Below are 57,671 nucleotides of genomic sequence, written 5' to 3'. Positions count from 1 at the left end.
GGATTGCCGGCGGTGGTTTGGCGCTGGTCTTCCTCGACTATGCCTATGTCGTCGGGTTTCCGTCTGCGCTGATTATCTACTTTGTCCTGATGAAAGTCTGGATCCTGCCAAGCTATCCGCAAGCGGAAGTCGTCGATCCGAACGACAGCGAGTACCTCGCGACCTCGGTGAACAAGAATTGGGTCTTCACCCCGGGAACCGGCATGCAACGTCTGGAGACGGACAAGATTCCGGAAGCTTCTCTCAAGCGAGAAGATCTCTAGCGGAAATGCTGCGGGCGCCACCGGCGCCCGCCTACGGGGACATCAATCATGACCAACATTTCTTTGGCCAGGAGACCGGTTCTGTCTGGTCGATCGTCGGGTGCTGCCGTGCAGCGAGTCATTGAGAAGATCGCACAACTGAAAAAGCCTTGCCATGCACCTTCAGTTATCTCAGTGACCGCGTCCAACGCGCTGTTGCAGGCCGAAACAGTGGACTACCGGCAAGCCACCGGTCTCTCGCCCAGGCCACTTGAAGGCATGTGCGTTGGCTGGAAGGACATCATTGACCAGGAAGGGGAAGTAACGACCCTGGGATCGGCTCTGCGCAAGGACGCCGAGTGTGCAACCGACGATGCCCCGATCGTCAGGAAAATGGAGCAGGCCGGCGCAATCTCGCTGGCTCGTACCAACCTGTCCGAGCTCGCTTTTTCGGGGCTTGGCATCAATCCGCATTTCGGCACGCCGCCATCGGCTCTTTCACAGGGAATACCGTTGCTGCCCGGAGGTTCATCTTCCGGCTCCGCCGTCCTTGTCGCAAAAGGCATCGTGGATATCGGGATGGGTACGGACACTTCCGGCTCGGTGCGCGTTCCGGCCGCTCTCAATGGCATCTATGGCTTCCGTCCCAGCACGGCACGATATTGCCGAAAGGGTGTTCATGCCTTGTCCGAAACGCTCGATACGGTCGGCGTGCTGGCAAATTCAGTTGAAAGGATTATTGCCACCGACGCGGTGCTTGCGGATGTGCGGGGCGCCCCGGTCAGCTCCGGGCAACACGAGCTGCTCGATGTTTCCGATGCCCTCGGCCCGCACTGGCAGAAAGAGGTTTTCACTCCTTATCGCCATGCTCTCGACACTGCGCGACGCAACGGATGGACGGTCCGAAGGTTCCGATTGCGGGCCGCCCAAGAAATCAGATCTCTGCTTCAAGCCCGTGGTCCGCTGGTCGCGATAGAGGCCCGCAGACGCTATGAGGCTCTTGCAACCGGTCCTGAAGCCTCGCGTCTCGATCCCCTGGTGCGCAGGCGGATCGTCGAAGCTCCGGTTCTCAGCGACAGGGATTATCAGCAATATCTTTCCAGGCGAGCGGAACTTGTCGGTGCGGTGCGTGAAGAAATCGGTGACGCGCTGATCGCACATCCCACCGTGCCGGCACTTCGTCTGCCGTTCGACCGAACCCGCGACAGCAATGCTACCGCCCGGCTCAACACCGACATTCTTGCGGCGACAATGATCGGAAGTCTCCTGGATCTTCCAGGTCTTGCCATTCCTTTAACCGGAAACCGAGGCCGCATCGAAAGCTCGCTCCTTCTGTCAGCGGCTTCCGGCTGTGATGGAGCGCTGCTGGTGCAAGGCAGCCGTCTCGCAGCACTTCTTTCAAATCAACTCAAGACAAACGATGGAGAGTGAAATGCCCAAAGAAATCCTGATTGCCTATGGCGTGGATGTGGATGCGGTTGCCGGCTGGCTCGGTTCATATGGTGGAGAAGACTCCCCTGACGACATTTCCCGGGGAATGTTTGCCGGTGAGGTCGGGTCGCCCCGTCTTTTGCGCCTGTTTGAAAAATACGACCTCAGGACAACCTGGTTCATTCCGGGGCATTCGCTCGAAACGTTTCCCGACGAAATGAAGGCAGTGGCAGATGCCGGGCACGAAATCGGTATTCACGGATACAGTCACGAAAACCCGATTGCGATGACGCGTGAACAGGAAACCGCCATCCTCGATAAGTCCATCAAGCTTGTGGAGGATCTCACGGGACGCCGTCCGACCGGCTATGTCGCCCCCTGGTGGGAGTTCTCGAATGTTACAAACGAACTTCTGCTTGAACGAGGGATCAAATATGATCACTCCCTTATGCATAACGACTTCCACCCGTACAGGGTGAGAGTTGGCGACAGCTGGACAAAGATCAACTATTCGGAACACCCCGATACCTGGATGAAACCGCTTGAACGCGGCAGCGAAACGCCATTGATCGAGATCCCGGCCAACTGGTATCTCGACGACCTTCCTCCGATGATGTTTGTCAAAAAGTCTCCCAACAGCCACGGGTTCGTGAACCCAAGGGACATCGAGCAAATGTGGAAGGACCAGTTCGACTACGTCTACCGTGAAAACGACTATGCGGTCTTTACCATGACGGTCCATCCAGACGTTTCAGGCCGGCCGCAGGTGCTGCTGATGCATGAGCGGCTCATTGAATACTTCAACAGCCATGAAGGTGTTCGCTGGGTGACGTTCGACGAAATCGCTGACGATTTCGATCGCCGCTTCCCGTTCTCGTGAAGTCATCGAGAAAGAAACCAATACGCCGGGGAGGATGAACTCATGTGCGGTCTTTGTGGCCTGTTTGGGAGCGATGATCACTGGACGGCCACTCAACCGGGCCACGTTGCCGCCAGCGCGGATCCGGTTCAAAGGCGAAAGTCGCGGCAGGAGCTTGCTTCTGCCGTCAACACCCTGCTCGCAGCAAGACGCATCACGGTCCGTGACTGGCAGGGCCAGAACTTCGTTCTGACGGGACCGACCGGCCATCAAGTCATTGTCGACACCATCAGTGATATCTGGGCAGCCCTTGAAACCGGATTGGGTGGCGTTTTCGATCCGCTGTCAGTCGAAAACATAGAAGGCCGCAGGCGGCCGGAGGGAGCAGCAACATGACATCTGTTCCGCTCATCCTTTTGTCCGGCTTTCTTGGCGCGGGTAAAACCACCTGGCTGCGCAATCTTCTTCAGCAGGATGCTGGCGAGCGGATTGCGGTTCTCATCAACGAATTCGGCGAAGTTGGTATTGATCATCTCCTGGTGGAGCCGATTGCCCCGGATACGGTATTGCTGGATTCAGGCTGTATCTGTTGCCAGATCAGAGGTGAACTCAAGGATGCCATTCTAATGCTGCTCAGCCGGGTGGAGAGGGGAGAAATTCCCAGGTTCGAACGCATTGTTGTCGAGACTACCGGTTTGGCAGATCCGGCACAGATCCAGTCAACATTCCTGTTCGATCCGGTTTTGCGGCATCAGGTCGTGCTTGAACAGGTTCTGGTTGTTGTCGACGCGTTGAATTGCGTGAATGTTCACGCCCATCAGCCCGAATGGGCTCCTCAGGTTGCAGCCGCTGACACGATTTTGATCTCCAAAACCGGTCTTCTGTCCGAGGACAAACTGCCAGATCTCCGGGAAAAGTTGACTGCGATCAATCCGTTTGCGAAGCAACAGCGGACCGAGGAGTTAATTTCATTGGAGGAGTTGACAGGTGAGCAAAGGAAAAGCCCGGCCTTCGCCTGTGCACCTGTGCCTTCCGGGGAAGTGGCAAGCGCGGCGACATTAAGTCTGACGCTCGAAGAGGAAATCGACTGGACAACGTTCGTGATCTGGCTCGCCGCACTGGTGCATTGTCATGGCCAGAATCTCTTGCGGGTCAAATGCCTGCTCAATACAACTACGCTCGGACAAGTGTTGATCGATGGTGTCGGACATACGTTGCACCCTCCACAGCATCCAAGCACGTCCATGTCTACTAGTGAACCGTCGCGTCTCGTGTTCATTTCTCGCGGTCTCGACCTGGAAAAACTGCAAGAATCTTTTGAGGCTTTTGTGAACAGGGGAAGTAAAAATTGGGCGCGACGTCAATGACAGACAGCAAGACGCTGCAAATGTCCGCCGTGCACACTGACGCGAATGAACTGAAGGTGCTCGGAACGGATGTCACTCTGATTGCCCCGCTGCGAACACTTGCCGAGGCCGATCTGGGGATCCGGCTGAATTTTACGGTACTTGACGGCATCGAGGCCCAGCGACGAGGCGCGCTGCAACCCGATAGTTTCGACATTTATGATCAATGGTTTCACGATCTGGATCTGGTATGGCCGGCCCGATCGTTGAAACCAATCGATGTAACCCGCATAGACCGCTGGTCCGAGGTGCTCGATCTGCCGGTTTTCTCTTCCGGGAACGAAAGTGATGAACTGGGTAGCAACCCGCGTGATCTTCTCTTCGTACAGGCAGACGGTGAACTGAATCACGTTCAAAGCGACAGCATTTCGATGCTCCCGACTGTTTATAATGCCGACAGCTTCGCAGTGATAGGAGCTGGTGCGCAGGCGAAGCCGGAAAGCTGGGCTGATTTGCTCTCAAGTGAGTGGTGCGGACGTGTGGCAATTCAGGCAGATGCCGCAATCGGTGTGTTGGATCTGCTCTTGGCCATGCAGGCGGGAAATCAGTTCCAAGCCCAGGACATCGGCAACCTCGATCTGGCAGAAATCGAACAGTTCATACGCCTCGTTCGTCAAAGCCAGCTCCGGGGACAGTTCTATGGATTTTGGACCGACGCGGTACCGGTACTCGGTGCAGAACAGCCTCCGATCCTGTCCACCATGTGGTGGGCTAACTTCCTTGCGCTGCGGGCTCGCGGCGTTCAGGTTGAAATGTGTACGCCCGTGGAAGGCTATCGCGGCTGGTTTGGAGGTATGGCCCTTTCCAGATGCTTGAGCGGACGCCAGATGGATATCGCCTATGAATATCTGAATTGGTGGCTGTCCGGAGGGCCGGGAGCACTCATGGCGAGAAACGGAGCCTATGCGGCAACACCGCAAGCAACACGCTCCGTTCTTTCACCTGCTGAATGGGACTTCTGGTATGAAGGCAAGGCTGCCACTTGTGACATGAAGGACCCATTTGGAAATGTGGTTTTCCGTAAAGGCGAGTGCAGGGAAGGCGGGGCAAGTGCGGCCCGCCTGTCGCGTATCGTGACTTGGAACTCGGTGATGGACGAGCACAACCTGCTTGTAAGGTTATGGGAAGCGATAACAAGAGAGGGACAACTGTAGTTGTTCGCCCAAACCAAACGTTGGATGATGACAAATCACCCGGATCTGACGGCTGTCGCCCAAAGCTCCAATCGATCATGAGACCTTTGGTAATGACTGCGCCGTTCGGTTCATCAGTGCGTAAATACGTGTCGTGGAACTGCCGACCCGCTTAGCTGCTCCCGGTGTCGTGACGATGCGCGTTTGGTCGATGGTGGTTGGTGAAGAGGCTCCAGGGAGTTGCCTTTACCAGTCTTGCCCATAGTCATTTTCGATGTCGCGATACATCGTGTGAATATGGTTTGTCGGATCGCCGCCTTCCGCAGCCCCACCACGTAGGTCATTCGCGAATTCGATGATGATTGAGGGCCCTTGAATTCTGTAGGAGATGTCCTTTCCTTGTTCGGTAGAGCCACTCCAGGAAAAAGTTGTGCTGTCGATTGTGTCGAGAAATCTCAGCCGGGTCGCACGTGCGTGAGGAGGCGGCATAACATCCAACCACTGCGAAGCGAGGGCGAGCAGAAGTCCGGTCTGGGTACCATTCAGGGCTTCGGCGTTCAGTCCGTCCTGGGCAGGAACGACGCCGTCTTTTCCGGGACCTGTCTGGATTTCACCCCGGGTATCTGAGACCACCGCGTCGGCCCGCTGTTCATCGGTCAGGCTATCAAGGAACTGGTAGGCAAGATCGACTTCTCCAGCCATTGGTGCGAGCTTCGTGCCGGCCACCGTGAATTCCTTGGGATAGGTTCCAATGAAGCTGGGGGACATTGAGTAGTGCTCCCCTTCCAAAGTGAAATTCAGAGCAATGTGGTGCCCGTCCAGTTGCACCCCCCATCGCGATGTCTCCGACGGGTCTCCGAACAGAGACACGCGGAACGCTTCGATTCCCACCCCGGTGTTCGGCTCCCCATCGATTACCGAGCGCAGGTCATCACCTTGCATGATTGAACGAATTTTCTCGAACCCATAGCCGGACAGCAAGGACGCCAGCAAATCGCAAAAGCCCTGCATCTGCTCGGTTTCAAGATCACCAAGCCGCAGACCGCCAACATCACCGCGTGCCGGAACATTGGTCCACTCATATCGTTCCGGACTGTCCAGTTCGTATTGAGCTAGCTGTCTCTGTTCTTCGGTCAAGATCTTCAGGAAGCCGTTGGCGGATGCCGCCATCGCAGCAGGGGTGTGCTCTGGAGACGATGGCGCGCAAGATGCAAGTGAAGCAGCTCCATGGGATTTGTAATTCTCATTGTGAGCAAGAGCGGCAGTGCTCATCAAGGTTCCTGCAAAGGCTGCAAGGCTCACGATCGATATAGGCTTCATGTTTTCCTCGCTTGACGATTGGTTCTTTGTCCGTGCGTCATTTGCTCAACTGTTTGCAGATCCGCTTGTTGCGGTTTTTCTGCAGCGCGTCAGCTTGTAGACCGAAGCGGGGGGCAAATTGGCACAGACGGTTCCAAGGCGTGCCGCCTTCAAGTTGAACTTGGAGAGCAAGGCGTCCGGGACAGGACATCGCCAGCCATAGGTGAACTGATAAATGCCACCCTCCGGCCGCAGATTGTCCAACGCTCCCTTCAGTATTTGCTCGACAATGTGTTTTGGCATTGAAAGCAACCCAAGCCCGCTAACGATGGCTCCCGCACCCTGTTCTCCAAAGAGGGTTCGTTGCGAAAGGATTTCAGCGCTTGCATGAAGAACCCGGGCAGAGGGAAAGCTCCGCTTGAGCTCGGTGGCAAAGCGCGCGCCCAATTCAACGAGGGCCAGGTCCCTTTCATCGATACCGTTTGCGATAAGTGCGCGGGTAAAAACGCCCGTGCCTGGCCCCAGCTCGATTACAGGAGCTGCATTGGCATCGATTTCCGATGTAATCAGACGGGCCAGGCGCTGACTTGAAGGAGTGATTGCGGCAACCCGCAATGGATCTGAAATCCATTCGCGCAGGAAGAACATCGTATGCTCACGAGGCTTTGGAATCCGAGAAGGCAGCAATCTCACGTTGTTTCTCGAAGAAAGACTTTGAGACGTTGTTTTGCCTGTGTGAGACATCGCTGCGCAGCTCCCCGATACACTTCGTCTCTTGCAGTAGCGCCCGAGTTTGAACGCGCTGGGCCGGGGCGCTCGATGGTGGGTGAGCGCGTTTTCCGGGCTTGAGGCCATTTGCTGAGCGCGCGCCCTCATGGCCTTCAAGGCTTCAACACTTTGATGCTTTCTGCTTCGATTGATGGCTCTCCCCAAAAGCCATCGTATCTGCCGAAGACGCGGACATTATCCGTGTCGCTGACAGTGAGGTTCGAGATGTCGCGATCCACTTCCAGCAGGATCTGACCTGAGCCGTCATCAAATAGAAACGTCTCGTCATCCACTTGTTTGATCAGCTTGCCTTCAACGATGATTTCGTCGTCGGCAAACAAGCCTCCTCTCGAGGGAAGATTTGAAACTTTGACGATATCAGCAGGACCGGTATACAGGATCGACGTCTGATCGTGCCCGTCGCCATGATCATGTCCGGCAAGCGCACTTGGAGAGACCAACACGAGCGGTGCCGCAAAGGTCGCACAGATCATCAGCCAGGTCTTCATATGGTGTTCCTTTCGGTTGGTTGACCGAAGAAACTCCACGAACCTGAAACCAATCTGAAGTCACATCATCGTTTGTGTGTCGTTGCTCTTTTTGAACTTCAGCGAAAAACTTGCCCCACCCAGGCTTTCGCTTTCGGCAACACTGATTTCTATCCCGTTGCGCTTGCTCAAGGAGCGTACGATCGACAGGCCGAGACCAGCGCCACGATCGGATTGCGCCGGGTTCTGGCTGAAGAAACGTTCAAACACCTTGTCCCGGTACGCCTCCTGAATTCCCGGTCCACTGTCTTCGATACAAATGGTCCAACACTCCCCTTCATCCCGAAGGATCGCACTGATCTGACCATTTTCCGGCGTATGCCGCAGAGCATTTCCGATCAGATTGCTCAGGATGGTTCCAAGATCATCCGCATCAACAATGGTCTTTGCGTGGGCGGCTCGAAGCAGCTGAAGCTCAATTCCTTTCGCGTCGGCCAGATGCGCCTGCTGAGCCAGGCTTTGCTGCAAGATGGGCAGCAGATCCTGCTCTTTTTGCACCATGTTCTGATCCTGTCCCGTGCGAGCATGCTCCAAAAGCTTCGCTGCCAGGTACGTCGCGCGATCGACACCCTTCATGATGTTGTCGAACCGCTGCCGGGTCGCCTCATCCAGTTTGTCACGCTCGATGACCTGACACTGCGCCTTTACGACGGTGAGCGGTGTTCTTATCTCATGAGCCGCATCGTCGATGAAACGCTGTTCGCGCTCCAAATGGTCTTCTATGCGATCGAACAGTGAATTGAGCGACCTGACGATGGGAACGAGTTCAGTCGGTTGATTTCCGGTCTCCAGTTTCCCGAGTTTTTCCGGCTCTTGTACCTTCAGGGACTGGGAGAGCGAGGTAAGCGGGTCCAGTCCGCGCTTGACGATGTAAATCGTGGCAAAAATCGAAAATACAAACACGATTGCGAGGGGCAACGAGACGCCCAGCACTGTCTGCCGCAATATGTCCCTGGCTTCTCCGACATATATTCCAACGATGTAGGTTTGATCTGTGTCTTCTCCCGGAAAGGTCCAGATGATCCAGTCCTTTTCGCCGCTCCGAACTTCCTGCATGCCGGTTTTCAGTTCCTTCGGCACCGCAACCATCTGGCTTGACTTGTAAAGAACCTTGCCATCGGAAGCCCTGATTTCGACGTAGTAGTCTTCAAATACATGGGCTTCGTCGATCAGAAACGAAGAAACTCGGTCATTGCTCAGATTGGCGAGGGCTTTGGCAAGTTGGAAGGCTTGAGCCACATGGCTCTCCTGCAACTCATCTTGTGTCAAAGAGTAGACAACCGCTGAAAAAATGCCCCAAACAACCAGCAGGAGGGGAACCATGAAGCTCAGGAGGCGGTTACGGATGGAAAACTGCGTCATGACCGCCTGTCGCCATCCACGATATAGCCCACACCGCGAATTGTCCTGATCAAACGTGCATCCGTGCGGCGACGGATCTGGGAAACATAGACCTCGAGCACATTGCTCTCCGCGTTTTCTTCCCAGCCGTAGAGCTTTTCCATGAGATCGGATTTGGAGACCACCCGACCCTGGCACTGAAGAAGAATTGTCAGCAGGCGGAAAGCGAGGGGCTGCAGCACGACTTCCTGCCCTTTGTAAAAAGTTCTTTGCTGTTCGAGATCCAGCGTGAGGTTGTCATGTTGAAGCGGCAGTCTGGTGCGCCCGGCCGATCGCCGGGCCAGCGCTCTGCAACGCGCCAGAAGTTCTTCCATGTCGAATGGCTTGGTCAGATAATCATCAGCCCCCAGATTCAAACCTTCAATCCTGTTACGGGTTGTCTCCCGAGCGGACAAAATCAGGACCGGAATGCCTTTTTGATCTTGCCGAAGCCTCTTCAGCAGATCCAGGCCATCCTGACCTGGAAGACCGAGGTCCAGGATTACCAGGTCGAAACTACCGGACGCGAGGGCTGCTTCCGCGACCAGACCGTCATTCACCCAGTCCACCCGGTATTCTTGCCGTTCCAGGAACGATTTGATTGCATCGGCAATCAGGTGCTCGTCCTCCACTAGCAGTATTCGCATTTTGTCACGGCAGCACTTGAAGCAGTACTGGCTCTCCAGTTTGTCGCTGAAAACAGTCGTTTTCCTTTTGAATACCGAAACTGGCTCAATCGAACAATGCCGAACTGACAGCGGCAAACGACCGCTTGTCGCTGTCTTGTCTGACCGAATTATCGCAAGCTCATGCGGTAAAGCACATCGTGGCCATCGCGGTACTTGTGCTTGATAACAGCTGCCACATGCACAATCACCAGGGCAAGTGTCAGCCATGCCAACGACGCGTGAGCAACTTCGGTCGCTTCCTCAAGATTGATGCCGGCGAAGAATTCCATGGTTGGGAAGACTTTGGGCATTGCAACGCCAAACCAACGGACGCCATGGCCACCGAAATCCACCTCGGCCCAGCCGATGATCATGACCGACAGGGGCAACAGGTAAAGCCCTGCATGTCCGAGATGCGACCCCACTTTTTCCCAGGAACTAAATTCGGCAGGCAGGGCCGGTGGCTTGTTGAAGAGGCGGACTGCTATCCGAAGCGCCATAAGGGCGAGCAATGTCACCCCTATCGAGATGTGCAAGTTGAATAGGAAATCCTGGACCGGCGTGTCATCAAACCTGTCCAATGTCATTGCATAGCCGGCAGACCACATTACGAGAAAGCCAAACGCCATCAACCAATGTAAAATGCGAGCGGAAGCGACGTATTTTTGCTCAGTCATCACTTATCATTCCTTTGCTCTGCCGCTGAAACAGGTCGAGTAACCGTCTCGACACCCGGTGCTGCGCGAACGCGACAGCGGCAGGCAGGCGAAGATGCATGCGAAGCTGAAGAGATCCTGAAGTGCCGGCCATAGCACATGGCCGCAGGCGATGTTCTGCTTGAAATTCGTCGGGCAATGGCTCGATAGCTCAATTCCCGTCGGGTGTTAAAGGGACAGGGAAACGTCCGCTTCAGGAAGGCCGGGGCGGCTGTCCGGAACACCGACAAAGCGCATGTCTGCCGGTTTGTCTCAAAGAGGAAATCAAGCCTTCAAGCTCGCCACTGAGACTGGCGCTTAAAAGAAAACGTCTTTGAACGGCATTGCCGCGGCTCCGACGGCCGATGCATCAAGATCGAGTTCAGGAACAACCAGATTTGGTGCTTTCATCTGCCGACCGTGGCGTGTTCGGTTGGAAATTTCTGTTCTCGAAATGAGCTGATGTGCCAGAACCTTCGGGATTTGGCCGCCGAAAACGATCACCTGGGGGTCCAGCACAGCATATATCGCATTTATGACGCGATTGAGAGACGGCATAACTCCACTGATCCAGTCCTCGACGCCTGGCCAATCAGGATCGTAGTTGAGGCGGATGTATTCGACAGATGGGATATTCATTCCATGGCGCTGCAAAGTGCGAACCAGAAATTCCAGAGCGGGTCGCTTGTCCAGTTCATCGTCTTTGTAGATCACACTCAGCTCTCCGGCGTTCCCGTGTCCTCCCTGCAGCAACGCTCCGCCGACGATGGCGGCCCCGCCAAACCCGTAGTCGAACGAAAGATACGCGAAATCGGAAAAGAACTTTCCAACACCGAGCATCTGTTCACAAATCGCCGCGGTGTTTGCCGTGTTTGCCGTCCAGACCGGCCTTGAAAAGTACTCGGAAATCAGAGGCCCAAGTTCAATCAACGACCATTCGTGCAACGGCTGGGGCGTATTGTAGGTTGTTCCTTCATGCTTGTAGCCTGCGATGGCGAAACCGAAGCCGAGCATTCTGCTCTTGCGGAGGTTTAGTGCGCCGATCTGGCTGTCGATTGAAGACTTAATTCGCTCAAGACCGACAGACCTGGGCGTTTCGAAATTGTCGATCCGGTCCATTGCCCGGATCTGCCCTGCAAAATCGAAGATGCAGGTTCCAATTGCGTCTGTATTCAGAGAAACGCCCGCGGTGAAGGCGTAGCCCGGATTCAGCCAGATCGTCGGGCTGGGTTGGCCGCGTCCGGTCACGGGCTTGGGGTCTCCAAGCACCACCAAACCCCTTTCTCGCATTGCCTCGATCAAGCGATAAACCGACTGCTGTGTCAGGTCCGAGCGTTCGGAGAGTTCGGCGCGTGATATCCCCTGCGTTTCTCTGATAACGCGCAACAGCGCCCGCTCGTTTGGCGACGCAACCTGATCTAGTGTCGGACTGCGAAAAAATCTCTCGGAGATACCGCGGGTGGGGTCATACAAATCAGCGCTCCTCGTTGCTGCCGTCAAAGCGGCATAATCAAAGCCAAACACTCCGTCAACAAATCGCGAGCGCCGCCAGGTCGGCGCCCGATGCCGATGGTAAGCTGTGCGATCCCGGACCTTGACCCGCAATTCTCGTTGGCAGCACTGAACCCGGCATGCCCTTCCAATGTTGACAGATTGCCTGCGGGCACTGAATTCCACAACGAAACGCACCAGTATAGATGATAGCGCCAGAAGAAGCTGCTGCCGCTCATGACCTGTCTGTCATGGAAGCGTGCCCCTTCTATTTTCAACCTGAAAATGGATTGAACCAGCGTCATCTGTAGCAGTCCACTAGCAAGAGAGCTCATGCCGTACCTCGGTGCCGGGGCTCATTGCAAAATCAGGCAGATGTTTTGAGGCAGATTTTGGTTCGGTGTTTAAGTCATTGTCACCGAAGAGAAAATCCGGCAAAAAGCAACGTTTCCTGCAAAAAAGATCAGCACATTTTTCCTCTTTGACACATTTTCGCCTTTTACTACACACATAGTGTAGAAATAAGCAATGGCCTTGGGGGCGATTGTGTTCATGAGCAACAGGAGGATGACATGCGCACCAAAACTGGCCGCGGCGCCAGCGGCGGTCCATCCAAGTGGCTCGAATACATCTTGGGTGGCGAAAGCCGAATTCCGGGACGGCCAACCCGACCGCTCCAGGTTCACAAATCAGTTTGTCAGCGAGGTTTCCGTTGAACCGTGGGGCAACTCTGCCGCCGCGGAAAAGTAGTCAGTGTGTCAGAGCCAGACGGCCCGGCAGTTGCATAGATAGACAATGCTGAACAGGAAAATGACATGGCACAAACCGGCTCCTTGATGTCGATCGAGCTTGATACGACGCTCCAACCGACACAGGATCAATTTGCTTACTGGCGTTCGGGTTTTGCGTATGTGTTGGGAATGACCGCCGAACGAGACGAGCCGTCTGAAGCTCCGTTCGATTTCAAGCTGAAACATTGCCGAACCCCCGCACTGACTTTGAACCGGTTTACATGCGCGTCACCTTGTTCGTTCGATTGGTCGAACAAAACCAGGGTGGCTGACGACCTTAACCTGATTGGTGTTCACTACCGAAGTGACGGGGACGATGTTGCTGGCGCCTATGAAGGCGACATTCAGCCGACAAAAGCTGGAGACATTCGATCCTTCGACTTTGAGCGCCCGTTCTGGTATTCGCACAGAGGCCTTTCCGCTTACTCGATGTACTTGAACCGGACACGTTTGACGAACGATGTGCCGGCGGGCATGTCGCTCCATGGGTTCGTGTTCAAGGAAAGCCCACTGACTTCAATCCTGAAAGATACAATTCAAACCGTATCGAGCGCGATGCAGCGGGCTGATGACGACGAAATCCTGGTGATGTTTGAAGCACTGTACCAACTGACGGTAGATGCAATCACCATTCAGAAAGTGAGAGATCTCAACAGCGATGCAATTCACGATCAATCTGTTGTGCAAGCTGTCAACCACTACATCGAACGGCACTACGGAGACCCCGATCTGTCGGTGGAAATGATCGGCAAGGCGGTCGGCGTATCACGTACGAAGCTGTATCGGATATTCCAAAATCTGGATTCACCGCAAAGTATCATTCGAGGTGTCCGTCTGAAGAAGGCGGCCAAGGCGCTGCGTGAAGGGCACGGACAAAACATCGACAGACTTGCCTATCAGGTCGGATTTTCACACCGCCAGACCTTCAGCAGAATGTTTCAACGGGAATATGGAATGACCCCCACCGAATACCGAAACGAAACATCCGACCTGAGGATTAATGCCGAGCTGAACGATCTTGAATTAGATGCGGTTTGGCAGAGCTTCAAGCAATCTGTCTCCCTCACGGGCAATTCTCTTCCAGTGTCCGAAAACTAGATGAAGCTGCTCAAGTTCGACACGGACACGTTGCCGGAAAAGGACCAGTTCGCGTATTGGAGTGAAGGGCTGCACTCGGCAACCGGTGTTACGACCCGCAGGGATGAACAGGCCAATACCCCTTTTCATCTAAAGGTTGTGCACGCAAAAAGCCGCTTCATCTCTTTGAACCGGTTTGAAATCGCGTCGCCCTGCACCCTTGCCAACCCGGGCACCAGCATTGCCAAGCATAGCAACAGTTACATCGGTATGCAGTTTCGACTGAGTGGCGATGACCTTGCAAGCACTTTCGGAAGGAATGACAATCCGACGAAAACAGGAGATTTGCGTCTATTTGATATGCAACAGCCTTGGGAATATCGGCTGAACGGATATTCGGTCTTCTCGGTGTATATCAACCGGACCGATCTGCTACGACGGATGCCTTCGGTCGAGCATCTGCACGGGGTGATCTTGCGCGACAATCCATTGGTAGATGTCCTGAAGCAGACTTTGATCTCGGTTGCAAAAATTCTGCAGGAAGCCGATACACATGAACTTGAGGCGGTGTCACACAGTTTGTTGCCGCTCGCGGCCGACACGATCAATCTTCAAAGCATCAAGGATTTTGAGAGCACCGAGGTCCGCAGCTCATCCGTGCTGCAAACAGTGATCAAGTATGTGGAAGCCAATTACGGCGATCATGGACTGTGCCCGGAGAAGATTGCCAAATCCGTTGGCATTTCGCGAACCAAACTTTATCGGATCTGCAGTCCTTTCGGGACACCAATGGATTTTGTGAGGGAAATCCGCCTCAGAAAGGCTGCCGGCAAACTGCGCCTCACCAACCAGCGCAACATCGAGGAAATTGCATATGCGACGGGGTTTTCCGGTCGGCAGGCGTTTCACAGGGCGTTCAAGGAGCAGTATGATATGGCGCCCTCTGATTATCGCATTCTGGCCCGCACAGAAGCAAACCCCGGCGCGACTTCATGTGGCAAATTCGCTTCGTTTTGGGAAAACTATCGCTCGATGGCGACGTCTTTCACGTAAGTGTCGAATGCAAATGATCGCGCTTTGTTGCTGCGAATTATTGTTTTTCTCCAAATTACTGAAAAGCCCGGTTCTGGCGGGAAATTTGCTGCTGCCTGGCAGTTCGCCGGAAGCTGGACGACCGAAGGGGACCGCCTTGCCCGCTATTCCTGCCGTGCGCCAAAAGAAGACACGATTGCCAAAAGAAGTGTTGAAGAGCCTGAGGTGATAAGTCGAATTGGAATCGCACAGGCCGGCAAAAGGCCGAATAGCTCTCCTAGAGCAGCAGAGACGATCTGAACGAGGTTCGCAGGCTGTTCCAGATTTCCCGATCGGGTACAGCGGTTTCTGCAATGCTCGCCGATTGAGCATGAGCTTCCTGCCTGTATTCCTTGGGAGACAGGCCAAACTCTTCCCGGAACAGCCGGGTAAGTGTCTGTCGACCGGAAATGCCGACCTCATGCGCTAGTCGGGACAGGTTTTCACCGGAACCGCGGCGCAATCTATCGGCAGCCTTTTTGAGGCGTATATTGCGGATAATGGTACGCGGCGTACCCATCGGTCTGCAAACCTGAAAGAGTTTGGTTCGCGAGATACCGACGCTCAACGCAATTTTTTCCGGTGTCAGGCGGGGATCCGCATAGTGTCGCTCAATGTGGTTCAGGACGAGTTGCCGAATGGATCTGGAAGATATCTCCTCGGTGTCAAGGTCCCCGATCTCCTGAAACCTGATCGCGTCCAATGCAAACCGGTTGAGGGCGGTCGAAATTGCCTCAAATTCTGAAACACTGGCTGTTTTGAGGGCGTCAAAGGCCGAGCACATCGTTGTTTTCAACACCTGGGACAAAAGACTGTCACGTAGAACAAGGCCGTGCGGAAATTCTCTGTAGTGTGTTTCGTTCACAACCCAATTGCGACTGAGAAGCATCGAATAGACGACGTATCCATCATGCGCGTACCAATAGGGATACTGCAGGTCGAATGTTCGAAGATCGCCGCTGCGGATCAGTTGAATTCCGGGACCATAATCACCGGCCAAATCGTCTCCTTGCGTTCGATAGCAGATCCCGACGACATCCATATCAGCCTGCGCTATCCCTTTTTCGGTTCGTTTCACGACACATGGCGACGAACACTGACGCCTGCTGATCGCGAGCTGGTTGGTTCGGTAATGTTGCAGTTTGCAGTTGAACGGGGCATCCGAAGGCCCATCGCGTTCTGTGGTCATTCCGGTTGCGGAAAACATGCCATCGCGCCAGAAGGCGAACTGGTCTTTGTCCGGCAACTGGGTCGTGTCGACGCTGATCGAACTCAAGATACTTCGACGGATCATCGCATCTGTCCTGGATGGATTTTCGACCTGCGGAAACCTTGGCGGTCCAGCAGCAAGTCACATCTTTCCATCAATCTTTTCAACGCTCTGAGGACACTTGAACAGGCCAATCTCAGGGAAAGGTACGGAGCGCGACGCATTCGGAACTGATGGTTTCTCGCACCTTATTCAGCGGATACGGCGAACGACCTAGGTTCAGCTCGGACTGAATCTCAAGCGTCGTTCTTTCATCGACGCCGAATTAGGAAAGAGTGTGCATATGCAGCGATCGAGCGGGGCTCAAAACCATTCGAATCCGATCAGATTCCCTTTTGAGCATATCGGTGCAGGCGGCGCCAAACATAGACTGCCCCTCAAGACGATGCTCCTGCTGACAGGTGCTTCGTTTGCATCTGCTATCGGATCAGATGCCGCCGCGGCGTGCACACCAATTGCGATTAACGCTCAACAAACAAGCATCCTGTGTACCGACAACGATAATGACGGGTTTGCAACCACCGGAGACGCGTTTGATCTTACGGTCGAATCCACCGCAACGGTCATTGACAACAATGTCAGCAATAGTGGTGTTATTCAGCTATGGGATCTGGACGCCGGCAATGATCCGCAGATCATCAACGACATCCTTGTGGACGGCACGATACGAGACGATGCGGCGCAGCTGGATTCCAACGAAGACCTAATCATTGACAACACTATACCCCCGGCTTCAGGGGTCTACGTTGAAGGCAATGTAGGCGGCAATATTTCGGTAGGTGAAGACGCCAGGATAATCGTTGCTGAACACGGTTTTGAGATTGATGGCGATACGGGCCTGGTTGGTAACTTCACCAACAATGGGTTGATCGTCACAGGCGAAAACGGAATTAGCGTGAATGCGATCGGCGGTCATTTCACTAACTCCGGCACGATCAACGGGGCAGGAAACGGTGTCGAAATCCTGGGCAGCGTAGCCGCAATCACCAACGAGCTGGGCGCCTCGATCACTGCAGGCTCCGACGGCATTCATGTGGGTGCGAGCGTTGGCGGGGATATAGAAAACCACGGTACAATTGCCGCTCAGGACCGGGGCATTTACATTGGTGACAGAGTGGCCGGAGCCCTGACAAACAGCGGCAGTGTCACCTCTTCGGGTGGCTCAGCCATTGATTTGGCGTCTGACGTCGGAACAGTTATCAACGAGGTCGATGGCGAAATCTCAGGCCGTAATAGTGGGCTTGTTGTCGGCGGTGATGTTGGCGGAAGTTTTTTGAACGACGGTCAGATAAGCAGCCTTGTTGGGCGCGCGGTCTCCATTGACGGCTCAGTGGCCGGAAACTTTACCAATAACGGCACCATTGCGTCCACCCTAGGAACCGGCGTTTTTGTTTCGGATGACATTCTCGGTGCATTTGACAACTCGGGTCACATAGGCGGCTTCGACAATGGGGTTGTTATCGACGGCTCGACGCAATCTTTCGTCAACGGCGTAAATGGCGACATCAGCAGCAACCTAAAAGCTATCAAGATTGGGACAGTGGTCGACGATTTTCACAATTATGGGGACATAGAGGGCCATCAGGGTAATGCCGTTGAAATTGATAACATCGGCAGCGACTTCCGGAACTCTGGTATCATCCACGGTCAGGGCTCCGCACTGATTGTCCAAAACGACATTGGCGGTGGTTTTCGCAACAACACCGACATGACCAGCGACCTCCAGACTGCCGTTGAAATCAGAGGAAACATCGGCGGGGGTTTCATCAATACCGGTGAAATTTCGTCCGGCCTCAACGGAACATCCGGTCGCTCCGGTGTAGTTGTCGATGGCAATATTGCCGGGATGACGATCAACACAGGATTGATTTCGGGTGACGCTGTTAGTGCTGATAGCGCGGGCGATGGTTTCGTCATATCCGGAAGATCCGACGCCTTCATGAACTCCAGCACTGGTGTCATCGAGGGCGGTTTGACCGGCCTCTCCATTGGTACAATTACCTCTGCTTCAGGCTTTCTCAACAACTTCGGTACGATCACCGGCGGATCCGGATCCGGGGTTGAGATTGCGGCCTTCAGCGGTGAGAGCATCTTTAACGGGCCTGACGCTGTGATCCGCGGCGGCGATTATGGTTTGGAACTTGGTGACATTGACACCCAAATTCAGGGGGACTTCAGCGGCCTGATTGAAAATCTGGGCACGATCGAAGCAACTAAGGGCAGCGGCGACGGTGTCAGCATTTACGGTTCCTGGACCGGCGATATTTACAACGATGGGGATGTTTCCGGCGGTAGCAACGGTGTGCAAGTGTTTGCCGAAATCAATGGAGACTTTGTCAACGACGAGAACGGAACCATCACAAGTGGTCAACAGCATGCCGTATCTATCAACGGCGGGGTCAATGGCGGCTTCATCAATGCAGGCATAATCCAGACAAACATCGACACAGCGACCACTGCTCGCAATGGTGTTAACACCGGCAATATCACAGGGATGTTCGTGAATACCGGCGATATCGTCGCATCGACCCATGGCGTCAATATATTCGGGACCGTTGAAAGTGGTTTCATCAATACCGGAACCATTACCGGAAACGCGCACGGCCTGGACGCGGACAACGGCTATGGTCTCAACATCGAAAACGAGAGCGGAGACGTTTTCCTTGCCGAAAACAGCGGTACGATCCAGGGCGCGCAAGGTATTGTGACCTTTGACGGCGATGACACGATCCGCAATCTGCAAGGTGGAATGATCACCGGAACCGCCGGGACAGCAATCGCTCTTGGCAATGGGGCCAACATTGTCGAAAACGACGCTGGTGCGATAGTCAAGGGGGCTATCCTGACAGGCAGCTCAGCGGACCGCCTCGCAAACGCCGGCACAATTATCGGCAACATCGATCTCGGGCAGGGTACGAATGAACTTACCAACAGCGATGGCGGCACCATCGAAGGCGACATCTTTGGCGGCATAAACGAGGACCAGTTCGTCAATGCCGGTGAGTTCAGCGGCAACATCAACTTCGGCGATGGCGTGGGTCACATCCTTAACACCGAAACAGGAACCATCAATGCAGGATCAACTATCCATGTTGGCGAGGACGTTTTCACCGATGACCCACCGAGCGTTCAATTCAGCGGATTTCAAAACAACGGAATTCTGTCACCTGGCGGCGCGGGAAATATCCAGACAACAACGACGACCGGGCATTTCTTCCAGTCAGAAACCGGGGTGCTTTCTATCGATGTCGACCAGGTGGCCGCAACCGCGGATCAGATCATCGTAACCGGTACGGCCGAATTGGCGGGTGCGGTCGATCTGACTGTTCAAAATGCTGAAGCGGGCCAGCAGGAGTACATCATCGTGACTGCTGCGGGTGGCCTGACGGATAACGGATTGGGGCTATTGGCTCTGACCCTCAATCCTGCTGTGAGGGCGCAGCTGCAAGCCGCAGGCGGTACGGATCTTGTGCTGAAATATGAAGTCGATTTTGCAGGCGTCGATTTCAGCTCCATAGGCGGCCTGAACGACAACCAGCAAAACACGTATGACAATATCAGCGACGCATTTGTTTTGGCCGGAACCGCAAATGACGTGCACAACGGTCTGCTGTCGCTGGACAATGTCGCTCAATATCAGATCGCACTGGATCAGCTTGGTCCTGAGATCTACGGCACTGTGGAAACAGGTGCGCTGTTCTCCTCGCGGGAGTTTGCTGCCAGCCTGCTGAGCTGCAAACAGGCGGAGGGCACTTATGCCGCGATCGCCGAGGGTCAGTGCATGTGGGCACGGCCGCAATTCCGTCATGTGGACCGGGAAACGACTGCGGAGACCGTCGGCTTTCAGGAAAATGTCGGCAGCCTGGCCGGCGGTGTCCAGTTTGCCGTTGCCCCCAACTGGTTTGTCGGCGGCGGCTTCGGTTACGAGATCGGTGACCTCAACGCCTCCAACGGTGCGCGCAGCGACTTCACCCGCTATCAGGGTGGCGTCTCGGTCAAGTATGTCGAAGGACCGCTTTTGCTCGCCGCCAGCGTCAGCGGCGGCCTTAGTGACGACGATGTTACCCGCGAGATCGCCTTTGGCAATTTCTCGGGAACGGCGACTTCGGATCCGGACACGACGTTTGTCACCGGCCAATTGCGGGCGGCATATCTGAAGGAGTTCGACAGCTTCTATGTCAAGCCGGTTCTGGATCTCAGCTGGACATCTCTGGACCGGGAGGGAGTGACGGAGAACGGGGCAGGGGCCGCCAATCTGAATGTGGCGGGTGCCACCAGCTCCTATGCCGCAATCTCGCCGTCGGTCGAGCTCGGCAAGGACTTTGCGCTTGCCGAAGGGCGGTCGCTGCGGGCCTTCGCCAGGGTCGGCGGGACCTACTTCACCGATGACGCGCACACCATCACGGCGGACTTCGTCGACGCACCGGCGGGCACCGGCAGCTTCACCAACACGACCGAACTGGATCAGCTGTTTGGCGATGTCGAGGTGGGGGCCACGTTGTTCGGCTCGGACCGGTTCAATCTGTCCGCCAGCTATCAGGGTCGCTTTTCCGCCAACACCGCCATCAACGGTGCGAACCTCAAGATGGAATTCAGGTTTTGAGTACTTCAGTCAACGGAGGCAGTGCCCACACAAAGTGTCAAAATCGCCCATTCAGACTGCCTCACCAGAGTTAAAGCAGCCAAGGCAGACCCCGCAGTCTGCATTTGGGTCGGCTCCCTCGGAGCCGACTGGAGGGCGCTCAAGCCCCGAGCGCCCTCCCATCTCAACATTGAACTGTTGATGGAGGAGGATCTGTTTCCACTCCAAAAATGTACGCTGCAGTACATATTCGGCACTGAGTGTTGCCGTGCCTGTATTCGGTCAAAAGGCGGTTCCCCCTAGACTCTGCACATATTCGACACCCCCGAGAACCGTCCTGGCCCTCGGGCATCATTATGAAAGTGTGCACATGCTTCATAACAGCGATCGGCAGCACGCCGACGAGCAAGAAACAGCAATCGAAGGCAGCGTCTCCACCGAAACGCAAAACGAGGCCGTGGAAGACAAGCGTCAGCCAGGCGACCAGGATAATGGAGCTGAACGCAAGGGTGCTGATGCCGCCCGGCCTGCCGAGACAATCAGTTATTCCGCCTCTCCCGGGCTGGCGGCCCGGCTCGACAAGCTGAAGATTTCGTTTGGTTTCACCTCCTACCAGTCCAACCTGCTCTATCTGGTCGGCCGCAATGGCCAGGGCGGGATCAACATTCACCAGTCGGTGATGGCCAAGCCGATGGGCATCTGTCCGGACCGGCAGGGCGGGCTTGTTCTCACCGGTGGCTATCAGGTTCTCCGGTTCCAGAACGTACTGGAGCCCGATCAACGGGCCAACAACCTGTTCGACGCCTGCTACGTGCCACGCACGATCCATGTGACGGGCCGGCTCGACGCCCATGACGTTGGGGTGGACGATCAGGGGCGCGTGATTTTCGTCAACACCCGTTACAACTGCCTGGCGACCACGTCGGACCGGCACAGTTTCGAGCCCCTGTGGCGGCCGCCATTTGTGTCCGCGCTCATCGATGAGGACCGGTGCCATCTGAACGGCCTTGCGATGGAGGACGGCAAACCCCGCTATGTCACGGCGGTTTCCGCATCGGACACGATCGACGGCTGGCGCGATCGCCGGGCCGACGGCGGCATCGTCATGGATGTGCAGAGCGGCGAGATCATCTGCCGTGGCCTGTCGATGCCGCACTCGCCGCGTGTCCATGCCGGTGAGCTTTGGGTGCTGAACTCGGGCACGGGCGAGCTTGGAGTGATCCGGTGTGAAGGAAGCGGTGAGGGGACGTTTGAACCCCGGGTGTTCTGCCCTGGTTTCCTGCGGGGGCTGGCCTTCCAGGGGAACTTCGCCTTCGTCGGATTGTCCAAGCCCCGCTACAAGCGCTTTGAAGGGCTGGCTTTGGATCAGAGGCTGAAAGAGGCGGATTCGGAGCCCTGGTGCGGCATCCAGATCATCGACCTGTCAAGCGGCGCCTGTGTGGACTGGCTGCGGATCGACGGCAATCTGGCCGAGCTTTACGACCTTGAAGTGCTGCCCGGCGTCGAAGCTCCCATGGCTGTCTCACCCGGCTCGCACGAGGCCGCCTCAACCATCACAATTGCCCGATAAGATCAAGCTCTCAACCGGAACCGCAACAGGTCAGAGCATTGAAGTCCGATTCCTTGAAAAAGGCGGGTGTTGAACGGAGCTGCCGGCCCCCGGCGGATCGCCGGCGCGGGCGGACACAAACCGGCGATCCAACAAAAGGTAGGCTGCCTGCGGTGATAGCGCTCAGCCTGCCATTTCGATCCAATCGACACGTGAGTTCTGGAGAATTTCACATGATAAATAGAATGACGGCGAACCTGGTCAGGCGCTGGCTGTACAAGTGCCGGTCGTTGATGGTTGCCTTGGCGCTGAGCACCGCTGCAGGGGCCGCGGGCGCTCAGGGAACGGATGTTCAATCGGAGGGGACGGGTGCATCGAGCTGGTCGGTTGCATGCGAAGCGACCGCGCGTGCTGCTGCACCGAACTGCCGTATGATACAACGGGCCGTTGTCAGGGAAACCGGACGCTTGCTGATGCAAATCACAATTCGGGTTCCCGCAGGTACCCGAAAGCCGGTGTTTTTGGTCCACACGCCGCTGGGTCCCTTTCTTCCCGCCGGTATCGCTGTAGACATTGATGGGACTGCGCAGCCGGACATGAACTATCAGACCTGTGACGCCGAGGGTTGTCTTGCCGCAGCGCCGCTGCCGGAACCTATGCTGCAATCTCTGATTTCTGGTCAGAAACTCAACATCACCATGCAGTCACTCAACAAGAAACCGATAACTGTCCGAATGTCCCTGATCGGCTTTACAGCGGCTTACGAAAAGATCCGGTAGTCGTCGAATTGCCCCGTTTTGTCTGTTGGCACGAATTTCCTGAATTGTGAGCAGATGCATTGTCCGGACGTGAAAAATGCACGCTGTAGTTCACAATCGGTGCTGAGTGCTTCCGCGCCGGCATTTTGCGAGAGGGCGGCTCGTCTTAGACTTTACACATAGTCAACACCCTCCGAAGACCGGCGTGCGCGCCGGATTTCAATCGCGAAAGTGTGTACATGCGTCATGAAAACGATCATCGGCTTGCCGATGACCTGGAAATCGTTGGCGATAGCAACGACTGCCTGGAAATTGCCAATCTTATTCGGAAATCGGGCCCGGTTGATGTTTCTGGCTAGCCTGGTGCCTGCAATTGCCGTCAGCCTTCCTCTTGCAGCAGGCGTCTGGATTGCCGGTTACGCACTGGTCCACGCGCTGATGGTCTACTCCTTGGCCGGGAGCTTTCTGTTCACGGCATTTTCTTTGGTGCATGCGGGGCTGGGTGTGCACCAGTCCGGACAATTCCGGAATCGAACCCGGAATGGTGTGCCCGCCGATGGCGCTGTTTGCACCGATAGCGTTCAGTGCTTCTGTCAGGCCGGTGCCCCATCAAGATCAAAGCCTTGAGTTGAAATTCAAAACCGAGCCCAGATTTCGGAGTGAATGTCATGTTGTGTGGGCATTGCGGCAGCAAGACAATTGACGGTGCAAATGTTTGCCCGAATTGCGGTGCGTATTCCCGCAAGGGAACGACCAGGGTCTTCAGTAGCGTGGTCATATTTGTCGTTGGAATTGCGATTGCTTTTTGGGTGGGGCAGAGAGTTCCTTGGCTGAGTTTGCCGCTTATTTTCGCCTCTTATGCGCTGATCTATTTCAACATTCGTGCCGGATTGAAACGGTCCTGGCACCGGCGAAACCCGGAACACCCGCTTTAGCCCTATCTCCATCAGCCAAAGCAGACTTCGCCACAGTCTGTGTTGGGTCGACTCAATCAAGGGAGTCGACGGGAGGGCGTCACTCCCACACGACGTCCTCCCACCTCAATTCTGGGTTGCCTGCGATTAATAACGTCCTGACGTGCAAAAATGTACGCTGTAATTCGAATTGGGAACAGAGCGTTGCCGCTCCGATATTCGATGGCAAGGCGGTTCAACTTAGACTTGGCACTTATTCGACATACCGAAATTCCGTGAATCTACCGGGTTTCAATTCGAAAGTGTGTGCATGAGTCATCCAGTTCAGCGGCTATGTGCAGATGAAAGCTCCGGTTCCGGAATCGCTCAATCTGCAAAGGTTTTCAGCTGCCCGGCGTCTCCCGGTTCGAGAGCCCGGTTCGGCAATCCGGCCGCGCTTTTCGACTCTGAAGCGCTGTCCGGCCTTGCGGACCTCTCAGTTGTCTTACGCATCTCCCATGAGACTGCCACCATCGCTCAGATAAGCTCGAATGGTTCGGCTCTCACACCCCGCGCAGTCACCGCTTGTTTGCCCTGGCCTGAATGGATTGGGGGCATCGGCAAGTTTCTTTGGCAGATCAGAAATTCCCAGACTTGGAACATTCAATGCTTCACGTGAGCCCGAAGAAAATCGCCACAGGCAACAACTTGTTGCATTCCCGGCGTTTCAAACTGCTAACAATGCACTCCACTGTGATTGCCGCCGTGTTCAGCGGTGGTTACGCCCGGCCCAGCTATGCGGGAAGCTGCGTGAGAACGAGCCCGGGAACGTATCTCTGCTCGGGTGCGGCCGATCCCGCAACGGACCTGGGACAATCCGGCTACTCGCATACCGGCAATCTTACAGTGACCACTTCTGCAGGATTCGGATTGGATGCGGCAGCAGATACCAATCGTGACGCCTTCTATCTGCGTGCGTATTCCGGGGCGCAGGATCTGATTTTCACCGACAATTACCAGTCCGAGATCACTGGCGCTCAAAAAGGCATCTATGCGTTCAACGAAGGAACGGGCAAGGTCGACATTACCCTCACGGGCGATGTGACCGGGTTGGGTGGCGACGGGATTTATCTGGAAACCGGGTCTGAAACGACAAGCGTAAATATCTCTGTTGCGAATGTGGAGGGTGACAATAACGGTCTGGATATCGAGCATTTCGGAACGGAGGGGTTGCAGATTACCTCCTCCGGTCTGGTGCAGGGCAACGCCAACGGGATCGAGGCCGATATCAACAACTCCGCTTCGACAGGCGATTTGACGATTGAGGTCACGAATGTGAAGGGCTCGGGGTTCGGCATAATTGCCCGGAACGATGGAACAGCGGATTTGAGAATATCCGCGGGCCATGTCGAAGCGAACGTTCAGGGCATCGTTGCCGTGAACGATGGCACGGACCTTTTGATTGACGCGCACACGGTTCAAGCGCGGAACGGCAACGCAATCCGGGCGGTGAACGAAGGCTCGGGTGCGCTGTCGATTACATCTTCCGGCACGATCACCAGTGCAAATAGCACAGCGATCAATGCCACCAATTTTGGTGCCGACCTGAGCATCGAAGTTGCTGACGTGTCCGGCGGAAATTCGGGCGTACAAGCCACAAATTATAACTCCGGCGCGCTATCGATTATATCGACTGGCGATGTCTCCGGTACTGATGTCTACGGGATTTATGCGCGCACCTTCGGCACGGACCTGACGATCTCGGCAGCAAACGTTAGTGGCTATCGTGGTGGGATTATTGGACGGAATCTCGGCAATGGCGCAATGTTGATCACCTCTACAGGCGACGTCACGACCGCCAAATACAACGGGATTTTCGCGTACAACTCCGGAACGGATTTGACGATCTCCGCGGCGACAGTCAGTGGAGGTGAACGCGGTATCTTTGCGCATAACACCGGCAGCGGCAAAGTTTCCATTACGGCGACCGGCAAAGTTTCGAGCACAACAGACGACGGCATTGATGCCTACAACTCTTCTGCCGGAACCGACCTGAGCATCGAAGTCGTTGATGTGTCTGGCGGGAATTCAGGAGTGCAGGCCACAAATAATGGCTCGGGTGTGTTGTCGATAACGTCTACAGGTCACGTCTCTGGCGCAAATGGCAAAGGAATCAATGCCGCCAATTATGGAACGGACCTGACCATCAATACCGGGTCGGTATTCGGAGAGAACGGCGGCATCGACGCGCAGAACCACGGCAGTGGCGATCTGACAATAACAAGCACGGGACCGGTCGAAGTCGGGTTCATCGGAAGCGGTATCCGCGCCCGGAACTACGGAGCAAATCTGGTCATAGATGCGCAAGGCGGGGCAACCGGAGGTATCGGTTCCGGCATCGATGCGATCAATTATGGGTCCGGGGGATTGGAGATCACCGCTGGTGGTACCTCCATTGCCTCCTTTGCGGGTATTTCAGCGGAAAATAGTGCCAGCGGAACCAATCTGATAATCGATGCCGACGAGGCCATAGGCGGATTTTATGCCATCAGAGCCACGAATAACGGCACAGGCGAACTCCGCATCACGGTGAATGAGGCCTCGAACAACAGCCCTGATAACGGGGCGGGTATCAATGCGATCAACAGCGCAAACGGTACCGGCCTTACGATTGAAGCCGGCACCGTGATTGCAAATTTTGACGGCATTTACGCTTCGAACAACGGTTCTGGAGCGCTGTCGATCAGCTCTGACAACCTTGTCTCGGGTGGAGTTGATCAGGAGGGTATCCACGCTCGCAACAGCAGCAACGGCACGGATCTCCTTGTGACCGCCCATGATGTTGTTGGTGGGGTCGCGGCCATTGATGCTCGAAACGACGGCAGCGGCAAACTGTCCATCACGACAACCGGCCATGTCAGTGCAGGTGGATACAATGCCGCCATTGTCGCGGAAAGCGGTGCGGCCTCGACAGGCGATATCCGGATCAGTACGGCCAGCGTTTCCGGTTTTGATGGCGGCATTGAGGTGCGCAACAACGGCACGGGCGATGTTTATGTCGAGACCAGTGGTTATATCTACAGCGAAAACGAGGGCGACGGCATATCCGTTGTGAACGCAGCCACGGACGGAAATGTGTCGGTCACGGCGCGTGACGATGTCTATGGCGGGTATGGCGGCATTCGGGTCGACAATGACGCCGCGGGCAGCGTGTCGATCATCGCCACCAATGTCAGGGCAGGCGATTACGGGATTCTTGTCGACAATGCCAACAGCGCCGGCGGCGACATTACGATCGATGTCAGCGGTACCGTCAACAGTGGCCAGGAGGGCATTTATGTCCTGCAGGGCGGCGCCGGTCGGGTAAACATTACCGTCGATAGCGTGACCAGCGAGAATTCCGACGGGATTTATGTCGAAAACAGTGGCGGAGACCTGAGCATTACCGCCACTGGCGCGGTGACAGGAAATGGAAGTTCCTCACAAGGGATCGCTGCCATAAACACCGGCAGTGGAAACCTGACGACCCAGGCGGTTGAAGTGGCTGGAACTAATAGCGGCATTGATGCCCAGCAACTCGGTTCCGGGGGGCTGGAAATCAATGCTTATGAGTCTGTAATCGGTCACGCTTTTGCAGGTATCAACGCATATAGCGGCTCCACCGCAATTGGTGATCAGGTCATCGAAGCCGCAGATGTTTCCGGTGGGATTGTGGGTATCTACGCCCAGAATGAGGGTGCCGGCAGTCAGAGTATCACCGTAAGTGGAAACGTGGCCGGAACTTTTAACGGCATCAATGCGATCAACTCCGGCACCGATTTGACTGTTGTCACGACCGGAACTGTGACAGGTGATGCGAGCGAGGCCATTGATGCGCGGAACTATGGTTCGGGTTCGTTGTATGTCAGCGTCAGAGGAACCGTAGAAAGCAATTCAGCGCCGGCCATTGTTGCCTTGAACGGTGAGACTGCCGGAGATACGAACATCCTGGTCGCAGCGACCGTAACGGGCGAGACCGGTCTTGCTGTCGAGCATGATGGCAGCGGTCCCCTTGCAATCAATATTTCTGGCGACGTGACCGGCAATTTGAGCGGCCCGCGAGCGGGCAATGGAAATGGCGCCGGTTTGGTGCTTATTCGCGTCGCTGACGGAGCCACCACTGGAACCATTGCAAACAGCGGTTCAATTACGTCTCTGCACGAGGAAGCTGTGTATTTCGAGGGCCGTGACCTCTTCAACGGCGATTTCGACACAACCTTCACCAATACCGGTACGATCACGGGCGGCAATGGCATTGCCATCAATGCCGAAGCCACCACGGGCGATGCTATTTTCAACCAGGCGGGCGGGTTGATCACAGGCGATATCCTGCTGGGCAGTGGAAACGACACGCTGAATATCACCGGGGGGGCTGTTGAGGGAGACGTCATTGCCACAGCCGGTGCAAATACGCTGACCAATGCGGGTGTTCTGACGGGCAGAGTCGACTTGGGCGAAGGCGCCAATGTCTTCCGCAATCTCGCAGGCGGCTATTTTGCTGCCGGGGCGACTGTCAATATCGGGTCGGGCAACACATTCTCCAACGCTGCCACTTTCTCACCCGGTGGCTCCGATAGCATTCTGACGACCGCTGTCACCGGCAATCTGGTGCAGACTGCGACTGGCGTGTTTGCGGTTGATGTCGATCTGGTGACCGGGATGTCCGATCTTGTGAACATCTCAGGCACTGCGGACATGGCCGGCTCCGTGGATGTGGGGCTGCAGAACATAACGGTCGAAGACCTGTCAGCCGGAGCGCAGGAGTTTACGCTTGTTTCTGCCGCGGGCGGTCTGACAGATTCAGGTCTCGCACTTCTGCAGGGGCAAAGCCCGGCACTGCAGGCCGAGTTGCTTTATCCCAACGCCACGGATCTGGAGCTGGGCCTTGAGGCGAACTTCACTGACATTGCCGGCCTGAACGCCAACCAGAGCCGGACAAGCGCTAATCTCAACAATGCCTTCGTGCTTGGCGGCGGCGGCCTCGACCCGGTGCTCAACGGGTTGCTGGCGACGACCGGTCTGGACGGTTACAAAAACGCGCTTGATCAGCTGGGGCCGGAGATCTACGGCGCCGTGGAAACCGGTGTGCTGGTCGCGTCCCGGGACTTTGCCGCCAACCTTTTGAGTTGCAAACAGGCCAAGGGCCAGTTCGCCGCGATCGCCGAGGGGCAGTGCATGTGGCTGCGGCCGTATTTCCGCCACCTGAACCGGAATACGACCGCGGAGACTGTCGGCTTCCGGGAATATGTCGGCGGCCTGGCCGGCGGTGTCCAGTTCACAGTCGCGCCCAACTGGTTTGTCGGCGGCGGCTTCGGCTACGAGGCAGGCAACATCAACGCTTCCAATGGCGCGAGCAGCGATTTCGGCCGCTATCAGGGCGGCGTCTCGGTCAAATATGTCGAAGGGCCGCTGTTGCTGGCCGCCAGCCTCGGTGGCGGCATCAGCAATGACGACATCACCCGCGAGATCGCCTTTGGCACCTTTTCCGGAACGGCGACCTCGAACCCGGACACCTGGTTCGTCACAGGTCAGCTGCGGGCGGCATATCTGAAGGAGTTCGACAGCTTCTACGCCAAGCCGGCACTGGACCTGACCTGGACCGGTCTGGACCGGGAGGGGGTGACGGAAAGCGGGGCAGGGGCCGCCAATCTGAATGTGGCGGGCGCCACCAGCTCCTACGGCGCGGTCTCGCCGTCGGTCGAGATCGGCAAGGACTTTGCCATGTCGGAGGGACGGTTGCTGCGCGCCTTCGCCCGGGTCGGTGCAACCTATTTCACCGATGACGCGCACACCATCACGGCGGACTTCGTCAACGCACCGGCGGGCACCGGCAGCTTCACCAACACGACGGATCTGGACCAGCTGTTCGGCGATGTCGAACTGGGCGCGACGCTGTTCGGCACGGACCGGTTCAACCTGTCCGCCAGCTATCAGGGCCGATTTTCCGCCAACACCGCCATCAACGGCGGAAACCTCAGGATGCAACTCAAGTTCTGAGGAGGTGAAATGGATTTTTGGAACCGGAGCGTTCAAACCAATGCCGGATCTTTTCCATCCGCTCGTACCTGTCGAAGTGCGACCGCAAGATCTGCGCCGGTTCAGCGCTCCGGGCTCTCTCCCGGCTTTCAGGTTTGCACACGCCTGCGCCGGGGGAGAGCACAATGATGAGCACAAGCGGCAATCTTCCACGAGAATGGTCGTCAAACCGACACTGACCGGTGTCAGCCTTGCTATTCATGTAGCTGACCGGATCCACACCTGATCTGCTTTGGGTGAACTTCTGCGGGAACAGGTGGGCCTGTAGCTTATGGGATCATTCCTGTCGGCGATGATCAATCGATGCCGAGGGCAAGCGCAGTACGGCCACTGCGCCAACCCGAGCGCTGTCTTACAGCCAGTTAATCAGGCAGGCCCGCCTCGCGCAAATCACCAGTAAACCTGTCCAGGTCTTTCTCCTGCAGGTATTCGAACGACAGTCTGACCTTTGACAGTGTGATGTCAGGGCGAATTTTATACCCTTGCATGACCGTGCGCCTGGCCTCTTCAAGACGTTGTTGCCGTACCAGGATGACCGCCAGGACATAGTGAGCAAACGGGCCGACCGATTTTCCTTCCAGCGCGGTTCTCGCACAGGCCTCGGCCTGATCCATTCTTTCCAGGAAATAGAGACAGAAGGCCTTGGTCAACATCTTGACCTTGAAATATGGTCCGGCCTGGCCAAACCGCGTTGCTGTCTCAAATTGCGGAAGCGCCAAGTCCGGTTGTCCGTTTGCAAGTCGTGAAAAACCAAGGACCAGGTGGGCGTTTGCAGCGCTCGGGTTCAGACTGACGGCAAGTTCCGCTTCGGCAATCGATGTATCGTGTTTGTTCAACAGGGAATAAACACGGGCGAGACTGGCGTGCGCGAAGCTGCTTTGCTCATCGAGAGCGACCGCACGTTCCGCGTGATAAAGCGCGCGTTCCTTTGCGGCTTCCCTGTCATCGACCTGGATGAAGAAAAGTTTCCGCAATTCGACATTCGCCATCGTCGCATGTGCAAGCGAATAATCCGGTGTCAGTTCAATGGTCTTGGACAGAATGTCCCTTGCCTTTTGGGTGTCTTCATCGGTGAACTTGAACAGATGCCACAGGGCCTTTTGAACCCTGTCCCACACATTGATCTCACCACGCTTTAGGTGGGCCTGCTCCCGAAGATCGAACCTCAACTCCCAGTCTATGTGTCCAACGACAGCCGAGGCGATTTCCTCCTGCAACGAAAAGACATCTTCTTTTTTCCTGTCCAGGCGATCGGCCCACAGATCATGCCCGCTTGATGTGTCGACCAGATGGGCCGTAATTCGGACGCGCTGGTCATCATAGCGCACGCTCCCCTCCACGAGATAATGAGCTCCGAGGCGTTGAGCGATTTCCTCACCGGTCAGGGACGCGTCCTTAAGAAGTTTTGTCGAAGTTGGTGAAACCACCGCCAGCCAGTCCACCTTGGCCAGCTCGGTAACCAGCTCATGATTGATGCCTGCCAGGAAATTGTCGTCGTCGCTCTGACCGCTGAGACATTCGAAGGGCAATACTGCGATCACCGGTTTTTGTGGCGTGGGAAGCTGAGTGACCATGCGGTCGTGCAGACGATCCTTTTCCGCCGGAGGCTCCGTCAGCGGCGGGGTGGCCTTGGTTTCATCACGCGATCCGGTTGTGAGTTCCGGAGTTCCAGAGAAGCGAAACAGTGGCCCATGCCGTGGCCAATCGACATTGTTGAGCGTCATGTAATCTTTGAGATTGTGGGCGGCATAAATAAAGGCATGCCTTCGCGCGCTGTCGCTGATCCGCTTGTTTGCGAAGTTGAGGCCGACGGCAACGCGCGCCAGCAAATACTGGCTTTCCATGAAACTGAGCCGGTGAATTTCGCGCCTTTCAACCCAGCTCATCGCCTCACGCCGCAGCGTTCTGACAAACTCCATGATACCGAAGTCATCCTGCCAAAGCCCCGGTGTGTGATGCTTGGGGTTGAAGAGACTGAGATCGTCGAGGATAGCGTCCCACTGGGCCGGAACGCAGTTTTCCCGCCGCGCCAACAGGTAAGCCAACTCAAAATATGCGTGATCGTAAAACAAAAATTGCTTGTCCCGGTACATCGCCAGGTCGATCAGAAAGTAATCGGGGTCACCACTTCGATGAGATCGTACGAGAACGTTGTATCCGTGAAGATCTCCGTGCACCCGCCCTTCAGCGGCGCGGATGTTCAACCGCTCCGGCAAGCTCTTGTCGCGAGCGAAGGCCAGGGGATTGGGATACCAGTGTCCTTCAAATGAAAAACAACGCTCTTGCGGGTCGTGACCGCACGTTTCCGAGAGGAATTGGTCCAGCCGCCCGATCTTCGGGTCGAGGCGGTAACCGAGCCATCCGGAAAGCACTTCATGAGGCGCATGCATTCCCGGTGCCATCTGGTAGTCCGTGTTCCAGTCGTCGAACAGGCTTCGCGAAAGGCGTTGAAGAACATTCAGGGCCAATTTGAAGCCGCAGTCGTTCCAGGGAACAGAGTATTGCAAGCCATGGGCAACGACTGTTGAAAGGATGGCGACTTTGCCGTCGTGTTGCAGTGAATGGACAATACGTGCCAGATGCTTGGACCCAAAATCCTGGACCGCTTCGAAAGCTTCGTGATGTCTCTCGATTTCGGTCTTTTCTTGCCAATTTGGATCCGGAAGGGAATCCAGCTTCAAAATGGCCTGGCCGCTAAACGTGTCACATGTAATGTCGATAATGTATACAAGGGCGCCTGATTTGCCCGCGCTCAGCTGTTGGTGAATGTAAATTTCACCCGAGACTTTCCACTGTTCAGTTATGAGTGGCAGAAGCTCAGCATATGCTTCTGGCCAAGAGAAGTCATTCAAGGCGGACATTATCATTTCTCTTCAAGAATGCCGTCTAGATCGGGATCGAATGTTTCGGCAACCCATTGCCCGCAATGATACACTAACTTGCGATTGAACCAAGTCGAACCGGTGCCGAAAACACGTTTGATTTGTCCTGCAATGACAATCCGCGCCATCCGTTCAACGCATTCCAATAAATGGAGTTTTGCGCGCTGCAGAAAGGACGGCTTGGGAAAAATTGCGACGCGCAACCGGCGACATGGTGAACGTTTTCCGTCGCACTTCACATCAAACTTAGCCGGCTAGTCTTGTTCGTTGGAGCTGGCCCGAATTGAGCGTGAACACTCGTGTGGCTGGAGCTTTCCCGGTTTCGGATGCGGGGTTCAAGCGCCCCATCGGCCTTGGACCTGTCGTGCCGCAGAATGGCTCGGTATTGGGCTTGAGAGAAACCGTGTCTTCCCTCACTGCCTTCATGTTTTCGAGGTGACGAACGGATCACTCTTTCCGGATCGAATAGTTAAAAATCATGGTTAACAGGAAATTAACCATAATTACGGATGCTTGGTCAGAATTGTGGCGTGTTGAAAAAATAACCGCATGCGCCGGAGGCTTAAGTGTTTCAGAAAACTCATTCTTCTGGAAGGTATTCCAGCAGCCGGGCAGGGGTGCGCGCTCTCAGTATTACTTTGCTGCTTGCTGGATTTACAGGCTCAGGTCTTGCCCAGGTTGTTGAAGAGAACCCCGCGCCACTGATCTTCGGAGAGCAGCGATCGGGGCTTGGACCTTCCGCGGTGAGCGTTGAAGGTGACAGCACGCCGATCGGTGTCGACCTCAAGCGGCTCGTAATCCTGAACGAACTCGACAGATCGGCTCCTGACCCGGCATGGGACCGTTCGGGTGTCGATTTGAGTGACGGCGGTAAAACACTGCAGAACGCAGCGTTTCAAAAGCGGCTGGAAGGTTATGTTGGCAAACCCTTGTCGCAAAAGCTGCTGAACGAAATTCGGGCGGAAATCATCAGGCGTTACCGCGCGGCTGACAAGCCCTTCGTCTCGGTCGTCGCTCCTCCCCAGGAAGTGACCGGGGGCACGCTGACTCTGCAGGTCATCGAGTTCAAGGCGGGGGAAGTGACCGCTGAAGGCAATGTATGGACGCCGAGCGGCTACATCCTGGATCACGTGCGTCAGCAGCCAGGCGAGGAAATAGACGCATCCAATCTGGTGCAGGATCTCAACTGGCTGAACCTGAACCCTTATCGGAGCCTGGGGGCGGTGTTCGAACCCGGGACCGTACCCGGTGCGACCGACATTGTTCTTCGCTCGAACGAGCGCCGTCCGTGGACGGTCTATGCGGGCTATGCCAACTCCGGAACAGCCGCATCCGGACGTGACCGCGTGTTTGCGGGCGGGAACGTTGCCAATCTGCCCTTTCTCGATCATCAGCTTTCCTATCTGAGCACGCTCAATCCCGAGAGCCTTGGCTATGGCGACGTTGTCAACGTAACTCATGCCCCGGGCTATGCCTCTCATGCCCTTTCCTACTTTGCTCCAATTGACATTGCCGGTCAGGTTCGAACCAAGCTGCAGTTGACGGCCGGTTATGTTGAAAGCGGCTCGGTGCTCAACCCGTTTTTTGACGAGTTCAGCCAAAGCTGGGCCATCACGTCCGAGCTGGCCTTCCCACTTGATTTGCCCGGCACCCGCCAATTCGATGTTTTTGCAGGTTTTGACGTCAAGCGTCAGTTCTCCGACATAGAATTTGCGGACACGGTGGTGTCAAAGTCGAATGACGATGTCGGCCAGTTCCGCGTTGGCGCGCGCGGACGGTACGGATTCAATTACGGTTCCCTGGATACAGACGGGGTGGTCGAGGCATATGCTGCTTTGAGCCCGGGCGGGATTCTCGCCAACAGCACCAGCTACACCTATTTTTACGGCTCGGTCGAACAGATCACGCGGTTGAACCAGGGTTTCGGGCTCTCGTTTGCCCTTGCCGGTCAGGCAACGGCCGATACACTTCCAGATCTCGAAAAGATTGCCATCGGCGGATCGGCAACCGTGCGCGGCTACACCACAAACGAGATCTCGGGCAACAGCGGTGTCTACGGCAGCCTGGAGTTGCGGTCCCCGATATTCGGTCACGATTTCGGCTCTGGGCTGACGTTGGGAGCGGAAGCCTATGCGTTTTTTGATGCCGGCTATGTCTGGGATGACACGTCCGACGATCGCGGTATTCAAAGTGTCGGCGCGGGTGTGGAACTGGCTGTCAGCGAATATTTGACCGCGACCATTGAAGCAGGGCATGCATTGAGCGGCGCCCCTGATACCCAACAGGGGGAAACGTCAATCTTCGGCACTTTCGTCATTCGCTACTGATCGAATGACGAGGCCTGGAACAACCGGAACCGCAGAGTGAAAAGCCTCAGCCTGCTCGCAATTGTCGGCATTTGTTGCCTGTCGCTCGTTAATGCCGAACCGACAGGTGCTCAGGTCACGGCGTCTGAACCGGTATCGTCTTCCACTGCCAACGGTGATGCTTCGGTTCCTCGGGAAAGCGGCGGGACATCAGCAGCAATCAGCGAAACAGACTTTGACGCCTGGAAAAAGGTCTGCGTCTTATCGGCGGCTCAGCAAAGGGAAGTCTGTGGCCTCGCATATGCGGGATTGTCCGAAAGGTCCGGCAGTCTGATCAACGAAAGGTCTCCGTTGATCGCCGTCACGGTGCAATCGGTCAACAGCCAGGGCAAACCGCAGCCAATCCTTCTCATCAGGACCCGGTTGGGGTTGCTTCTGCCGGGAGGCCTGGAGCTTCGGATCGATGGCAGAAAGCCGGTCAAGGCGGCCTTCAGATCCTGCCATGCGAACCGGCAGGAAACCGGTTGCCTTGTACCGATCCGTCTGTCCGGTTCGTTTGCCCGCAATCTTAAACGCGGGATCAATCTGACCGTAACGGCGAAGACGCTCCAGGGTGATACCCTGAGCCAGCAGGTTTCCCTTCTCGGTATTACCCAGGCGCTGAAAGCTTTGACTGACAACTAAAGTCAATGCCGAAATGCGGCAGCCCAAACGGCTCGCAAGGTGAGATGCCGGCAAAGATCGGCATGTCACGCGTCGCCGCTATTTTTCCTTTTACAGATCATATGTAAAGCCATTTGCACGTTTACCTTATTGGCAATTGTAACGGTGCGCAGCTGGACTCGCGGCGGGATTTGAAATAGTTGATAAAACGTTAACAGGGTGGATCGTTTTGTAACTTTCGCCTTGTTTCGAAGGTGGTGAGTCCGCTTGTAGCCGCCGGATTGCGGTTGGCGGAACAGAATTATCAAATCAGGGCGTATCGGCCGGTTCAATCCATGCGATTTCACCGGACGCTGGAGTTTTGTCTGATGTTTAAAAGCCCGGTTGTCTCCTTGTCGATTTCAACAGCAATGGTCGTGACCTCGGTTGTTCAGCCGGCACTTGCCGGTGAGCTGCCAAGCGGTGGCAATGTCATTGCCGGAGATGCATCGATTACCTTGCCGAGTGCCGACAACCTGATGGTCACGCAAAGGTCCGACAAGGCGATCGTCAACTGGAACAGCTTTTCGATCGGCAAGGGCAATTCGGTCACCTTCAACAACGGCAACGGCGCAACGCTCAACCGGGTCACCGGCGGCGATGTCTCCAAGATCTACGGCAAGTTGTCTGCCAGCGGATCCGTGTTCCTGATCAACCAGAACGGGGTGCTGATCGGTGAAAGCGGCGTGATCGAGACCGGTGGCAGCTTCGTCGCCTCGACGCTTGATGTCACGGATGAGAATTTCCTGAACGGCGGAGATCTGACATTTTCCGGAACGGCGGACAGCTCCGTTATCAATCTTGGGCAGGTGTCTTCCCTGGGAGGGGATGTCGCCCTGATCTCTCGAACCGTTGTCAATGAAGGCAAGCTGACAGCGCAGCAGGGGACCGTCGGTCTTGCGGCTGGGCGCGAAATTCTTCTGCGCGATGCAGCGCTCGATGACGGCAAGTTTCTGGTCAAAGTCGGCGGCGCATCGGATTCCGTTACCGAAAAAGGCATGATCGAAGCAGCTGTTGCCGAGCTGAAGACAAATGGCGGAAATATTTACGCTCTGGCCGGGAACGATGGCGGCGCGATCAATGCCACCGGTTTTTCCAAAAGTGGTGGCCGTGTGTTCCTCGGTGCAGGCGGAGGCAAGGTTACCGTTGCCAAGACGATCCGCAGCAAACGCAAGAATGGCGCCACCACCAATGGCGGCGAAATCTTCATCAACGCCGACCTCGTGGAAATCTCCGGATTGCTCGACGCAAGTGGTGTCAGCGGAGCTGGCGGCAATATCGATATCGGTGGCGACAGCAACATCGAGCTGACCAATGCCCTGCTCAATGCCAGCGGAGCCTTGTCAGGTGGTCAGGTGCGTGTCGGCGGTGAGCTGATGGGCGGACGTGATCTGTCTGAAGATGAAGTGCAGAACGTTGCGCGGCTCAGTGTCGACAGCACCAGTCGGATCGATGTCAGTTCCAGCCAAGGCGCGGGCGGTACGGCAGTGCTCTGGTCCGAAGAACGGACCGATTTTGCCGGCCACATCAACGCTTTCGGGTCACAAAAGGACGTGAATGGCGGCTTTGCCGAAGTTTCTTCGTACGGCACGCTTGATTTTACCGGAACGGTCGATACCGGCGGTGGCACCCTGCTGCTCGATCCGACCGATATCGAGATCGGCCTGGTCGATAACAATATCGCCAACAGCTTCATATCGCTGAGCGACTTGGCGTCCGCGTTGTTTTCCAATGACGTGGTGATCACGACGCATGACGATGCCCGCTCTGATCCGGGCCATATCTACTGGACCTCCGACTATACTTACGATTACTCGAACGACCTGAGCCTGTTGGCAAGCGGCGACATCCGCTTCTCAGGTGCATTGCAGAACCAGAATGAGACCGGGGGTGCGATCAACCTGGTCGCCGGATGGGACGGTTCCAGCGGCTTGACGGGCACCGTTACCGGGGGATTGCAGACAAATCTGACTTTCGACAACGCTGTCTTTGCCAATGCCGATCTTTCGACCCAGACCATCTTTGGCCAGAGTTACGACGGTGGCTCCAACTTTGGCTCCGTGATCATCGGCGACGGCAACCAAAGCTCAGGCATTGCTGTCGGCTCCCGGTCCGGCGAGACAAATGTCTATGCCTATGATCTTGAGATTCAGGGCGGAAATGCCAGCGGGGCCTATTCTCAACTCGGCTTTCAGGCGACGGATAATGGTGGCAGTTACGAAATTACGGGCGATATCGCGGTTCGCGCGGCGGGCGGCATAACGGCAACAGGAGGGTCTCGGTTCCGAACCTATGCCCAGCTTGGTCACGTTGGCAGTGACACGTCTCAAGGCACTCGAGAGGCAACGGTCGACGCGGATATTTCGATCGAGGCAACAGGAAATCTCGAGTTCGCAGCGAGCACTTTTGCAGAGTCCTATGTTCAGCTTGGTCATGGCGGCATGTACGCCTATGGTGATTTCAGCGGCAATCTGACAATTAGCTCTGCAAACAATCTCTCGTTCTCCGGTAACACCGCCACCTATAGCTACGCATTGTTGGGTCACGGCACTCAACTCGGTGTCGGAGACAAAAGCGGTGACATAACCATTGGAACCGTCAACGACCTGACCTTCACTGCGGGTAGCGGCGGTGGTGCGTTTGCCCAACTGGGTCTGGGTGGCAGGGCTTCAGTCGGTGATCACAGCGGGACGATTACAATCAATTCGGCCAATGATCTGACCTTCAAAGGCAATGGATGGGCAGCCTTTGCACAACTTGGCCATGGTGGTGTTGCCTCTGACGGCACTAGCAATAGCGGTGACATAACAATTGCCTCGGCAAACGACTTGTCGTTTGAAGGGGGCGCGTCCGACAATTCCTTTGCGCAACTTGGTCATGGTGGCGGATTTTCCGAAATCGATTCCACCGGCAATATTACGATCGCCTCTGCGGCCAATCTTTCGCTTGTCGGTGGCAGTGGGGCTTCCTCCTATGCCCAACTTGGACACGGGGCAGCAAGTTTTGGAGGCTCAAGCCAGGAGGCTGGACTTGTCCAGGGCGATATCAGCGTCACTTTGACTGGCGAAGCGACCATCGAGGACGGCACCGATCCGGCGACCAATTACACCTATGGCTGGCTTGGTCATGCAACGGCAAATGCCGACGACGTCTCCAATGCCGATGTCTTTGTGCAAGCGGCAGCCTTCGACCGGGTCAGCGCTTCCAATATCGCCAGCGGTGGCCTGAGTATCTTCTCCACCGACATGATCGAAAACGGGCTGTCCGGCGGCAATGTCACGTTGATTGCGACCGACAGCTCCCTGTCGCTGGAGGCTGCCAGCGGCGCCGTCTCCTCCGATCAGACCTACAGCTCAAGCAACGGCCTCAGCCTGCTGGCAGCTTATGACATGAACTTCGCCGATGTCGGCCTGCAGAACAACAATGACACTGGCGGCGATTTCAACCTGGTGGCAGGTTACAACGTAAATCAGACAGCCTGGACGCCATCCGCCGACTTTGACGCCGACGCCTTCAACAATCAGTCGCTTGGCTCGCAGGCCCTGTTTGGCCTGAACAACGGAACCGTTATCGTAGGCGACAGCTCGCAATCGGATGAAATCCGCGTCGGAACCCGCAACGGCGTCAATCGGGCCTATGGCTACGATGTGAACGTCCTTGGCGGCAACGGTGGCTATGCAGCTATCTTCGGATATGTGCTTGACGGTACGGATTCCGCATCCGGCAGCTTTGTCGTTCGCGCCGAAAACGACGTTCTGGTCGACGCCGGCGTCGAGGGAGCTTACGCAATGATCGGCCACAGGGCGAATGCGGCTTCCGGTGGCCTGTCCGGCGATGTGCAGATCGAGGCGGTCAATGACGTTTCCGTTCTTGCAGGCGGCATCGGTTCGTTTGCCCAGATTGGACATGGCGGTGGTGGTTTCAGCAATGAAAGCTCTTCCGGAGATGTGTCGGGGGATATTTCAATCATCGCTGGTCGTAATGTAGCCGTGGAAGGCGGAACGTCGAACTTTGCCTATGGCCGTATCGGTCATCTGGGGACACAAGCCGCCTTTGCTGACGGCACGATCGGTGATGTTTCTGGAGACATTACAATCGACGCCGACGGAAACCTGGCCATTGCCGGCGGTTCCGACGGTTACACGGATGCTCAGATAGGGCATGGCGGTGCCGATGCCGGCGCCAATTTCGGCAACATCGACTCAATTACCGGCAACATCGATGTGACTGTTGGTGGCGATGCCGACCTGACGGGCGGATCCGACTATGCGGCTTACGCCCAGCTTGGGCACGCCGGCTACAACTATGCCCAGGACGACGGCAGCGGTGGCACGGTCAGCGGAACTGTCTCGCTGAACACGGGCGGAGCGATAGCACTCGCGGCCGGAACTGGCGACTACAGCTACAGCCAGGTTGGCCACGGTGGTCAGGAAGCCGGGTCGGATGGGGGTTCCATCGGCAATCTGATTGGGAATGTCACGGTGGAGGGCACATCCGGCGTCACGCTTTCCGGTGGCTCATACAAGGCTTATGCCCAAATCGGTCACGGCGGTTCCGAGGCCGGCGAAGACTTCGGGGTGATAGGCGAAATCAGCGGAGATGTTCACGTTTCTTCCGAAGGCGATGTAACCGCCGACGGCGGCGACGGAGAGCAAGCCTTTGCGCAGCTGGGACATGGTGGTGCCAACTTTGTTCAGGAGAGCGGCATCAGCGGACCCGTCGACGGTGATGTGACGTTGATTGCAGGAGGAGTTGTCGAGTTCCGGGCCGGGACCGGCGACTACAGTTACACGCAGGTCGGTCATGGCGGCCAGGAAGCGGGTTCTGATGGCGGTATCATCAACAGCATGACCGGAAACATCGTGGTGGACGCCACGTCCGGCATCACGCTTTCCGGTGGCACCTACAAGGCTTATGCCCAATTCGGTCATGGTGGTTCTGAAGCCGGCGAAGACGGCGGTTTGCTTGGTCCAGTCAGTGGTTTCATATCGGTCGCAACTGATGGTGACGTGACCGCTAACGGCGGCAGCGATGAACAGGCCTACGCACAACTGGGTCACGGTGGCTCCAACAGCAACAGCGACAATACCGGAGTGATCACCTTGGAGGCCGGCGGCAATGTCCAGTTGGTCGGCGGCACGGGTAACAGCAGCTATGCACAATTGGGTCATGGGGCGGCCGAGTTTGGTTTCTCCGGCCAGACAAGCGGGGCCCAGCAAGGCGATATCACGGTTACAGCCGTTGGTGAGGTGAGTATCGAAGACGGGGCAGGTGATTATTCGTTCGCCTGGCTTGGCCACGCGACGTCGGGTACGAATTCGATTTCGAATGCGGATGTGACCGCAACGGCTTCCGGCTTTGACAAAGATGCCGGAGTTGCCCTGGTTTCCGGCAGCGATGGCACGATCTCGGATGCCATTCTCGACAATGCGCTGGGCGGCGGCAACGTCTGGATCAAGGCGACTGATACGGGGCTTGCACTTGGAGGAACGGTATCACAGTCGAATGCCAACGACTTCACCATCATCGCGGCAAACGACATCACCTTCCTATCTGGTCTGGCCTATCAAAATTCCGGCAGTGGCAATCTGATCTTTGCCGCCGGTGATGACTTCCACAATGACAGCGGGTCATTGACGCCGCTCGGGGTCGGGTCCGGCCGCTGGCTGATCTATTCAACACGTCCGGACAACAATCGCGATGATATCGAGATCACCAATCGCGATTTCCTTCGCTATTCGACCAGCTTTGACGAGAGCAATCCTGTGCCTGCCGATTTCGCCAGCGGCAATGGACTGATTTACTCGGTGACGCCGCTTGTGAACGTCGTCGCGGAAGACCAGACGATTTTCTACGGCGAGGGGATCGACACAAATGCATTTGCACCCCTTTTCCTGACCGTGAACGGCGTGAACGTGGATGCAAACGAGTTTGACATCGACCTTAATGCAGTAACCGGTGCGGTTCAGATTGCCCAAAGCGTGCCGATTGACGGGGCTGGAAATGCTGAAGCCGGTTTCTGGACTGATGGGATCGACGCCACGGGGAGCTTTGCGGCAAGCACCTGGTATGGCGTTGGGATTACGACGGAAGGAGCGGATCTGACCGTTTTGCCGACATCGGTTGATCCGGATGTCGTGGATGCGGCCAATTTCGCTGGCACCTGCCGCTATGATGTCTTGAAACATGTCGCTCCGACGACCGAGCGGGACAAGACAGAAACCCTTTACGAGTTTGACCCCACTGCCCAGTGCTACAACATGCGTCAGGTTCTGCCGATTTCCAAGATCTGCAGTGTCGACGGAACCTGTTTCGACGTGTCATCGCTGTTTCCGCCGAGCAGAAACGTCAACTGACTGTGCGTCTCAAACATTTGAGAGGACTGTTCTCTTTGACCAACTGGACCTGACCTCGCATCCGGCAGTGTGATCAACATCATCGAACAACAGGCAAGCCTGACGGAGCGCTTGCAGCTGAAAACGGCAGGTGTTTGGCTGCAGGACAAGGGAAGAGGCTGGGATATGTCACACAGGGGCGTTATCTCTTACCCAGCAAGGGTCGGTGCAAGCTTATGAGTTGCAGTTGGTCAGGATGTGGTTCGCTGTCAGATGCATGAACTTCTTTGAGGATTTACGCGGTCACTGGAGTTGAGTGATCCACCGCATCCTCGGTAAGCTTACTTATTTTGAGGAGCTATTGCTGCTTATGGTTGGAGACGATAAATCTGAAGTCATTGCAGAGATGTACGGAATATGTTGAAAATATATTTTTCAGTAATTTTTCTCGAGGCGCACCGTTAGGTGCGCCTATTTTGTTTACTTGAGGTTCAATATAAAGAAAATTGATTGAAAAATTGTAGTTTACTTTGTTTTTTGTTGATCTTTGGTTTGTTGTAGCAATTCAAGTATGTCCAATACTGCTTCTGATTTTCCTCTGCTTCTGGGTGCGTTTATCAGAAGTTCCAGAATGTCGACTTTTTCCAACTGTCCTTCGGTGAGATTCTGCCCGCCGAAACCGTTCTTCAGTTTGCAACTGACCTGCGCAAAAAAGTTCTCACTGAAAAAGTCGGAGGCCTCCGGGTTGATACCGCGAACCTTCAGGGCGGTTGCAAAGCGTGCTCGAACAGTTTCGAGCTCGTCAATGGAAATCTGCAGAGCGCTCCCACCGCATTGAAGAGCAAACAACGGTGTCTTTGAAGTTTCTGCCTGCACGGAAGTTGTGTCATTGACAGCAATGATTGCCAGAACAGCGCATGAAATTGCAGTTTTCAAAACGAGATTACGAAGAAACATCAGTGGGTTGAAGCAGTGGTTCATTTGATGTCCGGTTGGGTTGGTGTAGGCAGGTCAGGTATCAGCTGGAGAATTGATTTTGAATGCCCGTTCGGCACTCCGAAAGGTATTGGCCGAACGTGGCTTCGATTACCCCGCTGGATTGGATCAGAACAGAGCCGAAAGGACTTCGGTCGCGGCTAATAAGGCCCCCGAGACTCAAAATTTCGACTGTTCTTCGTGTTGTTTCCGGTGAAAGAATCGCAATCATGAAACGACTGAGATCCGACTGGTCGATAGCTCCCCTGGACATCCGGAAGTTCGCAAGGCTCTTTTCCATTGAACGTGGCGAGAACAATCCACTCTCCAGCCTTTGACGGTTTAGTCCAAGTCGCGAGGTGTGTTTTTCCCTGTCTTCGATCAGTGCTTGAATATATGCATTATGGTTCTCAATATAGGTTTTGAAAAAGTCTTCGTTTTTGAAGTCGAACTGCGAAATCATGTAGAGGAATTCGCAGAGGTAGAAAACGGGATCGGCGCGCAATTTCATGAGATCGACGCTTTCTGACAGTGTCGACGCGTCGCAAAGATTATTGAAGAGCCCGGTTTTAGCCTTGCGCAGTATCTCCAGGGTCGTGAGATTCGCGTTCGTCATACCGATCTCCGCCAAAGTGCATTCAAATTGAAGTGTGCCGGCAAATTTATGCGACAATGATGTAAGTTGTTATTTTTTAATATGTAATTACCAAAATTATGAACTGAATTCGAATGCGGTCAAAAATAACTTCGTTCTTTTTATCATCTATCTCCTGTTCTCAATATCCAGAATGCAACAACTATGCTCCCTCATTTTGAGGAGGAGGGAAGGTCAAGAAAGCAGCTGCCGGTTGAGTTTCTTTAGTCGAACCTTCACTCAGAGAACCGGAAACGCTCTAGGAGGGCGACCGGCGAGGCCGTAATGATCGCATGACTTTGCGAGGAGGCATGCCAAGGCTTGAGGAATTTCGGCATCGGTCGATGTGCTGTCGCCGAAGCGGAGGAAAAGCGGAATACCCTCCACGCTCAAAGCTAGCGTCAGAGCCAAACAAGCTGCTCGTTTGAACATTGGCAGTTTTTTCAATCCGTGCGTGACGCCGATCACAGTCATTTGCTCCCGACTCTGGTTGACCTAGGTCAGACTTCCTGATGAATTTTCGGGAATTTGACTAAACAGTTCGTCTTTGGGTTGGGGAATTTAATGATTTTCAGATTGGCCACTTTGATCACGCCTCTGTTGTTGCTTGGAACTGCAGAGGCACAGGAAGCCAGTGTCGAACAGAAAAGCCAGGTGATGATGATCCTGGACGGGTCCAACAGCATGTGGGGCCGTGTCGATGGTGAGCCGAAGATTTCGATTGCCAAGGAGCTGATGACCGATCTCATCACCAACTGGGATGACAGCGCCGACATGGGATTGATGGTTTACGGCCATCGCAGAAAAGGTGACTGCGCCGATATCGAAGTTGTGGCCATGCCAGGGCAGGTCAATCGCCCGTACCTGATCGACAAGGTGCAATCCATTTCTCCGCGCGGCAAAACGCCGATCACCGAAAGCCTGCTTTTGGCAGCAGTAAGCGTTCAATATTTCCAGGGCAGAAATTCCGTCGTTCTTGTCAGCGACGGCATCGAAACCTGTAAAGCAGACCCCTGCGAACAAGCCCGCTCTCTTGAACAGCTGAACCCGGACTTTTCGGTCCATGTCATCGGGTTCGATGTGACGGAAGAAGAATTCAAAAGCCTTCAATGCATTGCCACCGAGACCGGTGGCAAGTTTTTCAGGGCCAACAATGCAAACGAGTTGAAGGACGCACTGAAACAGACGGTTCAGGCCGTCAACACAGCTCCTGCCGCCGCCCCGCCTGCACCTGCTCCCGTTCCCGAAGTTCAGCCTGCACAGCCGGAACCTTCTCTGCTTCTCTACGCCAAGCTTTGCGAAACTTGCGAAAAGGAAAATCACGACATTCGCTGGACTGTGCGCGCCGGAGACAAGGTTCTGCATGACCAGCTCGGCGTGATCTATTCGGATGATGAGCAAATCCTCCCGGGAACCTATGATGTCAAAGTGCAGTATCACTCCAGTCCGCTCGAACGCGAAGGAAAGATCACGATAGGTGAGGACGGCCAGCAGGTCGGGGCCTTTGATCTCGACGGTGGCTCGGCCCAGCTCTATGCCTTTGCGACTGAAGACAGGAATGTCGCCGCAAATCCGATTTTCTATCGGTTCTTCCCTATCGTCGATGGAAAGCCTCAGAAGAACGCCATTGCCGATAGTGCTATCTCGAACGAGGACACATGGCTGCCGGCAGGGCGTTATCTGGTGACGGCCGATCATGAAAGTCTGAAAGGCAAGGCCGAAATCGAAATTCGTCCCGGTGAGACGACCAACTACACGTTCGATCTGCGCTTCGGCTCCATCCGCCCGCAAGTCTCCTTGTATGAAGGCGGAAAAGTCGTCCGTGGCCGCATGTCTTTCGGAATTTTCGAGACGGCATCGGCCGCAGAAAAAGCAGCCGGTGTGAACGGAGCCATAGCAAGCAAACTCGGCGAGTTGAATCAGTACCTGTCCGTGCAGCCGGGAGATTACTTCCTCAAGATTGCCTACGACAACGGACTGGGAGCTGCTTCGAAAATCGTCCCGATCACCGTGACGGCGGGAGAAAAGGCAGATCCCGCAATCAGCATGGATGTTGCTCCATTCAAATACGCCATCACGACGGGTTCGGGCTTTTCCGGTTTTGGCCTTGAGCTTCACAAGACGGGTGACGATGGCAAAAGTGCCGGAAAGCTGGACTTCGAAATCAATGCCAAGGGCTTGGGTGTCGTTCCTCCAGGAATGTACTTCTTCCGGATCAGCAACAAGGGAGAGGTCATTGTGACCAAGCCTTTCGAGCTGAAGACCGGCCAGACCAGCGAACTCAACATCACCATTCCATAAGGATCGGCTATGAGGAACTTGTCCGTTGCAGCCGTCCTGATGGTGTCGGCGACAGCAATTGCTCTGAGCCCCGCCAGGGCAAACGAGCTGGACGTTCCAGTTATGGAGCTTGCCAGCGACGACCTGGACACCTGCGCTCTTGGAAAAGTCGCAGGGCTGAAGAAGGATGGCGACGGCTTTCTGGCCGTCCGGTCCGGGCCGGGAACGAACTTCCGGAAGCTCGATGAAATCCATAACGAGGACATTGTCTGGTTGTTTGAACAGAAGGGAAACTGGATCGGTATCGTTTATGGCGTCGGTTACGATATGAACTGCAGTGCCGTAGATCATGACCGTCCCGTCCCTCATCGCGGAAAGAAGGGCTGGGTGCATGAAAACTGGATCGAGTTTCTGGCGGGCTGATATGATGGCGAAGAACCTGATTTCCGCAGCTCTCCTGTCTGTCTTGGTCGGATTGGCGAGCGTGCAGACCGAGGCGGCCGATAGCGAGACAGTTACCTGGTCCGACCGGATCACAACGGAAAAGGCAAACGGCGACCTGGTCGATGTGCCCCCGTTCGTCAGGATCGGAAATTTGCCTTTGAGCCGGTTCGCGCAGATGCAAAGCCTTGATCTGCACGATACGTTGAAAATCGACAGTGGAGATGGCACGGAAACACTTTTCGTATTCCGCGCCTGGCAAGGCGGTGCAAGTCAGGGTGAGCAGCTGATGATTGTCAGTCTTTCGCCTGCGGGTCTTGATGTACTCGGTCCATATCCCGAGGATTTCGAGACAGTGAAGGTCAGGGGGGCGACACCTGAAACAGGACCTGTTTTCGAGCTCTACAGAGCTGATCCTTCCATTCCATTCCGGTCACTTGAATATCTTAACGGCCAGCTGCTGAGGCTGAACTGAGTGCTGGCTCTATTCGCCCCGCGCTGTTTTTGAAAAGAGATTGCTTCATGACAAATTTTGCCAATCGGGTGCCCAAAGTGTCGATGACCAGATCGCTCGCGCGAACGGCTTTGGTCACGTTCGCTCTATGCTGGCAATCCGGATTAAGCGCGAATGCAACAGTTTCGGCCGAGCAGGAGCTGCGGAAAGCTGAGCAAAACTATCTGAATTTCTTGAAAGCGGCGGAAGAAGCCAACAGGAAGCGAAAGGAAACCCTTGCTGCGCGTCAGGCCGCTCGCGAGGATTTTCTGAAAGACTGGGAACGCCTCTCGGAAGCAAGCCGCCAGGGAGGTATGCGACGCCAGGGGTTGATGGATACCTTTAACGCTAGTGTGTCCAAGCTGAACAGTGAAAAGAGAACGCTGGAGACGGAACGGTTTCGGGCAAACGGTGATGTCGAAAAATACAAAGCAGACTTGATCGCGTTTCTGGAACTTGCAAAACAAAGTCAAAACAACAAGTCGCAGGAAAGACTTGCGCTCCAGGAAGCTGACAAGTCGAGAGATCTGTACAACCAGGCTCGTGAGAATCTGACCCGGATCGATGATCGCCTGAATGCCATCCCCCGCGAACTGGAAACGTTGAAGACGGCTCATGAAAAAGAGCTTGCGGCATTGAAATCCGCTTCCCCCGATTTCACCAACCTGAAGGAACTCGAAACGGCACTTGCCGGGAGGCTTGACGCCTATGCGAAATTCCCCTCGGAAGAAAGTGTCGGTGTTCTGGAGACCTTGACGGAACACACAGCAGTTTCCTTTCTGGCTGCTCTATTGAAGAACCCGCCACCTTATGTGGAAACCGTTACGGCAACGATGGATGGCGAAATCTGGTACGAGGCCTCGGTCATTGAAAGGGCCGATGCTTCCGGCGATCCGGCGACCGCAGATGAGCTGCGCGGTTACCGACAGGCTATCGCAGCCAACAGAAAAGAACTAGAGCGGGTCGACGAACTGATAGCAATGACGGAACGCAAGATGTCCTCCATCCGGGCCAGATGGCAGCAGGATATCGACGAGGAAGGATATCTCCGCCACATCATCGAAATTCGCAACCGAGACATGCTCGCCTTCACTTTTGTGGCGGAAGCCACTGCAGTCGTTATCTCCGCGGGTTTGACTGCAGGCACCGCTGCACCTGCCGTTTACGGCCTTTTGGAAGCCGTCTCCAAGTCAGGAGCAAACGCGGCGGCAGAGGAACTGAGTGAAGAAGCTCTGCAAGCTTTGACCGAAAAATTCATAAGGACCGCGCGGAAGCAGACTCGCGACCAGGCCTTTCAACAGATCGACGATTACTTTTCCGGCAAGGCTGCAGCGTTTGTGTTAACCGAGGCTCCGGTAACCAGGGAAGCGTTCAAGGGGTTGACCGGGCCAGAAAACGTTCTGGTCGGCGATTTCATCGAGATGCTGGTTGCCGACCAGGGGAGCGATGCCGTCAAGTTGGTGACCGCTCTTTCCAGCGGCAGCGCAACTGCGGCTGATGCGATGGGGCTTGGTGTCGGTCTCACGGCAACCGGAGCCAAGGCGTTCTGGCAGTATACGACCGATATGGCAAATGCCGGAGATCTGTCGGAGGCGATGGAACTCAGCTTCTCGGCCATGCTGGCTCAACAGAGCTATCTCACTTTTGCTGCGGCACGGAACAAGCTCATTGACCGCAGGGCCTACCTGAAAGCGACAACTCAGGCCATTGAAGAGTTGGTGAAACATGGGGGGCGCACGCGTCAGCTTGAAGTGAAAACTGACAACGCGATGGATGGTGAACAGGTGGACAAGATCACACATTGGTCGGTCACGGTCGGGTTTTCGCAGCAGCTGGACCACCCTCCGGTTCTGCATGCGGATGGGTTTCGATTCTCACAGCCGACACAATCGGAGCCTGGTTCGAAAAAATGGGAATTCGATGTCCTGGATGGAAGCCTCCCGGAGGGAGGAGAATTCCTGCCGCTGGAAATCGGCATCTCGGACGCTGAAATCCCTTTTCGTTTCCTGGATTCAGATCCGGTCACGATTGCGAAACTCGGCAGTTTCAGACGCGACCATTGGGAAAACTATGAGGCCAATGAGGATCGGACACATCGTCTCCGTCTCCGGACAAATCCGGTTATCCTGATCATCGACCTGACAAACATCGAAAAGTTCAATTGCACGAAGGCCAGTTTCCTTTCGCCCGGCGAGAAGAACGGCGCTGTGCACTTGCCGGAACAGGCCACCTACTTCGACTTTGAGCGCCAGAAACCGCTCGATCCTTTTGGTCCCGGGGACACGCTTTCCGTTTGCACGGTGGTTGATGGCAAGAACAGGCAAGCCTTGCGGGATGAAAAGGGTCGCATGATTGCCTACGCACCCGAAGGAACGCTTCAGGGGTCAGTCTATGCAAATGGCTACATTCCGCCTTCTATTGAACAGCCATTTGATATTCTGAAGCAGCTGGTCGGCGGGCAGAATGCAGCCTCTGAGGGTGGCACACCGAACCTGGGAAGCAACTTTCCGTTCGGTGCTGATCAACAGCTGCCGGCTATTGAGCCGATATTGCCGCAACTGAACGCTCTTCCCAATGCAGACTTGCCAAATGCGTCCTTGCCTGGCAACCAGCTTGACTAATCGTGTCTCGGGAAGTTTCAGCTTTCTGACTGGCATCACGCAGTGTGGAGGGGCTGCACGGAGGTCATTCGGTTGTGCAGCCAAAGCGTGAGATTGCTCGTAGCCAATCGCCTTATTGACCCTTCGGGCAATGTTTTTATTGCATTCTTTTCCCGTGTGGCGAGTATGATTGAGTGCGGTTGAGCACCTGCAGAATCCGGATACGCGCATTTCTATTGTTCGTGACCGGGTCTCGAGCAGCGATTGATCCTTTTTGAGCAAAAGCATAATCCAGAATGAATTGGCGAGAGATGAACCGAAACAATTTGACCGCTCTGTTCCTTCCCATAGCTTCGATGGCCTTGTTCGCAACTTCGGCGATAGCGTCGGAGACAGGCGCTCACGAACAGACCGTCTCCTGGTGGACACCACCGGGAGAGACAGACACCACTGCTTTTTCGGCGCTTGTTCTGCTTTTCCTGTTGCTGTTTGCGGTGTTTCATTTCTACGCCCGGTTTGACCGTTTCGCCGAACGGCACAATGAGGGGACGCCGCTCCAGACGACCATCCCCATGCTGCTCATGATCGCTTTTGCTTACGAGATCTTTCCACCTCTCAGTCATTTCAGTATTTTGCTGCCGCTTGCTCTGATCGCGACTGCGCTCGCCCGTGACCTGATGCTCTGGTTTGAACCCATGAAGGAGCACACGCTCAAAGGCGAGCTGGAAGGGGTGCTGCTTGAAGAGCTGCAACACGAACATCTTGGCGAACACGACCGGTACGGCAGGCGGGTGCAGCCAGAAAAACCTTCACCAGACACAGAGCCAAATCGCCCCGCACAAGCCGCGACCGCTGCGTCGTCAGATCCAGTTCGGAGAGTGTCACCGTCAGCTTCCCAGAGCCAGGTAGTGCAAGCAAAGGAAGGCGCCGGCAATGATTGAGTTGACTGTAACTTCCATCCCGTTCGTATTGCGGATCCTCTATCTGCGTTGGAAGGGAATTCCCATCACGCTCTACAACGTCCACATCGCGCTCTTTGTGTGGCTTGCGCTCGCCTTCATCGTCTTCTTCACCGTCTTCTACTATTATCCGAAGTCATACACGGGTTTCGTGCCGTTTCGCACCGTACCGGTCGTCAGTGAAAACGGCGGCACGGTAACCACAATCGAGGTCGACAACGGAAGCCGCGTTGAGCCGGGGCAGGTGTTGTTCACGGTGAATGACACGACGGAACAGGCTGCTGTAAAAACCGCCGAGCTCAAGCTGGTCGAAATCGAAAAATCCTTCGCCCTGGCCGAGGCTGAAGTGCGCTCCGCGCAAGCTTCAGTTGATCGGGAAAAGGCAGTTCTCCAACAGGCTGTCGAAGTGTTTGAGGATCAGGAGGAACTCCGCGCCCGAGAGTCCTCTGCTTACAGCGCGCGCCGCTACGAGGCGGCCGTCGCCGACAAAGCGGCCGGCGAAGCCAAGGTTACGCAGGCACAAGCCCTGCTGGATGAAGCGAACATTCAGCTTGAAGAGGTTCTGGCGGCCCAACGCGATAGTGCAAAGGCGGCTCTTGAGCAGGCAAATGTAGAACTGGAGAAAACGGTTGTCCGGTCCCAGGTGAACGGCGTCATCGACCAGCTCACGCTGCATATTGGCGCCCGGGCTTCCCAGATCGCGTCAAACCCGGCGATGCTCATTATTCCGGACAGAGATGAGGCGCATCCGAAGCGCATCTTCGCTGGGTTTTCGCAGGTCGCCCGTTCGGTCCTTTATGTCGGCATGCCGGCGGAAGTCGCCTGTGACACCAACTTCAACGTCGCGATGGTCGACGCGGTGCTGCCCGCCCGGATTGTTGCCATTCAACCTGAGATCGCCGCAGGGCAGGTGACCGCGACGGGACGACTGCTTGAACCTTCGCAGTTTGCCACGCGCGGTGAGGTCGCCGTGCTGCTCGAGATGGTGTACCCGCAGCACGAAGAGGTTCTGGTCAACGGCAGCGGCTGTATTGTCCAGACGTATGACCGCAATCTCGGCGAGGGAGTATTCGGCCATATCCTGGGTGGGCTTGGTATCATCAAGGCATGGGGGCTTCGCATCAAGGTCTGGATTGCGCTTGTCACCGGTGTCGGTCTTGCCGGAGGTGGGCACTAGCTCTGTCTGGTCACATTTAACTGGGCTTGATGAGTGGCCGTTGTCATGGCTTTTCGGGTCGGCTGGTGACGTTCGCGAAACCCGGGCAACGTTGAGCGATAGCTCGCGTATCGCTATCCTGATTGCACTCCATGAAATGCGAGGGGCGGATCGATGCGCGAGATTTGGATCAATTGGAGCCCGGCAGTCGAATATGTCGCCAGCGTGCGCAGTGCGATCGACAAATCGACTCCGAGTGTCGGGCCTGCCTCACACCACCAGATCGTTACCGACATGAGGCAGCACTACGGGCTCTACATGTTTCTGGAGAAGAAGGGCGTTGATAAAGCACGCGACGAGGAAATTCGCGACTGGCGAACCGAACGTGGGGTCAAACAATTCGCAAAACGGAACTTGGTTTACATCGGAATTGTGAAATCTGAATACCGTGACTTCGTCACACGTATGAAGGAACACGAGGGCAAGTGGCTCTATCAGTACAAGCCAGGTGAGCTATTCGTGAAGTTCGGTGTCTGTGAGCACTGGGAGGACGAACCCAATCCGGACCGGCTGATCGAACATGCCGAAAGCGTTCTGGTTTTTGAGATGCAGCCATACGAGAACACCGACAAGCTGGGGTCTTATACGATGCGGACCAGCGAGGACCACATTTGCATCCACAACAAGGGGCACTACACTCCGCTCAAGGAGAAGATGGATTCAAAGAAACACTTCTAACCGCCTGGTGGTGGCAAGGGTGTTCAGCGAAGCAATGCCGCCAGCCAACGGTCAACGCACGACCTGACCGGGCAGATGCTGATCACAACCATGTTCAGGTAGCCGGCCCTAGGTTGGTTCCGACTGGTACCGTCGGGTGCTGTTCGCAAAAGGAGTTGCGAACAGGAAGCTCAGAACCCGGCTGGTGCGCGCTTCATGACGGTCAGTTTGCCGGCGTCTATCTTTGTGATCTCATAAAGGCGTTCCACGGTTCCGTCCTTGTTGAATCTGAACGCTCCGGTCGCTCCCTTGAAGCCCTTGCTGTCAAGCAAACGCTGACGCGTAATTGCTTTGGAGCCATGTTGCCGGACAAGGCTTGCGGCAACGGCAACAATGTCAAATCCGTAGAGGCTCATTTCGGTCGGATTGGCACCGAACTGCTTTTGATAACGTTCGGTCACGAAACCCCAACTGGAACTGTCGGGGCGTGCGATTATGGCTCCTTGCAGTTTGGGGTTCTTGACCAGGCTCTGTCCCCAGCCGGTGTGTCCGACGATAAGAGGTTTCGACTTTCCGCGTTTGAGAGCCGAAGCAATGTCGGCGACTTTCTGATTGCTTTCAACGAAACCGACTGCCGTGATGTCTCCGACATCCTCAATCGATTTGGCCAGTACATTTGCCTTTGCATCCTTGGCGTATTTGATGATTTCGACGGTTCCGCCAACGTTTTTCGCCAGACTTTCCAGGTCTTTGTCCGACTGGCTTTCAGGTGCAAGAATGACTACGGGAGCGCCGGAGGGGGAGGCGTATTGAAGACCTGCAGCAAGGCTGTCCATATCGTCGGCGACAAGGGACAAGCCGTTCTTGACCAGAGGTTTGTCACCCAGCGAAACGTTCACAGCGCGGCCCGGTGGTGGGGACGACACACCACTGTCGGGAGCATAAAGGGCGACGAGCGTAGTGTTCTTCAATTCGCTGTAGTTCGGGCTCCTGGCGTTGACAATGGCCAGTTTCAACTTGCCGTCCGACAGATTTTCATGTGCCAGAACTGCGCCATTGCGGATCTGTTTTGCCGTTACTGTATCACTCCCCATGAAAGGCAGAACCAGCGCCAGAGTTGTGTTTCCCGACCCGATTACTTCGGTGTTCAGGGGAGGGCCGACATCTTCAATCTGATCTACAGAGACAGTTTCTCCCGCATATTGACAGGCGCCGAGCCCAAAGAGAGCTAAGACGAAAACGGATCTACGGACAATTCGGAACATGATTTGCAATACTTCCGTTTGGCTCCCCGGAAAGCGAGCTGAGATGAATGTGGTGCTTGTTCGAGTTGCGGTTGAGATCTGACTTTCGAAATTTTTTGTTGGCCGGGATTGGCATGCAGCCTGCATTTTGCTGACTGCGGATTCAAAGAATGACATGATTCCCTGAAATGGTCTCCAGGTTCGGCGTCAGGCAGTATCGCGACGCCATTGTTGCACCGCTCGAATTGTCGCCGACTGCCGGATAACTTGAATTGAGGGGGACGTTCCAGAGCGTCATAATTCAGGGGTGGCGTGAGAGCCTTGCTCTGAAGGCCATGCATACGCATAGGGCTGCCGAGCGACTGAAGATACCAATCGCTTGAACAGAATTCGTTGAATGACTGATCGAACAGTTCTGGCCGCATCGAGCATCAGATGGAAGCATTATTGCGGTGAAACTTTGACAATCAATACATGTAGCTGACCATCCGCTGATGGAAGCATTCACATTTGTTCAGATTTTCTTCGTCACGTGTGTTGGTGCGAAGGTAGCCGTAGGCCTTGCCGCAGGCGACCTTGGCCTCGGAGGCCCACGTGAATGCCGGACTTGTGTTATCGATCCATTTGTCGTCGTCGGCCACGTTGACCGCTTCCGTCATAAGCCGGACAACTTCATCGCTCAGCTGCTTGTTGCTTTCGATCGTCAATAGCTGCGAAGGCTGCACGAGCTGGCAGTAGCCTCCCAGAAGGTCTGCCGCATTTGCCCCTTGCATTGAGAGGGGCAAAAACGCAATGGCGAACAGTAATTTCTTCATCAATGTTCCTCGCGCTTTAGAATTGGTTTTTGTAACCCTAAGTAAGCTCCATGGTCAATCAAACGGTGTCGGAGCCTTTATTACCGCCGCCATCGCTGAATAATATCTTAATGGTCTCGTCGCCGAGCCCGGTGCCGAGATTGGCAACGACATCGCCACCGCCGCTGGCGGCATTGCCGCCCTGGTCAACTGTCAGGTCACCGGACGCGGAATTGTAATGAACGTAGTCGGGTGTTCCACCGGCCGCGCCGTCGCCTTCCACGTCCGTTCCAAGGGCAAGTGTCAGCAGATCGCTGAGATCGATCTCATCAACATTTGCTTCAAAGTCACTGATGATATCGGTTGCGGTGGCATCATCGATAACGAAAGTGTCCTTGTCGCCATCGCCGAGCCCGCCCTGGGTACCACCCCAAAGCGTGTCGGCGCCAAGGCCTCCGGCAAGAACGTCTTCGCCCTCGCCACCGATAAGCGTGTCGGCACTCGCGCCACCGACGAGATAGTCGTTGCCGCCCGCGCCGTCCAATGTGGAACTGCTGTCGTTTCCGATCAGGACTTCGTTTTCACCTGTACCTGTGACGGTGGTGCTGTCGACACCGGTTATCGTGACATTGGCGGTGTCGTTGAAACCGTTTCCGTCGGTGACCTCGTAGTCGAAGGAACCGCTGGTGAAGGAGGCTTCATCGTAAACAACTTCCACGCTGACGTAGTCCACACCGTAGAAGCGGTCATCCGTCGAGTTGACAAAGGCGACAGTCAACTGGTTCGTGGATGGATCAAGGTAGTCCGCGATGTTGCTGGTTATGCTTCCGCTCCAGCCGCCGCCGCCTGCAGAACCATCAAGCTGGACCCACTGCGATGAACTGTAGTTCCAGATGCCAAGGTCACTTCCGTTTCCGACCAGGCCGGAGCCTGAAGAGTTGACGTCTATGGATACGTTCAGTTCAACAATGTTGGCTGCATCTTCATCGATCTGGAACTGCGCCCAGAAGACGGCATGATCGTTGTCGTTGCCGTCGCCCGGATCCGGCAGATCCCAGTCACCGTTTCCGACCTCTGCGATATCCTGGTAGTCGCCATTCGTCGCTTCGACCGCCGATGGGGAGCCAGGTCCTCCGATGCCGACCGCGGCCGTCAGATCCGCAAGGCCGCTATAATTGCCCGGAGGATCAAACTCGAACGAATAGGCAAAGTGATCGTTCGTACCACGGGTGACACCGTCAAAGTCATAGGTCTTGGTGAACTGTGCTGCCTGGGGATCGAACTCGACACCCATTGCAACGGTTCCGCCATCGGGATCGCTTACCGAATTGACGCTGAGCGGGGACCCCGTTTCCGTGTCGTTGTTCAACAAGGCTTCTTCCGGAATATCGATGGGCGAAAAGTCCGTGATATTCGTGAGGACGATGTCGTTGTTGGCACCAGGCGCGGGAATTACTTCAATCGACAGTGTTGCGGAGCTGGTATCACCGTCATTGTCGATCAGGGTATATTCAAAGGCTTCGACGCCGTTGCTTGTCGAGCCGCCGGCCGTATAGGTCCAGGCGCCGGTCGCGAAATTGAATGCAAGCAAGCCGTTCGCCGGAGTGGTGACCGACAGTTCGGAACCAGGTTGCGTCGGTTCGCCGCCATTGTTTGTGATTTCGTCGGCATCTGCATCATAGGTGTAGAGAACGGTTCCGACCTGTATCGACAGGATCCTGCCTCCGTCTTCACCGAACGAGTCGTCGTCACCTCCTCCGACAACGCCGTCATCGCCGAGAAGCACATTGCCGGAAATTGATTCCACGCTTGCAAGATTTACGAGAGCATCAACGAGATCATCGAAGTCATCGACAGTGATAACCGTGTCATCGCCATCGGCTTCATCGACATCCTGAAGTCTGGCTTCGTCTACACCGTTGCCGATGCCAATCGTCTGAACCGTGATGTCATTGTCAGAGACAAACGTGTTCCAGTCGGCTCTCGTGGAGTTCGCAAGCGAATGGCCGCCGGTTCCTGTCTGCTGGTTGGGATTACCGTCACTCAGGAAGAAGACCTGGTTGTTGTATTCGGCCAATGGGACGTAGACGTCCATCGTTTCTTCAATGGCATCGGTGAAGTCCGTGTTGCCGTTGAAGGGCCGGGTTCCACCCTCGGCCGGGTTCCAATCGTCCAGCTGATCCACGAAACTGGTGAAATCCGTGAACGGCCCGGCGGAAGTTGCCGTGCTGGAGAAGGCGACCAGATAGATCTGAACTTCTCCGGCGTTGTCGAAAAAGGCCTCGCCCGCAGCTTCAACAGCGCTCAGCATCGTTGCGAGTTCGGTGTTGTTGATACTGCCGCTGAAATCCAGAACGAATACGATGTTGAAGTCGGTTTGACCCTTCATCAGCTGTGCGCTGTCATTGATGGCGTCCGGGCCATCATCTTCAAACGCTATGTTGAGCGCGTCCGCCGACGTTACTTCAGCGCTGTCGCCATCGCCATCAGTTACCGAAACGGTAACATGCACGAGTTGGTCAAGTCCGACAGCATCGTCATGGGTGGTGGTGTTGCTGTGAGACAATGCAGCGTATTGGGCAACCTCCACATCAGTCTCGTTTGGCGCAAAGCCGATCGCGAACGCGACCGTGCCATCAACAGCGTCAACGGCATCATCACCCGCGCGGCCGACGATAATTCCGTCTTCCGTGAAGAGATAGACGGTCTGCCCGGTAGAGCTGAGAGACAGGCTGGTGGCAGTCCCGTTGTGCGCGTTACCACTGTCATCGGTCAAACTGACGGATTGGTCACCAAGCCCATCGGCCCCGGCATTGACGGAGATCGTCAGAGCGGCGGCCAACGAAGCGTAACCGATCATGTTGCCGAAGTTCTTGGCCGCAAACGGATCTGTTTCACCTTCTTCGTCATTCGAAGCCGCATTGCCGGGTTCGTCCTGCTGCGATCCATCCGTGCCGACCGACTCATCGAGATAAACTGTGTCGGGCGAAACCGTAACGGCCACACTCGGACCGTCGTCGCCGAACTTGACGTTGCCGCCAAGGTCGAGCGTTGCACTGCCGGTGGCCGTGTCGCCGTCGCCGTCGGTCGTCTCCGCCGTCGCCTTCAGCTCGACAAGGCCCGTTGCCAGTTCCTGGACATCGTTGATGTAGGCGCCTGAATAGCTT

Annotated in this window: 40 protein-coding genes (1 of these 40 running past the window's edge); 25 read left to right on the top strand and 15 right to left on the bottom strand. The window is 55.5% G+C overall.

The window, feature by feature from the left end; genetic code table 11:
* The 6 genes in view from ABLQ08_RS32090 to ABLQ08_RS32065 are tightly spaced (at most 48 nt apart) and all read left to right on the top strand, a layout consistent with a single transcriptional unit that may run on beyond the window.
* On the top strand, window positions 1-263 hold the 3' portion of the coding sequence (locus ABLQ08_RS32090; protein WP_352950855.1) for an NCS1 family transporter. Its footprint begins 1,246 nt before the window's first position; only the last 263 of its 1,509 coding nucleotides appear in the window; its start codon lies off the left edge, out of view; its stop codon occupies window positions 261-263.
* 48 nt (window positions 264-311) lie between these two features.
* A complete protein-coding gene (locus ABLQ08_RS32085; RefSeq protein WP_352950854.1) occupies window positions 312-1,673 on the top strand; it encodes an amidase family protein in 1,362 nt (453 codons plus the stop codon).
* Window position 1,674: 1 nt separating this feature from the next.
* On the top strand, window positions 1,675-2,553 hold the full coding sequence (locus ABLQ08_RS32080; RefSeq protein ID WP_352950853.1) for a polysaccharide deacetylase family protein: 879 nt from the start codon (window positions 1,675-1,677) through the stop codon (window positions 2,551-2,553).
* 42 nt (window positions 2,554-2,595) lie between these two features.
* On the top strand, window positions 2,596-2,928 hold the full coding sequence (locus ABLQ08_RS32075; RefSeq protein ID WP_352950852.1) for a hypothetical protein: 333 nt from the start codon (window positions 2,596-2,598) through the stop codon (window positions 2,926-2,928).
* Complete coding sequence (locus ABLQ08_RS32070) at window positions 2,925-3,899, top strand: CobW family GTP-binding protein (protein ID WP_352950851.1); 975 nt, start codon at window positions 2,925-2,927, stop codon at window positions 3,897-3,899. The genes ABLQ08_RS32075 and ABLQ08_RS32070 overlap by 4 nt, the downstream gene beginning before the upstream one ends.
* On the top strand, window positions 3,896-5,092 hold the full coding sequence (locus ABLQ08_RS32065; RefSeq protein ID WP_352950850.1) for an ABC transporter substrate-binding protein: 1,197 nt from the start codon (window positions 3,896-3,898) through the stop codon (window positions 5,090-5,092). The genes ABLQ08_RS32070 and ABLQ08_RS32065 overlap by 4 nt, the downstream gene beginning before the upstream one ends.
* A 225-nt stretch (window positions 5,093-5,317) precedes the next feature.
* Here the strand turns inward: ABLQ08_RS32065 and ABLQ08_RS32060 are convergent, their stop codons facing one another.
* From ABLQ08_RS32060 to ABLQ08_RS32030, 7 genes are all read right to left on the bottom strand, one after another.
* Window positions 5,318-6,391, bottom strand: a complete 1,074-nt coding sequence (locus ABLQ08_RS32060; RefSeq protein WP_352950849.1) for a DUF3500 domain-containing protein — start codon at window positions 6,389-6,391, stop codon at window positions 5,318-5,320.
* A gap of 45 nt (window positions 6,392-6,436) precedes the next feature.
* Complete coding sequence (locus ABLQ08_RS32055; RefSeq protein ID WP_352950848.1) at window positions 6,437-7,018, bottom strand: class I SAM-dependent methyltransferase; 582 nt, start codon at window positions 7,016-7,018, stop codon at window positions 6,437-6,439.
* Window positions 7,019-7,251: 233 nt separating this feature from the next.
* Window positions 7,252-7,647: a YgiW/YdeI family stress tolerance OB fold protein gene (locus ABLQ08_RS32050; RefSeq protein WP_352950847.1), complete on the bottom strand. Its 396-nt coding sequence runs from the start codon at window positions 7,645-7,647 to the stop codon at window positions 7,252-7,254.
* A gap of 60 nt (window positions 7,648-7,707) precedes the next feature.
* A complete protein-coding gene (locus ABLQ08_RS32045; protein ID WP_352950846.1) occupies window positions 7,708-9,048 on the bottom strand; it encodes a sensor histidine kinase in 1,341 nt (446 codons plus the stop codon).
* Complete coding sequence (locus tag ABLQ08_RS32040; protein ID WP_352950845.1) at window positions 9,045-9,713, bottom strand: response regulator transcription factor; 669 nt, start codon at window positions 9,711-9,713, stop codon at window positions 9,045-9,047. Before ABLQ08_RS32040 ends, ABLQ08_RS32045 begins: the two co-directional genes overlap by 4 nt.
* 149 nt (window positions 9,714-9,862) lie before the next feature.
* Entirely contained in the window at window positions 9,863-10,411 is a 549-nt protein-coding gene (locus ABLQ08_RS32035) for a cytochrome b (RefSeq protein WP_352950844.1), read from the bottom strand.
* 336 nt (window positions 10,412-10,747) lie between these two features.
* Window positions 10,748-11,902, bottom strand: coding sequence for an ROK family transcriptional regulator (locus ABLQ08_RS32030; RefSeq protein ID WP_352950843.1), 1,155 nt, complete (start codon window positions 11,900-11,902; stop codon window positions 10,748-10,750).
* An 833-nt stretch (window positions 11,903-12,735) separates the two neighbouring features.
* Between ABLQ08_RS32030 and ABLQ08_RS32025 the strand changes: the two genes are divergently transcribed.
* The 3 genes from ABLQ08_RS32025 to ABLQ08_RS32015 are packed head-to-tail and all read left to right on the top strand — an operon-like array spanning window position 12,736 to window position 15,120.
* Complete coding sequence (locus ABLQ08_RS32025) at window positions 12,736-13,809, top strand: helix-turn-helix transcriptional regulator (protein ID WP_352950842.1); 1,074 nt, start codon at window positions 12,736-12,738, stop codon at window positions 13,807-13,809.
* A complete protein-coding gene (locus ABLQ08_RS32020) occupies window positions 13,810-14,841 on the top strand; it encodes a helix-turn-helix transcriptional regulator (RefSeq protein ID WP_352950841.1) in 1,032 nt (343 codons plus the stop codon).
* On the top strand, window positions 14,842-15,120 hold the full coding sequence (locus ABLQ08_RS32015) for a hypothetical protein (protein WP_352950840.1): 279 nt from the start codon (window positions 14,842-14,844) through the stop codon (window positions 15,118-15,120).
* On the opposite strand, the gene ABLQ08_RS32010 is transcribed toward ABLQ08_RS32015, so the two are convergent.
* On the bottom strand, window positions 15,098-16,153 hold the full coding sequence (locus tag ABLQ08_RS32010; RefSeq protein WP_352950839.1) for a helix-turn-helix transcriptional regulator: 1,056 nt from the start codon (window positions 16,151-16,153) through the stop codon (window positions 15,098-15,100). The genes ABLQ08_RS32015 and ABLQ08_RS32010 overlap by 23 nt on opposite strands.
* A gap of 259 nt (window positions 16,154-16,412) precedes the next feature.
* On the opposite strand from ABLQ08_RS32010, the gene ABLQ08_RS32005 reads away from it, so the two are divergent.
* From ABLQ08_RS32005 to ABLQ08_RS31980, 6 genes are all read left to right on the top strand, one after another.
* A complete protein-coding gene (locus ABLQ08_RS32005; protein ID WP_352950838.1) occupies window positions 16,413-20,732 on the top strand; it encodes an autotransporter domain-containing protein in 4,320 nt (1,439 codons plus the stop codon).
* Window positions 20,733-21,081: 349 nt separating this feature from the next.
* Window positions 21,082-22,281 carry a TIGR03032 family protein gene (locus ABLQ08_RS32000; protein ID WP_352950837.1) on the top strand — a complete coding sequence of 400 codons (1,200 nt, stop codon included), beginning with the start codon at window positions 21,082-21,084 and terminating at the stop codon, window positions 22,279-22,281.
* Between the two features lie 212 nt (window positions 22,282-22,493).
* Window positions 22,494-23,039, top strand: coding sequence for an invasion associated locus B family protein (locus tag ABLQ08_RS31995; RefSeq protein ID WP_352950836.1), 546 nt, complete (start codon window positions 22,494-22,496; stop codon window positions 23,037-23,039).
* A gap of 324 nt (window positions 23,040-23,363) precedes the next feature.
* On the top strand, window positions 23,364-23,645 hold the full coding sequence (locus tag ABLQ08_RS31990) for a hypothetical protein (protein WP_352950835.1): 282 nt from the start codon (window positions 23,364-23,366) through the stop codon (window positions 23,643-23,645).
* A gap of 932 nt (window positions 23,646-24,577) precedes the next feature.
* Window positions 24,578-29,947: an autotransporter domain-containing protein gene (locus ABLQ08_RS31985; RefSeq protein WP_352950834.1), complete on the top strand. Its 5,370-nt coding sequence runs from the start codon at window positions 24,578-24,580 to the stop codon at window positions 29,945-29,947.
* 40 nt (window positions 29,948-29,987) lie between these two features.
* Complete coding sequence (locus ABLQ08_RS31980) at window positions 29,988-30,212, top strand: hypothetical protein (protein WP_352950833.1); 225 nt, start codon at window positions 29,988-29,990, stop codon at window positions 30,210-30,212.
* A gap of 136 nt (window positions 30,213-30,348) precedes the next feature.
* On the opposite strand, the gene ABLQ08_RS31975 is transcribed toward ABLQ08_RS31980, so the two are convergent.
* Both ABLQ08_RS31975 and ABLQ08_RS31970 read right to left on the bottom strand, forming a co-directional pair.
* A complete protein-coding gene (locus tag ABLQ08_RS31975; RefSeq protein WP_352950832.1) occupies window positions 30,349-32,847 on the bottom strand; it encodes a tetratricopeptide repeat protein in 2,499 nt (832 codons plus the stop codon).
* Between the two features lie 2 nt (window positions 32,848-32,849).
* Window positions 32,850-32,996 (bottom strand): hypothetical protein, encoded by a 147-nt coding sequence (locus tag ABLQ08_RS31970; protein ID WP_352950831.1) that lies wholly within the window; start codon window positions 32,994-32,996, stop codon window positions 32,850-32,852.
* A 438-nt stretch (window positions 32,997-33,434) separates the two neighbouring features.
* Here ABLQ08_RS31970 and ABLQ08_RS31965 point away from each other — a divergent pair, with 438 nt between their 5' ends.
* The 3 genes from ABLQ08_RS31965 (at window position 33,435) to ABLQ08_RS31955 (ending at window position 42,232) form a co-directional block, all read left to right on the top strand.
* Window positions 33,435-35,195, top strand: a complete 1,761-nt coding sequence (locus ABLQ08_RS31965) for a ShlB/FhaC/HecB family hemolysin secretion/activation protein (RefSeq protein ID WP_352950830.1) — start codon at window positions 33,435-33,437, stop codon at window positions 35,193-35,195.
* Between the two features lie 36 nt (window positions 35,196-35,231).
* Window positions 35,232-35,858 carry an invasion associated locus B family protein gene (locus ABLQ08_RS31960; protein ID WP_352950829.1) on the top strand — a complete coding sequence of 209 codons (627 nt, stop codon included), beginning with the start codon at window positions 35,232-35,234 and terminating at the stop codon, window positions 35,856-35,858.
* Window positions 35,859-36,205: 347 nt separating this feature from the next.
* Window positions 36,206-42,232: a beta strand repeat-containing protein gene (locus ABLQ08_RS31955; protein ID WP_352950828.1), complete on the top strand. Its 6,027-nt coding sequence runs from the start codon at window positions 36,206-36,208 to the stop codon at window positions 42,230-42,232.
* A 504-nt stretch (window positions 42,233-42,736) separates the two neighbouring features.
* Here ABLQ08_RS31955 and ABLQ08_RS31950 read toward each other — a convergent pair.
* Window positions 42,737-43,087 carry a hypothetical protein gene (locus tag ABLQ08_RS31950; RefSeq protein ID WP_352950827.1) on the bottom strand — a complete coding sequence of 117 codons (351 nt, stop codon included), beginning with the start codon at window positions 43,085-43,087 and terminating at the stop codon, window positions 42,737-42,739.
* A gap of 142 nt (window positions 43,088-43,229) precedes the next feature.
* Window positions 43,230-43,802, bottom strand: coding sequence for a hypothetical protein (locus ABLQ08_RS31945; RefSeq protein WP_352950826.1), 573 nt, complete (start codon window positions 43,800-43,802; stop codon window positions 43,230-43,232).
* A 582-nt stretch (window positions 43,803-44,384) separates the two neighbouring features.
* Here ABLQ08_RS31945 and ABLQ08_RS31940 point away from each other — a divergent pair.
* From ABLQ08_RS31940 to ABLQ08_RS31910, 7 genes are all read left to right on the top strand, one after another.
* A complete protein-coding gene (locus ABLQ08_RS31940; RefSeq protein WP_352950825.1) occupies window positions 44,385-46,121 on the top strand; it encodes a vWA domain-containing protein in 1,737 nt (578 codons plus the stop codon).
* A gap of 9 nt (window positions 46,122-46,130) precedes the next feature.
* Complete coding sequence (locus tag ABLQ08_RS31935; protein WP_352950824.1) at window positions 46,131-46,523, top strand: SH3 domain-containing protein; 393 nt, start codon at window positions 46,131-46,133, stop codon at window positions 46,521-46,523.
* Window positions 46,492-47,016 carry a hypothetical protein gene (locus tag ABLQ08_RS31930; protein WP_352950823.1) on the top strand — a complete coding sequence of 175 codons (525 nt, stop codon included), beginning with the start codon at window positions 46,492-46,494 and terminating at the stop codon, window positions 47,014-47,016. The genes ABLQ08_RS31935 and ABLQ08_RS31930 overlap by 32 nt, the downstream gene beginning before the upstream one ends.
* A 47-nt stretch (window positions 47,017-47,063) precedes the next feature.
* The gene (locus tag ABLQ08_RS31925) at window positions 47,064-49,655 is read left to right on the top strand and encodes a hypothetical protein (RefSeq protein ID WP_352950822.1); all 2,592 of its coding nucleotides are present in this window, start codon (window positions 47,064-47,066) and stop codon (window positions 49,653-49,655) included.
* 290 nt (window positions 49,656-49,945) lie between these two features.
* Complete coding sequence (locus ABLQ08_RS31920; protein WP_352950821.1) at window positions 49,946-50,575, top strand: hypothetical protein; 630 nt, start codon at window positions 49,946-49,948, stop codon at window positions 50,573-50,575.
* On the top strand, window positions 50,568-51,770 hold the full coding sequence (locus tag ABLQ08_RS31915) for an HlyD family secretion protein (protein WP_352950820.1): 1,203 nt from the start codon (window positions 50,568-50,570) through the stop codon (window positions 51,768-51,770). Before ABLQ08_RS31920 ends, ABLQ08_RS31915 begins: the two co-directional genes overlap by 8 nt.
* Window positions 51,771-51,923: 153 nt before the next feature.
* A complete protein-coding gene (locus ABLQ08_RS31910) occupies window positions 51,924-52,487 on the top strand; it encodes a hypothetical protein (protein ID WP_352950819.1) in 564 nt (187 codons plus the stop codon).
* Between the two features lie 170 nt (window positions 52,488-52,657).
* Here ABLQ08_RS31910 and ABLQ08_RS31905 read toward each other — a convergent pair whose 3' ends face one another.
* The 3 genes from ABLQ08_RS31905 to ABLQ08_RS31895 form a co-directional block, all read right to left on the bottom strand.
* Complete coding sequence (locus tag ABLQ08_RS31905) at window positions 52,658-53,731, bottom strand: hypothetical protein (protein WP_352950818.1); 1,074 nt, start codon at window positions 53,729-53,731, stop codon at window positions 52,658-52,660.
* A 446-nt stretch (window positions 53,732-54,177) separates the two neighbouring features.
* Window positions 54,178-54,525 (bottom strand): hypothetical protein, encoded by a 348-nt coding sequence (locus tag ABLQ08_RS31900; protein ID WP_352950817.1) that lies wholly within the window; start codon window positions 54,523-54,525, stop codon window positions 54,178-54,180.
* 58 nt (window positions 54,526-54,583) lie between these two features.
* Window positions 54,584-57,671 (bottom strand): DUF5801 repeats-in-toxin domain-containing protein (locus tag ABLQ08_RS31895; RefSeq protein ID WP_352950816.1); only part of this gene is annotated, 3,088 nt, incomplete at its 5' end.

It is taken from the genome of Roseibium sp. SCP14, from assembly GCF_040329475.1.
Classification (GTDB): domain Bacteria; phylum Pseudomonadota; class Alphaproteobacteria; order Rhizobiales; family Stappiaceae; genus Roseibium.
Note: the sequence above shows the minus strand (reverse complement) of the source record. Positions and strands in the feature narration are given on the sequence as shown.

What these genes read in the sequence shown, in the direction of transcription:
- ABLQ08_RS32085 (WP_352950854.1), top strand. Translation starts at nt 312, where the DNA reads ATGACCAACATTTCTTTGGCCAGGAGACCGGTTCTGTCTGGTCGATCG.
- ABLQ08_RS32080 (WP_352950853.1), top strand. Translation starts at nt 1,675, where the DNA reads ATGCCCAAAGAAATCCTGATTGCCTATGGCGTGGATGTGGATGCGGTT.
- ABLQ08_RS32075 (WP_352950852.1), top strand. Translation starts at nt 2,596, where the DNA reads ATGTGCGGTCTTTGTGGCCTGTTTGGGAGCGATGATCACTGGACGGCC.
- ABLQ08_RS32070 (WP_352950851.1), top strand. Translation starts at nt 2,925, where the DNA reads ATGACATCTGTTCCGCTCATCCTTTTGTCCGGCTTTCTTGGCGCGGGT.
- ABLQ08_RS32065 (WP_352950850.1), top strand. Translation starts at nt 3,896, where the DNA reads ATGACAGACAGCAAGACGCTGCAAATGTCCGCCGTGCACACTGACGCG.
- ABLQ08_RS32060 (WP_352950849.1), bottom strand. Translation starts at nt 6,391, where the DNA reads ATGAAGCCTATATCGATCGTGAGCCTTGCAGCCTTTGCAGGAACCTTG.
- ABLQ08_RS32055 (WP_352950848.1), bottom strand. Translation starts at nt 7,018, where the DNA reads ATGTTCTTCCTGCGCGAATGGATTTCAGATCCATTGCGGGTTGCCGCA.
- ABLQ08_RS32050 (WP_352950847.1), bottom strand. Translation starts at nt 7,647, where the DNA reads ATGAAGACCTGGCTGATGATCTGTGCGACCTTTGCGGCACCGCTCGTG.
- ABLQ08_RS32045 (WP_352950846.1), bottom strand. Translation starts at nt 9,048, where the DNA reads ATGACGCAGTTTTCCATCCGTAACCGCCTCCTGAGCTTCATGGTTCCC.
- ABLQ08_RS32040 (WP_352950845.1), bottom strand. Translation starts at nt 9,713, where the DNA reads ATGCGAATACTGCTAGTGGAGGACGAGCACCTGATTGCCGATGCAATC.
- ABLQ08_RS32035 (WP_352950844.1), bottom strand. Translation starts at nt 10,411, where the DNA reads ATGACTGAGCAAAAATACGTCGCTTCCGCTCGCATTTTACATTGGTTG.
- ABLQ08_RS32025 (WP_352950842.1), top strand. Translation starts at nt 12,736, where the DNA reads ATGGCACAAACCGGCTCCTTGATGTCGATCGAGCTTGATACGACGCTC.
- ABLQ08_RS32020 (WP_352950841.1), top strand. Translation starts at nt 13,810, where the DNA reads ATGAAGCTGCTCAAGTTCGACACGGACACGTTGCCGGAAAAGGACCAG.
- ABLQ08_RS32010 (WP_352950839.1), bottom strand. Translation starts at nt 16,153, where the DNA reads ATGATCCGTCGAAGTATCTTGAGTTCGATCAGCGTCGACACGACCCAG.
- ABLQ08_RS32005 (WP_352950838.1), top strand. Translation starts at nt 16,413, where the DNA reads ATGCAGCGATCGAGCGGGGCTCAAAACCATTCGAATCCGATCAGATTC.
- ABLQ08_RS32000 (WP_352950837.1), top strand. Translation starts at nt 21,082, where the DNA reads ATGCTTCATAACAGCGATCGGCAGCACGCCGACGAGCAAGAAACAGCA.
- ABLQ08_RS31995 (WP_352950836.1), top strand. Translation starts at nt 22,494, where the DNA reads ATGATAAATAGAATGACGGCGAACCTGGTCAGGCGCTGGCTGTACAAG.
- ABLQ08_RS31990 (WP_352950835.1), top strand. Translation starts at nt 23,364, where the DNA reads ATGTTTCTGGCTAGCCTGGTGCCTGCAATTGCCGTCAGCCTTCCTCTT.
- ABLQ08_RS31985 (WP_352950834.1), top strand. Translation starts at nt 24,578, where the DNA reads ATGCTTCACGTGAGCCCGAAGAAAATCGCCACAGGCAACAACTTGTTG.
- ABLQ08_RS31980 (WP_352950833.1), top strand. Translation starts at nt 29,988, where the DNA reads ATGCCGGATCTTTTCCATCCGCTCGTACCTGTCGAAGTGCGACCGCAA.
- ABLQ08_RS31975 (WP_352950832.1), bottom strand. Translation starts at nt 32,847, where the DNA reads ATGTCCGCCTTGAATGACTTCTCTTGGCCAGAAGCATATGCTGAGCTT.
- ABLQ08_RS31970 (WP_352950831.1), bottom strand. Translation starts at nt 32,996, where the DNA reads ATGGCGCGGATTGTCATTGCAGGACAAATCAAACGTGTTTTCGGCACC.
- ABLQ08_RS31955 (WP_352950828.1), top strand. Translation starts at nt 36,206, where the DNA reads ATGTTTAAAAGCCCGGTTGTCTCCTTGTCGATTTCAACAGCAATGGTC.
- ABLQ08_RS31945 (WP_352950826.1), bottom strand. Translation starts at nt 43,802, where the DNA reads ATGACGAACGCGAATCTCACGACCCTGGAGATACTGCGCAAGGCTAAA.
- ABLQ08_RS31940 (WP_352950825.1), top strand. Translation starts at nt 44,385, where the DNA reads ATGATTTTCAGATTGGCCACTTTGATCACGCCTCTGTTGTTGCTTGGA.
- ABLQ08_RS31935 (WP_352950824.1), top strand. Translation starts at nt 46,131, where the DNA reads ATGAGGAACTTGTCCGTTGCAGCCGTCCTGATGGTGTCGGCGACAGCA.
- ABLQ08_RS31930 (WP_352950823.1), top strand. Translation starts at nt 46,492, where the DNA reads ATGAAAACTGGATCGAGTTTCTGGCGGGCTGATATGATGGCGAAGAAC.
- ABLQ08_RS31925 (WP_352950822.1), top strand. Translation starts at nt 47,064, where the DNA reads ATGACAAATTTTGCCAATCGGGTGCCCAAAGTGTCGATGACCAGATCG.
- ABLQ08_RS31920 (WP_352950821.1), top strand. Translation starts at nt 49,946, where the DNA reads ATGAACCGAAACAATTTGACCGCTCTGTTCCTTCCCATAGCTTCGATG.
- ABLQ08_RS31915 (WP_352950820.1), top strand. Translation starts at nt 50,568, where the DNA reads ATGATTGAGTTGACTGTAACTTCCATCCCGTTCGTATTGCGGATCCTC.
- ABLQ08_RS31910 (WP_352950819.1), top strand. Translation starts at nt 51,924, where the DNA reads ATGCGCGAGATTTGGATCAATTGGAGCCCGGCAGTCGAATATGTCGCC.
- ABLQ08_RS31905 (WP_352950818.1), bottom strand. Translation starts at nt 53,731, where the DNA reads ATGTTCCGAATTGTCCGTAGATCCGTTTTCGTCTTAGCTCTCTTTGGG.
- ABLQ08_RS31900 (WP_352950817.1), bottom strand. Translation starts at nt 54,525, where the DNA reads ATGAAGAAATTACTGTTCGCCATTGCGTTTTTGCCCCTCTCAATGCAA.